A 56,315-nucleotide genomic window follows, 5' to 3' on the forward strand; every position below is an offset into this window, starting at 1 on the left:
CCCGCCACAACAGCAGCGGCAACGGCGGTTTTGAAAAGAAACTTGACGGCCATACGGTTTTCCTCTTTCGGATTTTTGTTTGTAATCATCCTACCGCAGGTGCGTTGTTTTGAGTAACTCCGAAACAAGCCCAAACAAAAAGCCGGCTGCAGTCCTGCAGCCGGCTCTGAGCGCCGTATGTGCTTTATGCGGTTTACGGTTTTTTGGCGTGCACAATGAGGCGGGTGCTCTCATCGGTGTATTCGGTAAAGCCCTGGCCGTAGAAGGCAAGAAGCGTAAGGCCCGCGTCCTTGAGCATTTCCTTGTATTCGTCCGTGGTGTAGACGCGGATGCTTGCGACCACCGGACCGCGGTATTCATTGGACGGGAAAACAACCGAGGCGCGGCGGCTTTCTTCGTCCCAGGTTTCAGGCACCGTTTCGCCGGACGCGATAAGGCGCGTGGCCCTGCCGCTCATTACAAGTTTGGGGTTGGCGACTTCGATTAAAAGTTCACCCCCGGACTTGAGGCTTTCGGCAAAGCGCTCGAGCAGATCCTTGTTGCCTTCATCGCTGAAATAACCGAAGGAGCTCGCCCAGTTGATGATGAGATCCTGATTGTGCGGGAACACCGCGTGGCGCATGTCGTCGTTGGTGAAGGTCCCGGGAAGATCGGCGCGGTAGAACTTGTTGCGGGCCGCTGCCACAAAGTGGGGGTTAAAGTCCATGCCGCTCATGATGGCGCCCATGCGCGCCAGGGGAAAACCGATGTCGGCTTTGCCGCAGGGACATTCAAAAATCCGGATGCCGGGCTTAAGACCCAGCTTGTCCCAGATCGCTTGCGCGTCATTTTGGGAAGCGGCAGGATCTCTGAGCCACTTGTCCTCGGGCACGTGACGGAACCATTCGGTCAGAGCGGTGTTTTGAATCATGGGGAACCTCTGAAAAAAAACGAAAAGCGGTATCGACAATTATCGCACGGTGAGTTGCCCGCGGCATCAGTCTTCGTTTTGGGTGGTCAACGGCTGCACGGTCTCAAGGCGCTTGATGCCTTGGGCATTAATGACGAGCCGCTGCATGGCTACGGCACGCTTTTCGCCGATTTTGATTCGCTGGGCCACGTAGATGTGATAGATCTTTTCACCGAAGGCCTGACGGGCTGCGGTTTCCGCGGCGTCCTCTTCAAGCACGGGAAGCTCTTCAAAAAGGGTTTCGGTGTAGCGCAGAAAGTCCCTGATGTTAAGCCGCATGATGTCAAGCACGGAATTACCGGTGTCCTGCGTGAGGGTCCTGAGTTTCTCAAGCGTTACTTCCTTTTTGTAAAGCAGAATGTCCTCAGGGAGTTTGCCGCTTAAAAGTTCAATGGTGTGCGCGGACTCCCGCAGCTTGCGGACGGCTTCGGGGACCTGCTCGGCATTGATGAAGCGAAACGATTCCTCAACCTGACCGGCGTGCCGGTAGGAGCCGCGCTCAAGCTGCAGACGCCTGTCGGGAATCCACTTCTGAAAGCGCTTGTAAAGCCACGCTCTTAAACTCTCTTTGATGCGGTCTTTGAAGATGTAGGCAATCACCATGGCCCAGAAGAGGTTCATCGAGAGTGACCCGTAGGTTCCCTGCCAGGAAAAGGCGATGATGGTGGCAAAGAGCATGGAGACCGCGGCCGCAACGCCGTAAAGGGAATGCAGCAGCATGGGCTGTCCGCCCTGGACTTTGGCTTCAAGAAACAAAAGGCTGCTCACGTACTTCTTAAGTACCGACCAGCGGAAAAGCAGCGTTTCATTGTCTGCGCCAGCGCCCGGGACGCTCAAAGGGTAGTGCTTGAGCCGGTACTGCTTTTCACTTTCCCAGAGCGTAAGCACGATTTCCTGCTTTTCAAAGTCAAGCGCCAGATAGACGTTACGGAGGTAGTAAGCCGTGATGATGCTCATGAATTCATCACAGTAGGCCCAGGCGTGGTTGTTGCCGAGTTCGCGGCCGAGCGTGACAAGATAGGTCTGGCGGCTGCGGTAAGCCGCGAGTATTCCGGTGATTTGTCCGATAATGCGCCGTACATCTTCCGTCGTACAGCTGTCCGGATCCTGAGCAAGGGTTTCCAGAGCCGACTTCACGCTCTGCCGGTAGGTAAGTGCAAAGCGTCTCACGGCGTTTTCATAGTCTTCATCGGCGTTGACGGTTCGCACGTTGATGTCCTTTAACGCACTGTCAAGATCGGCAAAAGGACCGGCGTTATCTTCAAAAGCGGTAAGCGGCAGCTTCGGAGCCCGCAGACGGATGTAGTTTTTCAGAGACCGCAGCAGTGTGGCGCTTGTGAAGTGTTCGGGCGTTACCTGCAGCGCGGGCGGCAGAAAAATATAGGTTTCCGTTTCGTAGCGCACCGAGTCCGCGCTTTCTGGAAAAGCAACGCGCTCCTTGAATTCAATCTGATGGGGCGAATTAACCCGGACACTCTCGCGCACGCGGGTGTCGGTGTCGTTCACGGCCGGATTGTTGTCGGACTGACGCATTGCAGGATGTTTGTTGAAAAAATTGTTGTTGCCGGAATTGTCTCATTACGGACGCGAAACTACCAACTGGAGCGCGGTTTTGGCGGCAGTGCAGGAAAACGATGTCAGAAAAATTTGTGATCAAAGAAGCCTCCGTTACATGGAGCGCAGTGCGAAGCAGCGGCCCGGGCGGACAAAATGTCAACAAGGTCGCTACGGCCGTGCAGCTGAGGTTTTCCCTGTCTGAGAGCGGGCTGCCTGCTAACGCGGTTGAGCGCTTCCGCACGCTTTTTGCCGCAAAACTTGTCGACGGCAACGTGCTTCTCATTAAAGCGCAGACCGAGCGCACCCAGCAGGCCAATCTCCGGGCCGCCCGAAGCCGGCTTGAGGTCATGATTTCGGCGGCTTTGGTTAAGCCCAAACACCGCATTGCCACGCGCCCCGGCAAGGGCGCCCGCGAACGCCGGCTTAAAGCCAAGGCGCGGCACGCCGAAATTAAGGCAGCCCGCCGCGCAAAACCGGGCGATTTCTGAGAGAATCTGCCGTTGTTGCCTTAATCATCTCCAAGGATTCGGTCATGCTCTCCGGTGTGCTCTACGGTCTCGGTGCCTGCGTACTCTGGGGCTTCGTGTACTTGGTTCCGCTGGTGCTCCCGGACTACGATCCTGTGATTATCGCGACGGCCCGCTACATCAGTTTCGGCCTGGTGGCGGTTCCTTTGATGTGGATGCAGCGGCACGAATTTGCGCACTACACCCTTAAAGACTGGGGGACGGCCTGCGCCCTCGGGGTGCTCGGTAACTGCGTCTATTACTGGCTTCTTTTGAACTGCATCAATATGGCGGGAGCGCCTTTTGCCGGCATGTGCATGGCGCTTATCCCTGTGCTTGTTGCGGTGATTGCAAACCTCAGAGATAAAAAGCGCGGACGGTTTGTCCGCTGGCGAAGCCTCATACCGGCTCTGGTTCTTATTTTTGCGGGCCTCGTGCTTGCCAACATCTCCGAATTTAACGCGGTGGTCGCTGCGAGCCAGGGTAACCCCGAGCGCTTCTGGTACGGTGTTTTATTCGGTATTGCCGCCCTGGCGGTCTGGACGTGGTACCCGATCTGTAACGCCGACTGGCTGATTGACCATCCGAAGCGGACGCCGCGCGCGTGGACCACGGCGCAGGGCCTGGCAACGCTGCCTGTTGCCTGCGCGGGTTTTGCCCTCGTGCAGACAACGGTTAACGCGGGCGGTCCCCTTTTGGGGCCGCAGCCCGTTTGGTTTGTCTTTGTGATGATTGCCTCAGGGCTTCTGTGCTCCTGGGTGGGAACCGTGTTTTGGAGCGAGATGAGTCAGCGGCTTCCGACGGCCCTTGCGGGACAGATGATTGTTTTTGAGACGCTTTTTGCGGTTGTCTATGCGCATATTCTGAGGCTGGAGTGGCCTGTCTGGTCGATGACCGCGGGTATGGTGCTTCTTGTTCTCGGGGTGCTTTTGTCACTGCGGATTTTCTATCGGTAGAAAAGAGCCCCGCATCCGTGCGACGTGCCGCGCTTAGACAAAGCGCTTGTCCCGCTATAAACTCAGCAGACAATGTCTGTTTCCGGCAGTGAAGATCTAACATAACAACATTCGTAAGGGAAAGCGCAATGACAGACCGTCTCATTATTTTTGACACGACGCTTCGCGACGGGGAGCAGAGCCCCGGTGCTTCGATGACGCAGGAAGAAAAGCTGCGCATTGCGCTGCAGCTTGAGCGTCTCGGTGTGGACGTGATGGAAGCCGGTTTTGCCGCCAGTTCTCAGGGTGACTTTGATGCGATTCATCAGATTGCCCGTCATGTGAAGGATTCCACCGTCTGCTCTTTGTCCCGTGCTTCAATCAAGGACATTGAACGCGCCGGTGAAGCGATTGCCCCGGCGCCGCGCCGCCGTATTCACACCTTTATTGCCACGTCGCCCCTGCACATGCAGGCAAAACTGCGCATGACGCCTGACGAAGTGTTTGAGCGCGCCGTGGCCGCCGTGCGGGCCTGCGCCAAGTACACCGACGACATTGAATTTTCCGCTGAAGACGGCTACCGCTCGGATCCGGAATTTCTCTACCGCATCTGCGAAGCCGTGATTGACGCCGGTGCCACGACCGTCAATATTCCCGATACGGTGGGTTACGCCGTGCCCGAACTTTACGGTGCCTTTATCGCTGACCTCCGCGAGCACGTTCCCAATTCCGATAAGGCCGTCTGGTCCGTGCACTGCCACAACGACCTCGGTATGGCGGTGGCCAACTCCTTGGCCGGCGTCAAGCAGGGCGGAGCGCGTCAGATCGAATGCACGATTAACGGCCTGGGCGAACGCGCGGGCAACTGCTCGCTTGAAGAAGTCGTGATGGCCGTGAAGACCCGCCGCGACTACTTCGGCCTTGAGACCGGCATTCATACCGAACAGATTGTGGCGGCAAGTAAGCTTGTGAGTTCCATCACCGGTTTCCCGGTGCAGCCCAATAAGGCTGTGGTGGGCGCCAACGCCTTTGCGCACGCTTCCGGTATTCACCAGGACGGCGTGCTTAAGAGCCGTGAAACCTACGAAATCATGCGTGCCGAGGATGTGGGCTGGACGCACAACAAGATCGTTCTTGGAAAACTCTCCGGCCGCAACGCCTTCCGTCAGCGCATCAAGGAGCTCGGCATTCCGGTTGCAACCGAAACGGAACTTAACGCCGCCTTTGTCCGCTTCAAGGATCTTGCCGACCGCAAGAGTGAAATCTTTGACGAAGACATTCAGGCGCTCTTTAAGGAAGCGCCCGCCAAGGCCCATCAGGACCGCTATGAGTTTGTGAGCCTTCTGCAGCAGTCTGAGACCGGTGAAAAACCGAAGGCCACGGTTGTCTGGACGGATAACGGCGTTGAAAAACGTTCGGAAGCCGAAGGTAACGGTCCGGTGGACGCCACCTTCCGCGCGATTGAAGCGGTAGTGAAGTCGGGCGCCGAGCTGCAGCTTTACAGTGTGAACGCCATCACCGGCGGCACGGAAAGCCAGGGCGACGTGACGGTGCGTCTGGCGCGCTCGGGCCGCATTGTGAACGGCGTGGGCGCCGATCCGGACATCATCGCGGCTTCCGCCAAGGCCTATCTCAATGCCTTAAGCCGCCTTGATACGGAACCGAGCTGCAACCCGCAGCATACGGTCTGATACAGGGTGTGACCCGTAAAAAGCGCAGGAGGTTTGTTTTTCCTGCGCTTTTTTTCTAAAATACCGCCTTTCGCAAATCACGGCACGGGCTCAAGACACCCTTGGCCGCTTGTTTGCGTCCTTTTTAACCTACTTTTTACAGGTAAAAATCAATGTCTGCACAGATCAACAAGGCTGACGTCATTGCCAAGTTCCAGCGCGCTGCCGGCGACACGGGTTCTCCCGAAGTCCAGGTGGCTCTTCTCACCGCCCGCATCAACGGTCTGACCGGTCACTTCAAGGAACACATGAAGGATCATCACTCCCGCCGCGGTCTTCTGAAGATGGTGAGCCGCCGCCGTAAGCTCCTTGACTACCTCAAGCGCACCGACGTCGCCGCCTACCGCAAGCTCATCGATACGCTGCAGCTGCGTAAGTAACCGGTTCAAAAACAGCCTGTCTGTCCTTTAGCGGCACACAGGCTGTGCGTTTATCTGGACCTCTTTTTTCTTCCTTTCCTTGTTTAAGAGCCCCTGACGGTTTGTGACGGATCCGCGCGTTGCGACACCGACGCTTTCAGTCGTCAGACTTCTCTTCTGAGAGAGCTTCCGTGCCGCAGCGTGCCGTCGCCTTAAGGAAACCGGCGTGTTTTCGGAAATTCCGCAGGGATCTTCAGACAGGAACTTTTAAGGATCTCATTTCATCATGACGATGTTTAATAAAGTCACGAAGAGCTTTCAGTTCGGCGATCACAATGTGACGCTTACCACGGGGGAAATCGCCCGTCAGGCCACCGGTGCTGTGGTCTGCGCCATGGACGACACCGTGGTGCTTGCCACCGTTGTCGCCAAGAAGGAAGCCAAGCCCGGACAGGACTTCTTCCCGCTCACCGTTGACTACATCGAAAAGACCTACGCCGCCGGTAAGTTCCCCGGCGGGTTCTTCAAGCGTGAAGGCCGCCCGAGCGAAAAGGAAACGCTCACGAGCCGCCTCATTGACCGCCCGATCCGTCCGCTTTTCCCGGACGGCTTCTTTAACGAAGTGCAGGTCATCATTCACGTTTTGTCTGTTGATCCGGAAGTCGATCCCGACATTCCTTCCATGATCGGGGCGTCTGCCGCTTTGGCTGTCTCCGGCATCCCCTTCAAGGGCCCGATCGGCGCCTGCCGCGTGGGCTACATCAACGACCGTTTCGTCTGCAACCCCAAGGTTTCGCAGATGCATGAAAGTAAGCTCGACCTCGTCGTGGCCGGCACCGAACGCGCTGTTCTGATGGTTGAATCCGAAGCCGACCGCCTGCCCGAAGAAACGATGCTTAACGCCGTCATGTACGGTCACCGCGAAATGCAGGTCGCGATCAACGCTATTCATGATCTCGTTGCCGAAGCCGGCAAACCCGCCTGGGATTGGCAGCCTGCTCCCAAGAACGATGCGCTTATTGCCCGCATCCGTGCGCTCGCTGAAGAAGGCCTGCACGCCGCGTATACGCTGCGCAGCAAGCAGGACCGCAACGATAAGCTGCGTGAGGTCTACGAAGCCGTGGAAGCGGCGCTTACCAAGGACGCCGAAGCTGCCGGCACCGAAGTGCCCGACATGAACGAAGTGCACGGCATTCTCTTTGAGATGGAAGCGCAGATCGTCCGCGGCAACATCCTCGCCGGCAAGCCCCGTATCGACGGCCGCGACACCCGCACGGTGCGTCCGATCGAAATCCGTCAGGGCGTGCTTCCGCGCACCCACGGTTCGGCCCTCTTTACCCGCGGCGAAACTCAGGCGCTCGTCATCACGACCCTGGGCACCAAGCAGGACGAACAGATTGTCGATTCGATCATGGGCGAAAGCCGTGACCGCTTCATCATGCACTACAACATGCCGCCGTTTGCCACCGGCGAAACCGGCCGCGTGGGTAGCCCCAAGCGCCGTGAAATCGGCCACGGGCGTCTTGCCAAGCGCGCTCTGAAGGCGGTGCTTCCCTCGGCTGACGACTTCGCTTACTCGATCCGCGTTGTGAGCGAAATCTGCGAATCCAACGGTTCGAGCTCCATGGCAAGCGTCTGCGGCGGGTGCCTGTCGATGCTTGACGCCGGTGTGCCTCTGAAGGACTACGTGGCCGGTGTTGCCATGGGTCTTATCAAGGAAGGCAACAAGTTTGCCGTTCTCACCGACATCCTCGGTGACGAAGACCACCTCGGTGACATGGACTTCAAGGTCGCGGGTACCGAAAACGGTGTCACGGCTCTGCAGATGGACATCAAGATTGAAGGCATCACGGCTGAAATCATGCAGGCAGCTCTCGCCCAGGCGCACGAAGGCCGCATGCACATCCTCGGCAAGATGCACGAAATGGCCGGCGACGGCGCGCACGAGCTTTCCGCTTTTGCCCCGCGTCTGACGACTCTGAAGATTAATCCGGAAAAGATCCGTGACGTGATCGGTAAGGGCGGCGCCACGATCCGTGGTCTCTGCGAAGAAACCGGCTGCCAGATCAACGTCGAAGACGACGGCACGATCACGATCGCTTCGAGCGATCCGGAAAAGGCCGCCATCGCCAAGAAGCGTATTGAAGACATCACGGCTGAAATCGAAGTGGGCCAGATCTACGAAGGCACCGTGCAGCGTCTGCTCGACTTCGGCGCCATCGTGAGCCTGCTGCCCGGCAAAGACGGCCTGCTTCACATCAGCCAGATCGCCAATGAACGCGTCAATCAGGTTTCCGACTACCTCAAGGAAGGCCAGGTTGTCCGCGTGAAGGTGATCGAAGCCGACGAAAAGGGCCGTGTGCGTCTTTCCATGAAGGCTCTTTTAAACGAAGGCAAGGACAACGTCCGCGCTGAATAACTCAGCCGGCCGCGGTTAAATGCAGGGAAGGGGGCCCAGAGCCCCCACCTTGCGGCGCTTTCACGAAAAACCCGGGTATTTCGGTACCCGGGCTTTCCGTTAAAATGCGGCCTCAAATGAGTAAAGACAAGGCAGATAAACATGGCACGAACCAAGTACGCAGCAGCCAACTGGAAATTAAACGGATCAAGAGCAGCAAACGCCGCCTGGGTTCGTGATTTCCTGCGCCTTGCGGCGGGGCTCACCTGTGACGTGACGGTGGCGGCGCCCTTTGTGTATCTGCCGGAACTCGCCGGACTTTTCAAAGACAGCCGCGTGAAAACCGCGGCTGAGGACGTGAGCCGCTTTGACACCGGCGCCTACACGGGCGAAGTCTCTGCGGCTATGGTCGCTGACATCGGTGCGGGTGTGACGCTTGTCGGTCACAGCGAACGCAGAAGCCTTTTCGGCGACACCGATGAGGTGGTAGCCGAAAAAGTGAAAAAAGCGCTTGCGGCCGGGCTTGAAGTGATCCTCTGCGTTGGAGAAACCCTTCACGAGCGCCGCGAGGGAAAGACCGACGCGGTGGTGATTGCGCAGACGGTTAATGCACTTCACGGACTTACAGAGGGTGACCTCCGGAAGGTGACGCTTGCTTACGAACCCGTGTGGGCGATCGGCACCGGTGAGACGGCAACGCCAGAGACAGCGCAGGCGGTGCATGCCGCACTGAGGGCTGAACTGGCCCGGCGCTTTGGCGGGGCAGTTGCCGCAGCAATGCGCATCCTTTACGGCGGCAGCGTGAAACCGGCGAATGCCGCAGAACTTTTTGCCATGCCTGACATTGACGGAGCCCTTGTGGGCGGCGCGTCATTAAAGGCGGAAGATTTTTATGCGATTTGTGCCGCGGCACAGATCTAACCAACAGGAAAAGAAAACATGCAGATGCTTATGAGCGTGGCGGTCATCATTCAGATCATTGCCGCCGTTGCCGTCATTATTCTCGTGCTGCTGCAGCACGGTAAGGGTGCCGATATGGGCGCGGCCTTCGGTGCCGGCGCCTCCGGGTCACTCTTCGGTGCGTCGGGGTCCGCGAACTTCCTGTCGCGTTCCACCGCTGTTGCCGCCACGATCTTTTTCTGTGCCACCATTGCCGTGACACTCGGTTCCGGCGCCTATCAGAAGCAGGCCCGTGCCGACAAGGGCGGTGTTTTGGGGTCGATGACGACCACGGAACAGACGGCTCCGGCAGAAAATTCCGGAAAGGACTTGCAATCTAATCAGATTCCGCGCTAAAATGCTGAGCTTCGCAGTTGAGGATAAAACTTCAGCTGTGAAGACAATCTGAATAAGCCGTATGCGGTCGTGGCGAAATTGGTAGACGCGCAGCCTTGAGGTGGCTGTGCCGAGAGGCATGAGAGTTCGAGTCTCTCCGACCGCACCAAACGTACTGGGGTATCGCCAAGTCCGGTTAAGGCAGCGGATTCTGAATCCGCCATTCGTAGGTTCGAATCCTACTACCCCTGCCAAACGTACCAAGGTGCGGCACTTGTTCAGAGATAAAAATTTGCGGTCGTGGCGAAATTGGTAGACGCGCAGCCTTGAGGTGGCTGTGCCGAGAGGCATGAGAGTTCGAGTCTCTCCGACCGCACCAAACGTACTGGGGTATCGCCAAGTCCGGTTAAGGCAGCGGATTCTGAATCCGCCATTCGTAGGTTCGAATCCTACTACCCCTGCCAAGTACGCCGATGAAAGCCCTGCCTGTGCAGGGTTTTTTGTTGTCCGGCGCCGTAATACCTCAATGCTTTACGCGATTTCTGTTTTCTTCGCTTTTCTTTCCCGTAAGATGCACAGACCTCGGGCCGAGAGGCCCTTCAAAGAACAACATACAGGGAAAGATCAACATGTTTGCACGTCGTCAAATCATCGCTGCCGCTGTGGCTGCTGTTGCCGTTACGTCGGTTTTAACCGGCTGCGGCTCTCAGAAGTCTGAAGAAATCAAGGTGGGCGCAACCGCCGGCCCGCATTCTGCAATTGTCAACGAAGCCGCCAAGGTTGCCGCCAAAAATGGTCTCACCGTTAAGGTGGTGGAATTCACCGACTACATTTCGCCCAACCGGGCTCTGGCGGACAAGTCACTTGACGCCAATGTTTTCCAGCATGAGCCGTTCCTGAATAACTTTAATAAACAGCAAAATGCGAATCTTGTGAAGATTGCCGATGCGGTCGTGCAGCCGATGGGCTTTTATTCCAACAAGATTAAGAGCCTTGATGCCATTAAGGAAGGCACCACAATCAGTATTCCCAACGACCCGACAAACGGCGGACGGGCGCTCCTTCTGATTCAGGCTGCGGGCCTGATTAAACTGAAGGCCGGTGTTACGGGAAACACCGCCACGCCGGCTGACATCGTCGAAAATCCGCGCGGCATTAAGGTTGTTGAGCTTGAGGCAGCGCAGCTGCCGAGGAGCCTTGACGACGTGGAAATCGCCGCGATTCCGATGAATTACGTCATCAGCGCAGGGCTTTCACCCGCCAAGCAGGGCTTTTATTTCGAATCCCGCGAGGCGCCCTTTGCCCTCATGATCATTGCAAGCCGGGCTGATAACGCCAAGGACGAAAAGGTGCAGAAATTCGTGAAGGCCTATCAGTCGCCGGAAGTGAAGGCATTCATTGAAAAGACCTTTAACGGTGCCGTAAAGGCTGCCTGGTAACCGGTTTTCAGGTAACAACAAAAAAGGCCGTCGCTGCAGCGGAGCTGACGGCCTTTTTCGCGTCTATTTGTTGAGCGGCGCTCCGGTTGCGGGAGCTGCGTTTTTCGGACGGAAGAAGTAGAGGACCGCAACCACGGGAATCAGAACGGCGCCCGCAGCGGCAATGGCGACCTGGTTGCCCCACCACGTGGCAAGCGCAGCGCCGAAGATCGGGCCGATGACGCTGCCGAACTGCTGAGCCGAGTATGAGTAACCGAAAACCTTGCCGCGGTCCGCGGGATTCGTGCTTTGGGTCAGCACTGCGTTAATGGCAGGGAAGATCCCGGCAAACGCAAGCCCCCCGATGAAGCGCAACATGGTAAACCAAGTGAGGTCATGGGGAATGGCCTGGACAATACCGAAAACCGCGCTGAAAAGAAGCGAGAGGTAGAGCACCGGACGGTACCCCCAGCTTTGCCCCAGAATGCCCCAGGGAGGCGAAGCGAGGACGCCTGAAATACCGACAATCGAAAAGACGATGCCGGAAATAAGCACGATGCTTTCCATCGAGCCCTGCAGTTCCGCAATGTAAAGGGGAAGCACGGGCTGCGTCATGAGAATCGTGAGCTGCACAACGCCTGCGGCAAAAAGCATGCGCTGAACCACCGCAAGCCGCAGGGGATTGGGGCGGGTTGCTGCGGCGTCCGCCGTCTCTTTGGCAGCCGCGGATTTTTTGCCGGCCGGAGAATCGGTCACACAGAATGCCAACACAAGCGTAATGAGAAAAAGTGCGGCGCCCGAGGCAAGAAACGTCGAGCGCATGCCGATGTATTCGGCCAAAAGCCCGCCGATCAAGGGACCCAAAACGCCGCCTGCGGTAAGACCTGCCTGCATCACACCCATGGAAAAGCCCAGGCGGTTGTGCGGCGCATGGGCACTCATAATTGCAAGCGTTGCAGGCCAGAGGCCTGCTGAAAGTCCCTGAAGCACACGTACCCAGAATAGCTGCCAGGGCCCCTGCACAAGCCCGCCGAGCGTGTAGGTGATGGCAAGACACGCAGCCGCGCGGATAGCCATCAGTTTGCGTGACTTCTTGTCGGCAATCGCGCCCCAGATGGGGGCCATGATGCCTGAAATCAGGAAGGTTACCGAGAAGATTGCGCTGCTCCACCAGTTGACGTCGCCCTGCGCAACCCCGAGTTCCTGAATAAGGTACATCGGCAGAAACGGGATCAGCATGGTGTAGCTTGCCGACATTAAAACCGTGTTGGCGGTGAGAATGGCAAGCGTAATTTTCCAGTTGGCGGTCATACTTACAGCCTGAAAAATCGGGGGTGAGGGGCGTGGGAAAAACTCGTGCGGCAGGGAGCTGCGACACCCTTGACAGTCTACGCCCAAAGCCCGTGTGTCACCTCCGCCGAAAGGAGGTGTATCCGGTTTTTTCCGTGTGTTTCCGTGGGCGTGCAAAGGTCGCCGCCGGCCGCTAAACTGCCGTCATTGTCCGGTTGATTTTAATTTTTTCTTTGCAGAGAAACGCTTTCTATGTGGACCAAGCCCGCCGTCTTCCTCCTCGTGAGCCTCATGAGCCTTTCGGCTGCGGCGTTTACGCCGGACCTCAAAGCCCTGGAAGACATGACGCTTGTGACGCGCTATCCGCAGGGGTCGCTCGTCTCGCGGGAAAGCGCCGAGCACGCGCTTTCTGAAGTCAAAAAAGCGCAGAGCCGCCTGAAGGAACAGGCTGACTTCGCCCACCGCCGCTGCGAAGAGAATTTCTTCGTCAACAGCTGCCGCGATGATGTGCGCGAGGCCCGCATCCGTCAGGAGCGGCGTCTCTTTCAGATTGAAAAGGAAGCGCGCGGCGTGATCCGTTCCTTTAATGCAAAGGAAGAAGCCGCACGGCAGGCTGAGCGCGACAAAAAGGCAAAGGCTAAGGCAGCCCAGCGTCAGAGGTCGGACTCTAAAAAGGCAAAGACCGCTCAAAAGCCCGATGCGAAGCTCGGGACGGCCCTCAGCAAACGCGCTCAGGAGAGCAAAGCGCGTCAGAAAGCTGCTGAGGCCCGTAAGGCAAAGGAAGCCGCCAACCGCGCAAAGTACGAATTAAAGCAAAAGAAAAAGGCTGAACGCATCAAGGCCCGGGAAGAGGCCTTGGCAAAACGCCGGGCTAAGGAAGCTGCGAAGGCTGCTCGCGGGAAATGACAAAGAAAAAGAAAAAGAAAAGTGAGGCGCCGCACGATCCTTTTAATGAAGGGGTAAAAGACGGAGCCGTTGACTTTGAAAAGCGCATACGATCCGCATTTTCCGCGGGCGGACCTTTGGCCGGCGCCACCGAACACTTCATGCACCGCGACGGGCAGTTAAGTTTTGCTCTTGATGTGGCGCGTGCGATTGAGAATCACGGCACTGAAGTCATTGAAGCCGGTACCGGTACCGGCAAAACTTTTGCGTATCTGACGCCTGCCATTCTTGCGGGCTGCAAGGTCATTGTAAGCACGGCGGGTAAGCCCCTGCAGGATCAGCTCTTTGGAAAGGATCTGCCCGCTGTCTGCAAGGCGCTCGGGGTCAATGCCTCCACCGCGCTTTTAAAGGGCCGCTCCAACTACATCTGCCTTTACCGCATGGAAACGGCACAGTCCGAAGCGAGACTGCCGTCACCGGCAGCCGTCCGGGACTTTCAGAAGATCGCTTTTTTTGCCAAAACGGATGAAACCGGGGACAGAGCCCGCTGTCACGGGGTGCCGGACGATTCGCCGGCCTGGCCCTATGTGACGAGCACCGCGGAAAACTGCCTCGGCAGCGACTGCCCGCGCATCAAGGACTGCTTTGTCTACAAGGCCCGCGCCAAAGCCAAGGCAAGCGACATCGTCGTTGTCAATCACCATCTCTATCTTTCGGCGATGGCTTTGCTTGCCGACCCCGAATCAGCCGGGGCCGGAGACGATGCGCGGATGCTGCCGCAGGCTGATCTCACGATTTTTGATGAAGCGCACAAGCTTCCTGACATTGCCTCGGCCTTTTTCGGAACGGAATTTTCGACCTATCAGCTCAAAAACACCGTCAAGGAAATGCGGGCCGGGCTTTTGAGCCGCTTTAAGAGTTACCTCAAGAAGAACAACTGGGATCAGGCTTGCGATGCGGTGATCCACGCCATGATGGACTTTGTCCTGAGGCTCGATGAAATCGGAGTGGGAGAGGGCGTAAGCCGCATGATTTCCGAAACCGCGGATGCGGAGTCGCTGGTTAAGCCCCTGGATAAGACTTTCACGGCGCTTGCCACACTCATTGAGTCCGTGATGCCCGTGTGTGAGGAAGATGCGGAAATCACCAAGTACTGCGAGGTGTTAAACGGCCTGTCGGTTCAGATGAACGAGTGGATTGAGGCACTGAAAACGCCCAAGGAGCCCGCCAAAACTGCTGACGGGCGGCCTGCGGTTCGCTGGATTGAGCGCGGTAAAACGGAGGCGCGGCTTAATACGACGCCGCTATCCTTTGCCGAAGACTTTGCCAAATTAAGGCAGATGCAGGCGCAGTCGGCCTGGGTTTTTACGTCCGCGACGATTGCTTCCGGCCACGGGGACTTTTCTCACTTCGTCAGCGAAATGGGCCTTGCCGGGGTTGAAACCCACGTGTATGCGAGTCCCTTTAACTACGCTGATCAGGCGATGCTTTATGTGCCTGAATCGATGCCGGACCCGAAAACCAGTGAGCGGGAAGACTACATTGAGGCTTTGATCCGCGAGAGCTGGCCCGTGATTGACGTGATCGGCGGCAAGACTTTTATTCTCTGCACGAGTTACCGGGCCATGCGCCACGCGGCGGCACTGCTCAGAGGGCTTACTTCCGCCAATAACCGCGCCTACGAGGTGCTCGTGCAGGGCGAAGACAGCCGCACAAAACTTATTGAGCGCTTTAGAAAAACTCAGGCGGGCGCCATTCTTGTGGGCAGCATGAGCTTTTGGGAAGGAATCGACATTAAAGGCGATGCTTTGTCGCTTGTTGTGATCGATAAGCTCCCGTTTGCCCCGAAGGACGATCCGGTATTGCTGGCAAGAAGCCGCTGGATTGCCGAGCAGGGCGGCAATCCCTTTGTTGAGCACCATGTACCCTTGGCAACCATTGCGTTAAAGCAGGGCACGGGGCGCTTAATCCGCAGCGAACACGACCGAGGCATCCTGATTATCGGGGACCGCCGCGTGCTGCCTTCAATTTCTTCCTACGGCCGGCGGTTTCTCGAGAGCCTGCCGCCATTTTCCAGAACGCTCAAACTCGAGCGGGTACTCGATTTCTGGCAGCATCCGGACACGTGGTCCTGAGAATTTTCCGGGCCGGCTCAAAAAATCCTTCGGTCCGTGGTTTCCTTTGCCTTAAAATACACAAATTGTCCGGCTGGGATTTTGCGAGTGCCGGACACTGAAAAGCTGCGCGGCGGGCGTCTCTCTGAGGGCGTCTGCGGATCCTCCCGCAGCCCGATTTCATGGATTTCAGTGCAGGGGAATTATTTTGGAAACCACAACACATCTGCTGCCGATCTTTTCGCCGCTTCCGGTGTCTTTTGTTAAGGGCGAAGGTCTTTGGCTTACCGATACGGAAGGTAAGCGTTATCTTGACGGCTTTGCCGGTATTGCTGTGAATTCCCTCGGGCACAACCATCCGGTGCTTGTGAAGGCCCTGAAGGACCAGGTTGAGCATCTGATTCACTGCTCCAACTATTTCCGTATTGATCTGCAGGAAACCGTGGCCGCAAAACTTTGTGAAAAAAGCGGTCTGCGCGGCTGTTTCTTCTGCAATTCGGGCCTTGAAGCCAATGAGGCCGCGATCAAACTCGCCCGTAAGTACGGACACATGAAGGGCTTTGCCCAGCCTAAGATCATCGTTTTCCAGCACGCCTTCCACGGCCGCTCGATTGCCTCGTTGTCCGCTACAGGTAACCCCGGTGTGCGCCGCGATTTTGATCCGTATCTGCCTGACTTCATTTTTGTGCCGGATGGTGATGTTGCCGCGATTGAAAAGGTTGCGGCGTCCGAACCCGGTATTGCTGCCGTGATGTTTGAGCCCGTGCAGGGCGAAGGCGGTATCCGCCCGATTCCCTTTGAGACGATGCGCCGCATCCGTGCGCTTTGCGACAAGAACGACTGGCTCATGATTCTTGATGAAGTCCAGAGCGGCATGGGACGCACGGGCAAGTGGTTTGCACATCAGCACGCGGGGATTAACCCCGACGTGATGACGCTTGCGAAAGCTCTCGGTTCCGGCGTTCCCGTCGGTGCTATTGTCTGTAATGAAAAGACCTACGGCGTTTTTGTCCCCGGCAACCACGGTTCCACCTTCGGCGGTAATCCCCTGGCAATGCGCGCTGCGGCAACCACCATTGACGTGATGGAAAAGGATCACCTCATTGAAAATGCGGCGACGATGGGTGAGTACCTGCAGAAGGCTTTCGGCGAAGCCTATAAGGATCTGCCCTGCTTTACGGAAGTGCGCGGTTTGGGTCTCATGATCGGCATCGTGCTTGACCGGCCGGCTCACGATTGCTTAAAGCTCGGTCTCAAGCACGGCGTACTTTTCTCGGTGACCGCCGGCAACGTCATCCGCATCGTGCCGAGTCTCACGATTTCGCGCGCGGAAGCTGATGAATTGGTGCGCCGCGTGGGTGACGTGCTGCGTGAGTTCTGCGCCCGGGGCTGAGTGCCGGGTTGCAAATTCCTATCCGACGGAAGAGAGCGATGGATATTGAAAAACTTAAAGAGATCGGGTTCTGGATTGTGAAGATCGCCGTAGCGGCGCTTCTCATCAAAATCGCGTGGAACGTGATTGTGGTGCAGCACACGTGGCTCAACTCCTGAGCGCGGTGTCTTTCTGATAAAATCCGAGTCCCTTACGGAAGTGTGGCAGAGTGGTTTAATGCACCGGTCTTGAAAACCGGCGACGGTTTATAGCCGTCCGTGAGTTCAAATCTCACCGCTTCCGCCAATTGCTGAAAAAAGGACTTCTTTGCGAAGTCCTTTTTTTATTGGGTTTTCGGCGGTTTAACCCAGTGTTTTCGCGGTGTCCAGTCATTTTGTTGTGTAATAGTTTGTAATTTTTTTAGTCTCGCGTGATCTCACGTTGTCTCACGTTTTTTGGTGACTACCTGGGTGACTCTTCCGGTTGTTTTTCTTGGAATCTGCAGGCTGAGAGTCGATAATGTGGCTCGCGGATACGTTTCTGCCGCGGGAGCCCGACACCTTGGTGTTCGGGCCTGCAGAGTGGCAGAAAACGGAGCAGCCGGGCCGAGTTCACTTGAAGGCCGGGCTTGTGCTGAAAAATCCCGAGGCTTGTCTGCAACAAGCCTCTTTTGTTGTCTGCCGCAGCTCCACGAAGGAACACTGATGCCCGGATTCTTGGACCCTAAAGCCTATATTTTCGACCTTGACGGCACGCTCATTGATTCTCTGGGCGTCTGGGACAAGGTGGACGAAATCCTCGCCTCTGAAATCGCTCGGGTTGATTACAGCGACCTTGATCTTCCCCGGTTTCGTGAGATTTCTCTGGCTCAAAACAGCCAAAAAGCGAGTCCCTACGAGGCCTTCTGCGGAGAGCTCGGAAAGCGTCTCGGCTCAGACCTTTCCGCGGCTGAAGTTCACGCACGGCGTTACGTCATCAGCCGCAGGCTTCTTAAGGAGACGATGCGACTGAAGCCCGGAGCTGCCGACCTTCTGAAACTCTTAAAGTCTGCGGGCAAGCGCCTGGTGCTTGCCACGACCACGCGCCGCGCCAATGTCGACATCTACTGCGACATCAATCCCGTGATCCGTTCTGAAATTTTGCTGCGCGACATCTTTGACTTCATGCTCACGCACGAAGACGTTACGGCGATAAAGCCGGACCCTGAGGTCTACCTCAAGGCGCTCGCAGGATTGGGGCTTGCGGCTAACGACTGCCTCGTGATCGAAGACAGTCTGCCGGGCGTTGAGGCAGCCAAGGCCACGGGACTCACGGTGGTTGCTCTTGAGGAGCCGCATTCGGCGGCTGATGAAGAACTGATCCGGACAAAGGCGGACGGCTTTTACGCCGGTCTTCCGGCACTCACCGCTGACATTCGTCAGGCGCTTGCCGAATAAAAACTCTGGGCAAAAGAAAAACGCATCGCGGAGCAATCGTCGATGCGTTTCTCAGGAACTTTTTTGCCTTATGCACGCCCCCGGCTGAGGGACAGAAGGCGTGCGGCGCCAAAGCTCGACAGGTCAGGCTGATTAAGCCATCGCCTTGATGGAGGCGGACAGGCGGCTCTTATGACGGGCAGCGGCATTGTGGTGCAGAACACCCTTGCCTGCCATCGCGTCAATGACGCACTGAGCCTGCTTGAAGGCTTCAGCAGCGGCGGTCTTGTCGCCGGCGAGAATCAGCTTGCGCACCTTCTTGATGGCGGTGCGGTACTGGCTGCGCTGAGCCGAAAGGTGCTGGTTGCGGGCAACCGCCTGACGGGCGCGCTTGCGAGCTTGTTTGGTATTGGCCATTTATGTTTCCTGAAAAACGTTTGCCTGATGGTGAGGCACACACAGTATTAACCGGTATGCCCTTCGCATCTGTCAGCCGTGGGCTCGGCCGGTTTGGTTAGAATCACTTTTCAATGCGACAATGTCGCACCTGAGTCGGTTGACCCGACCCCTGAAAAGCCCCGCATTCTATCAAAACTCATGCCGTGAGACAAGTTGCAGAAGGCAGCGGGCCCACTCTGTTTTTGCTGCGGAAAAAGAAATCTTATGTCTTTGCTGCGTTCGGCCGCCACGGTCTCTGCGCTCACCCTGCTGTCGCGCGTCACGGGCCTTATCCGCGATATGCTGATTGCCCGCTATTTCGGCGTTTCGGGTGCCACCGACGCGTTTTACGTGGCTTTCAGAATTCCGAATCTTTTAAGACGTCTTTTTGCCGAAGGCGCGTTTTCCCAGGCGTTTCTGCCGATGTTAAGCGATGTGCGGGAAAAAGAAGGGGAAGAGAGGAGCAAAGAATTCATCTCGCACGTTTTCAGCCTTTTGGCGGTTGCGGTTTTTGCCGTGAGCGTGCTGGGTGTTATCTGCGCGCCGCTCATTATCTGGGTGATCGCCACGGGCTTTGCCGAAAATCCGGAAACCTTTGACCTCGCAGCAGCCCTTACGCGCTGTATGTTTCCCTACATCATCTTTATGAGTCTTGTGGCCTTTGCGGCGGCCGTACTCAATACGTGGAAGCATTTTGCCGTGCCCGCTTTTACGCCGGTTCTTTTAAATCTCTCGTTTATCGCCGCGATTCTCTGTCTTGCCCCTTTTATGCAGGCGCCTATCTGGGCCCTGGCGGTTGCGGTGATCGGGGGCGGCATTCTGCAGCTTGCGATGCAGCTGATGGCCTTGAAGCGCCTGGGGCTTCTGCCGCGGTTTTGCTCTCCTTTTCAGTCACTTAAAGACAGTGCGGTGCGTCAGACCCTGCGTCTTATGGTTCCGGCCGTGGTCGGGGTGTCGGTCGCTCCGATTTCCATTCTCATCAACACCAACATTGCTTCGCGCCTCAATCACGGCGCCGTGACGTGGCTTAATTACGCCGACCGTCTGATGGAATTTCCGACGGCGCTTCTCGGGGTCGCCCTGGGAACGGTACTGCTGCCGAGTCTGGCCTCGGCCTTTAACCGGGGGGAGCTTGACCGCTACAACCGCCTTCTGGATCGGGGACTGAGACTCGTAGTGCTTTTTGCCGTGCCTGCTGCCGTCGGGCTCTGGCTCTTGGCCGAGTGCTTCGCTTCGGTCCTTTTTCAGGGGAAAAACTTTACGGCCGCAGACGTCATGCAGACGGCGGTTGCCATTGAAGGCTACGCGGCCGGGTTAATCGGCCTTATCGGAATCAAAATCATTGCGCCCGCGTTTTACGCAAGAAAAGACATCCGCACGCCGGTGAAGGCGGCGGTTGCTTCGGTTGTGTTCGTTCAGGCCTGTAATTTTGTGACGGTTCCGGCATTTTCACACGCGGGGCTTGCGCTTTCGGTGGCACTCGGGGCCTGCTTTAACGCTCTCTGCCTTCTGACGGTGCTTTTAAAGCGCGGCTGGTATAAGCCCGAGGCGGGGTGGCTTCTTTATTTTGTCCGGACGCTTTTGGCGGCGGCGGTGCTTGGTGCGGTACTTTGGGGTATTGAAGCCGGATTTGCCGTCAGTTGGGCGCAGATGCAGTCCGCGTGGATCAGAAGACTAGTTCTTGCGGCGGGGGCAGTCGTTGCCGCAGGTGTGACATACTTTGCAGTATTGGCGGTTTTCGGCTGGCGGGCGCAGGAATTGCGCGGCGCAGTACAGGCCCGCAGGTCCGCAAACCGGTAATTTTTCCCCACAATCGAAAGGCTTTCCATCATGCCTGCTTCAACGCTCAGTCCTGAAGTCAAACGCCGTCTGCACATCGTGCAGGCCGACATCACAACGCTTAAGGTCGATGCCATTGTGAACGCTGCCAACGCTGACTTCAGAGGCGGGGGCGGTGTGGACGGCGCCATTCACCGCGCGGCCGGGCCCGAGCTCAGAAAAGCCTGCCGCGACTTTGTCAATCAGTTCGGGCGCTGTTTTGCCGGAGGCGCCGAGATGACGGAGGCGTTTAATCTGCCGTGCCGCTACATCATTCATGCCGTCGGGCCCGTTTGGTGCGGGGGCGGCGAAGGGGAGTCGGCGCTTTTGGCCCGTGCCTATGCGCGCTCCTTTGAGATTGCACGCGTCAAGGGAATCCGGACGCTTGCCTTTTCCTGTATTTCCACCGGCGTTTACGGCTACCCTAAAAAGGAAGCGGCCGAAACCGCCGTGGTGGTGGCAGGGCAGTTTCTGCTGACCGAGTGTCCCAACACCGAGGTGATCTTCTGCGTCTTTGATGATGAGACCCGGGGTATCTACGAGGGTCTTCTCGGTAAGAGCTCTGAAGACGCCGAAATCTGGCAGTAACAAAAAAGGACGGAAATTAAAACCCGTCCTCTTTTTCTGGTTGCCTGCGGCTTAACAGATACGCGGCAGGGGGTCGGAATTCAACCAGTCCACCAGGCGGTGGCCGCCCAAAAGCGTCTTCATCCGGACCGTTCCGGGATTTTCTTCGGTCACGGTTCCGATGACGGAGGCGTTTTTGCCGTGGGGGCTTCGGCGGATGATTTCAAGGGCTTTTTCTGCCGCACCCCCTTCCACAATCACGATGAGTTTGCCTTCGTTGGCAATGTAGAGGGGATCAAGCCCCAGAAACTCACAGGCTGACTGAACTTCCGGGGAAACGGGCACCGCTTCCTCGTCCATTTCAATGCCGACGGCCGACTGGCTTGCAATCTCGTTTAAGGTGGTGGCAAGGCCTCCACGCGTCGGATCGCGCAGCACGTGAACTTTGCTGCCTAATGCTGCAATGAGGCTTTCGGTGATGTCGTTTAAGGGCGCCGTGTCACTTTTAAGATCAGTGCCGAAACTTAAGCCCTCACGGTGTGAGAGAATCGTGATGCCGTGGTCGCCCATAGTCCCGGTGACGAGCACCGCATCGCCGGGTTTGGCCGCGCGTCCGGAGATGTGTACTCCGGCGTGTGCTTCCCCGAAACCGGTGGTGGCGATGTAAAGGCCGTCGCCGTGCCCTTTTTCCACGACCTTGGTGTCACCCGTGACAATCTGCACACCCGCTTCTTTTGCGGTTGAGGCCATCGAGTCAACGATGGTTTTGAGGGTTGCCAGGGGCAGCCCCTCCTGCATAATGAAGGAAGCCGTGAGATACAGGGGCTTTGCGCCGCAGACCGCAACATCGTTTACGGTCCCTGAAACTGCGAGCCGCCCGATGTCGCCTCCCGGGAAAATGAGGGGATTGACCACGTGGCCGTCGCAACTCATGACGGGCTGCCCCTTGATTGCCGGCAATACTGCGCCGTCGTGGCCCTCATCAAGGTAGGGGTTGGTGAAGGCCGGTGCAAACACTTCGGCAATGAGCTGCGAGGTGGCACGGCCCCCGGCACCGAAGGTCATGTCAACGACCCCGTGACGGATATCAAGCGGCCGGATGTAATTGGGTTTGACAGACATTGCGAATCCTCATTGTTTGGCGGCAAGACTTCGCCGTTCGTAAGAGTAAAACGCCGCACAGGCGCCTTCGCTGCTCACCATGCAAGCTCCGATCGGGTGAATGGGGGTGCAGACCGTGCCGAAGGCCTTGCAGTCTTTGGGCTCTTTTTCACCGCGCAAAATGGCGCCACACTCACAGGCCTTGTTGTCGGGCACAGGCTTTTCAACAAGCCCGAATTTCTTTTCCGCATCAAACCGGGCGTAGGCAGGGGCAATGGCAAGCGCACTCTCGGGGACTTCGCCAAGACCGCGCCAGCCGAAACTCTTGCGCCGTACAAAGACCTCGTCCATGAGGGTAATGGCAACGGTGTTGCCTTCCGGCGTTACAGCCCGGGTAAATTCGTTTTCCACAACGCTGCGCCCGTCGTTTACCTGCCGCACGAGCATGAGGATGCTCAGGAGCATGTCAAGCGGCTCAAACCCGCAGATCACAACCGGCATATGGTGGTGTTCGGCAAACCAGTGATAGGGCTTTTCGCCGATCACGGTTGAAACGTGCGCCGGGCCCACCAGGCCGTCAAGATGCACTTTTCCCAGCAGGATATGTTCCATGGCGGCCGGGGTGAGCACGTGCGAGCAGATCACCGAAAAGTTCGTGAGGTTTTCTTTGTCCGCAACTTTGATTGCGACCGCTGTCGGCGGCGTTGTCGTTTCAAAGCCGATTGCAAAGAAGACAACTTCCTTGTCGGGGTTTTCACGCGCCAGTTTCACCGCGTCCAAGGGGGAATACACCATGCGGATATCCGCGCCCTGCGCCTTCGCTTTAAAAAGGGTCTGGCCTTTTCCCGCCGGCACACGCATCACGTCGGCGTAGGTGCAGAGAATCACGCCGGGCCTTGCGGAAAGCTCAACCGCCATGTCAATGCGGCCTGCGGGCAGCACGCACACGGGGCAACCCGGTCCGTGAATCATTTTGACGTTGGCGGGCAGAAGTTCCGTCAGTCCCCAGCGGGCCAGAACATGCGTGTGTCCGCCGCAAAACTCCATAAAGCGGTAACTTTTGTCGGGTTTTGCCTCGCGCCGGATTTCTTCTGCAATGGCCTGCGCTTTTTCGCGGTCGCGAAACTCAGTGACGTACTGCATCGCCTGCATCCTTTAAAGCGGCCATCTGAGCAAGCGTCTCCTGCGCTTTTTGGGCGTCAATCGTCTGCAGGGCAAACCCTACGTGAACGATCACCCAGTCGCCGTGCCTGACTTCAGGCGTAAGCGACACGTCAATTTCTTTGGTGACTCCCGACATCACGCACAGTGCGGATGTCCCGTTCACCGACTCAATCTGCGCAGGAACTGCCAGACACATGATTCATCTCCCGATATTTCAAAATCTGCGCCGCAACCAGCGCCTCACCGTAACTGACGGCCCCGTCTCCGGGCGGCAGACTCTGCGGCATATAAACAGTCAGTCCGTGTTCACGCAGTCTCCTCGGTACGGATTCGGCTAAAACACGGTTTAAAAAAGATCCCCCCGCAAGGCACACGGTTTCCCCTGCGGGCACGACGCGGCTCACCCAGTCCGAAAGGCCGGCTGCCACGGTCGCTTCAAAGTCCGCGGCGCACTGCCCGGTATTGTCGCCGGCAAGGCGCCTGTCGATAAGTTCAGCAAAAAGCGGCGTAAAGCTTAGTACGTTATCGTCTGAAACCGTCCAGCCATGAGGCTGAACACGCCCTTGGGCGTTGACGGCTTCGCTTTCAAGACGCATGGCGGCATAGGCTTCATCGTGCATTACTTCAACCAGGCCCAGTACGGCAGCCGCGGCATCAAAAAGACGCCCGAGCGAGGTCGTGCGGCCCGAGAGCCGGGGGCTTTTGATAAGTTCACGAATAGGCTGCCCGGTAAAGGCGGGCCACAGTGTTTCAATCGCCTCGCCGCGGCCCGCCTTAAGGCACATCACGGCACCCATGCGCCGGGGTTCCCGTGCGGCTTTGTCAAAACCCGGCAGCGCCATCGTTTCAAGGTGCCCGATGCGGTCAAACGTGCCGTTCGTATGCACATGAAGGAGTTCGCCGCCCCAGGCCGTCCCGTCCGTGCCGTAGCCAACGCCGTCGGCAACGAGCGCCCAGGCGTCATTAGTCACCCCGTGCTCGCCCATGACGGCAGCGGCGTGCGCATGATGGTGCTGCACGGGGATAAGCGGTATGCCGAGCCGCTGCGCATAGTCTTCTGCAAGGTGCGTCGAATAAAAGTCCGGATGCAGGTCGCAGGCAACGGCCCCGGGGGTGACTTCCAAAATGTTGAGAAAGTGCTTTACCGAGCCTGCCAAGGCTCTGCAGGTTGATTCGTTGTCAGTGTCACCGATGTGTTCGGTGACAAAGGCTTCTTTTCCGCGCGTGATGCAGGCGGTGTTTTTCAGAAACGGTCCCGTTGCGAGAATGCTGTCGGCGGCATCAGCCGGAAAGGGGAGCGCAAGCGGCGTGTAGCCGCGGGCACGGCGCACCGTCTGAATGCCGTTTTCTGTATCGCGCACCACGGAGTCGTCACAGCGTACGACGATGTCGCGGTTGTGCAGCAAAAAGACGTCGGCAATGCCCATGAGCCTTCCGTAGGCTTCCTCGTTACCGGTCACCAAAGGTTCACCCCCGGGATTGGCGCTTGTCATCACAAGCGTGAGGTCCACGGTGCGGTTTTCAAACACGAGGTCCGTTTCAGGCTGCCCGAGGTATTCGTGAAAAAGAAGCAGGTGCACCGGCGTATAGGGGAGCATCACGCCCACCTCGCTGAAACCCCCGGCGACACCCGGCGCAAGAAGCCGGTCGGCCGCATCGGTTTTGGGCGCAAGGACAATCGGTCGTGCAACGGAAGTAAGCGCCTTTACGCCTGCCGCAGACAGCCGCACGAGTTCTGAAGCGCTTTCGGTGTTGGCGCACATGACGGCAAGCGGTTTTTCGCTTCGGCCCTTGCGCTCACGCAGCCGTGTGACGGCACGGCTGTTGCGGGCATCGCACACAAGGTGAAAGCCCCCGAGGCCCTTTACGGCGGCAATGCCGCCCGTAAGAATCACTTTAAGTGTTCCGGCAATCGCGTCGCCCGCAATGACGTTACCCTTATTGTCGGTGAGCGTGAGTTTCGGGCCGCAGACCGGACAGGCATTTGGCTGCGCGTGGAAGCGCCGGTCGGCCGGATTTTCGTATTCGGCGCGGCAGACCGGACACATCGGAAAGACCGCCATGGAGGTCTGTGCACGGTCATAGGGAATATGGCGCGTAATCGTGTGGCGCGGACCGCAGTGCGTGCAGTTAGTGAAGGCGTAGCGCCACCGGCGGTTCGTTTTGGTAAAGATCTCTGAAGCGCACTTGGCGCAGGTTGCGGCATCCGGCGTCACGGTTGTTCGGGCAGCGCCCTCGCGGCTTGCGGTGATCTCAAAGTCAGTTGCACCCGTGGGTGCGGAAAACCCGAGTGAGACGAGGGCATCAATCCGCGCAAGCGGTGCGTCACGCGCAATATCGCGGCGCAGTTCCCGGGCAAAGGACGCGACAGATGCCTCTTCGCCCTCAACGTTGACAACGACACCTTCGCTGTCGTTATAAACGTCGCCCGCAAGTTTCAGACGCCGGGCTGTGTTCCAGACGGTGGGCCTGAAACCCACCCCCTGCACAAGGCCCCGGATCCGAAACGATTCACGCACGCGCATTTTGACTGACCGTCCTTTGCCGCCCGGCTTAAAGGGTTGCGAGCGTGTATTGGGCCTTAAGCCACGCAAGCCACTTTTCAAGCCCCTCCCCGGTAGTGGCCGAAACCCGCAGCGACTGAATGCGGGGGTTGACGCGGCGCGCGTTCTCCTCGCATTTATCGAGATCAAATTTCACGTAGGGCGCAAGATCAATCTTATTGATGATCATCAGATCGGCCGCTGCAAACATGTCGGGGTATTTAAGGGGTTTATCTTCGCCTTCGGTAACGGAAATCACCACGACCTTGTGGGCCTCACCGAGGTCAAACTCCGCAGGGCACACGAGGTTGCCGACGTTTTCGATGAAAAGGACGGAGTTGTCCTGCGGAGACAGCGACTTCACGGCAAGCGTCACCTGTTCGGCATCGAGGTGACAGCCTTTGCCGGTATTAATCTGCACGGCTCGGGCTCCCGCTTCACGGATGCGGCTTGCGTCGTTGTCGGTTTGCAGATCCCCTTCGATGACGTTCATCACGGGGTCACCTTCTTTGCGTGCACGGACAGTGGCGGACAAAAGTTCAGTTTTTCCTGATCCCGGAGAGCTCACAAAATTCAATGCGAGGATTTTGTGGCGGCGGAATTCTTCCCGGAGTTTTTCGGCTTCCCGGTTGTTGCGCGCGAGGATGTCTTCCTCCACGGTCACCGTGCGGGAGGCGGCATGACTGTGTTCATGCGCGTGATCGTGGTCATGATGCTCATGCGTGTGATCGTGGTCATGCGGTCCGTGCGTGTGGGTGACGACGTTACCGTGTTCATCCACGTGGGTGTGGGTATGGCTGCCGCCGCAGCCGCAGGTTGTGCACATAACGTTTTTCTCCAAAATCTATTCAGGAACTTCAAAATCCAATACGCGCAGTTCATGCCCCTGCGTTGCCGTGAGATGGTAACCCCCGCATTCGGGGCAGGGTTCGCCGTGCCGGTGCAGGGGAACTTCTTTGCCGCAGTCCAGGCACCAGGCTTGCCCCGGGGGTGTTTCAATCGTAAGGCCCGCGCCCTTTAAAAGGCCCTCGCGCGTTACTGAGAGCCAGGCAAATTTCAGGGCCTCAATATCCACGCCCGCGAGTTCCCCGACGGCAACCCGCACGGAAAGCACGCGGTCAATAGCCTGAGCGGCCGCCGTTTTTTCCACGGCCTCAACAATGCCTTCAGCAATGGAAAGTTCATGCATGAGCGCTCGCCTCATCCGTGGTGCCGTTGGTTTGCGGCATCTCAAAGTGCAGGCGGCACGGTACGCAGGCATCGATCCCCGCGAGCATCCAGGCGGCCTGGCGCCGGTAGTCTTCTTCCGAGAAGAATTCGATTTTAGAGAGCGCCTCCTCAGCTGCGCCGTGCCGGGCAAAGTTCCATTCCGTGGGCGCAGCGATCACGACGGACTCTACGCGGTTTAAGTCGCGGGCAAGTCTGATGCGGTGCGTCAAAAGCCCCCTCGCGGACTGCACCAGTGCCACCCCCGTGTCGGCGGCAACCGCGGCAGCCCGGACAAAATCAAAGGTTTTGGCCCAGTCCGTAAGCACCCGGATGATTTCAATCAGGCGCGCCACAAAAAGCGTTCTCACCGAGCAGCAGTAGAGCTCATCCAGATCGGCAATGAGGGGGTGCGATTTCCAGCGCGTCAGAGCCCCGGTCATGCGGGGTTTGCCTCTGACCGTGGGGTTTTGCGCGGAAAACTGCGGCGTAAACCACGTTTCAGCGTCCGCCGGCGAATGAGGATCCAGTGCGGGTGTCGTGAGAATCCCGCGGGAGGGGACCTGCTCCCAAAGCGCGGAGAAAAGCTGCGCGGCCGGGGTCTGCCCGTGCGTGATCCAGGACTCAAAGTCAGGAATTGAATCAAGCGCATTAAAGCCCGCGGCAGGACCCGTGACGAAGTGTTCGGTTTCAGCGGTCAGTGCCGCGCGGATTTTCGCAAAATCCGGTTTGACTGCGGAAAATTCCTGCGTCATCAGGGTGCGCAGTGTCCCCAGACGCCGCACGTCATGCGCGGGTTTAAGCCCCACGGCTCTCGGCGCGTCAAACGCGAGAAACCGCAAATGTTCGGCAGCCGTTTCGGCGGCAACCCTTTGGGCGTTCTCAGGCATTGCCTTGGCGGCAGCCCGGGCAGAGGCCGCCTCCCAGGCCGCCAGATGGGCCTGAGGGCAGAGCGCGTAGACCGAGGAGAGAAGAAGCTTGGGTGCGGCCGAGGAAACCGACGAACCGGTGAGCGTTTTGGCTACCGTATCGTCGCGCTCGGAAACCGTGCGTACCGCGACGGTGTTGTCCTCGCGGACCGTGACGGTGATATCCACCGCGGCATCAGTGAGACTCATCGGCTCCTCCGTCGGTAAAGTCAGAAAAAAGCGCACGGCGCGTCACCGGATCCGAGAGGCTTTTGGCCGGTTTAACCGGTCTGGCGGGCGTGAGCTTTTCCCCGGGCTCGTCTTCGGGCACGTCCTCTTTCTTTTTGGAAAGCATCAATTGCAGGCACACACCGGCAAAGGCTTCGGCCGCGGCCTGATCGGCAAAATCAGTGACCGGGCTTTTCAGTGAACACATTAAGTACTGCCCGAGCACACTGTCGGCAACGCCTAGAAACGTAAAGGGACCCGAGGGGAGCGGAATATCGATTTCCGCACCGGCCGCGACCGGTTTCCAGCGGGCCTTGTCGCCGCAGGCAAGCACCGCCTGCACCGACCACGGGGTCACCGCCACACCGAACCAGTGCGGACCGATCCGCTTAAAAGGCAGAACCTTCACATTCATGCGGGGATTGAGAATCGGCAGTCCCCGCATTCGCGTGGCGAGAATTTCCCGGAAACCGGCCTCGTAAAAGGGGGCCGGATCCTGCTGAAAGACCCTGAGGCGTCCTTCCTCACGGATAAAGACCGGACGGGGTGTCTGCCCGGTATGTGACCGATCGTAGGCGCGCGCGGCCTCATCCCTGTCAAAGGGCTTGGGCTTGCGGACGAGTTCAACGGGTTTGATTTCCATCGGTTGCCTCGCTGGAGGTGTCTGCCGCACTGTCGGTTTCGTCCTCGGGGACCGGGAGAAAAAGCGCCGCAGGTGTGTCGCAGTGCGGGCAGCTCCACCATTCGGGCAGTTCCGAAAAGGGGGTGCCCGGGGGCGTCTGCGTCTCGGGGCACCCTTCGGCCGGATCATAGATGTACCAGCAGACCTTGCACTGCATGCGTCCGCTTGCGGCAATGCGTTTAGCGCGCTGCGCATCCAGGCGCTTCTGGACCTCTTCAGAACTCACAAATTCCGTCACGGCTTACCTCCTTAACCGATCGCGCCGCGCGCCATGTCGCGGCGGATCCAGTCGGCAAGTTCCCGCAGTTTGGCTTCTGAGGTCGGAATATCTTCGCGGCCCGCGGGGACTTCAGGCGGAATAAGCGCCACCACCAGGCTGTCCATCAGGGTTTTGCCGGCATTGTTGAGAATGCGGCTGCGCCAGATGCCTTTGACGCGGGAAGCCTGAATACGGCTTTTGGCAAAGCCGGAAAGTTCGATGTCGACCTTGCCTTCCCCGAGCGTGGTGAGAATGTAATTCATGTCCGCGGGGTTTAAGGGCTGGCGTGACAGATCAATCTGATGGTCGGGCAACTCCGGAATCTTTGTGAGATCGGCGTCCTTTAAGGCCTGTCTGAGTTCGGAGAGCACGGGGCCCGCGGCAAAAAGGCCGTCGGGCTTTTTTTCCGGTTCCTTAATGTCGGTGTTGCCGGTCTCAAGTAGCGTTGTCACGCAGCGCGGCAGCAGTGCGGCCACAAGACTCGTCTGCTCGCCGATCGTGAGCCGCCAGACCGCGGGGATCTCGGTTTCTTCCGCGACGGCTTCACCCCCGCACAGAGAAATTTTGACTTCCCCCCTGCCGAGCGTCTGCTTTAAGAAGCGGTTGGTGCCGGCGTCAAGCCGCCCCAGATCCGTGATCCAGTGCAGTTCGTTTTTCGTGTCCTCTCCCGCCTTTTTAAAGACGTCCGCCATTTCTTCCAGAACTGCCAGCGTCTTTTGAGCGGCGCGTTTTTCCTCTTCAGGTTTCAGATCGGGACCGGTCCAGGCCGAATCCGTGATGTTGTGCGGCATGCGCTTCCTTTTAATGACTGTTTTAAAAATCGATTTCCCGGAGGGCTTTCGTTCAGGCGTTGCCGATCACAATCTTACGCTTGGGCTGCGCCGTCTCACCGGTCAGAATCTCAACAAGTTTTGCCTCATAGACGTCCCAGTCCTGAAGGCCTTCAATTGCACCCATCATTTCGCCGAAGCGAAAGACCGCAAGCGCCGGCAGCCTGCGGATGCCGAGCGTGTTGGCGATGCGGCGCCCGAAGGCCGGATCGGTAAAGCCCTGCGCCGTGAGAGTGCCGCCGAAAAGATTAAAGAGCTCCGGGCCGATCACGGCCATATCGAGTGTTTCCTTGTACATCACGGGGTCGTCGACAATACAAAGCGCGGAAAGTCCCTGAGCTTTTGTGACGGTTTCAGCGTTTGCGTCCGTGATGCGTGTAATCGTTTTGTCGTCCCAGATGCGCTTAAAAAGCGGGTGCTCATCGACGTTGATGCGCACGAGTTCCGCGGTGGGGGCGTTAAGTTTGACTGCCATGAATGACCCGTTTGTTTCGGATGTAGTGCCAATCATTCTGATGCAGTGAGAAAGGGGTGTAAATACTCCGTTGGTGCCGTTTTTGGTTTCTTCCCTCAGCCATCGGGAGTAAGTGTTCCCGATAAAGGAGACGGTTATTTTGCGGCAGGAAAAAATCACGTCAGAATTTCAGGGAAAATACCTAGATGGCATAACCTGCACAACGGAAACAAGATATTGCTGCGTGCTTAAAAAATAGGCACAACAGAAACCGGCTGAATTTGTGTGAAATTTTTTCAGCTCCTCTGAGATCTCCACACAAACAGTGGAAAATGGTGGAAAACTCAGGGGGCTGATATCGCGGGAAATTTCATTTTCGCCCCGACGGGCTTGACAGTTTTTTCGTGTGCGGCTAAAAGGCAGACAGCATTTTCTTTGTTTTGTGACGGAGTCAGTTTTGTCGTTACCGCCGGAAGAAAAACCGTCGGCACCGCGGGTGGTGCCGCTTTACACCGATGAAGTGCTCGGGATCGTCATGAAACCGGCGGGACTTCTCGTGCACCGCAGCGAGGTGGCACCCGACGCGGAGGACTTTGCGCTGCAGCAGGCTCGGGATCTTTTCGGGCGCCGCGTTTATGCCGCGCACCGCCTGGACAGAGGGACTTCCGGTGTTCTCATTTTTTCCTTTGATCCGGAAACGGCGGCAACCGTTGCCCGTCAGTTTGAGACCGGGGTCGTGAGAAAGCGCTACGCGGTGCTGGTGCGCGGCTGGATCAATGAACCCTGCCGCATTGATTACGCCTTAAAGCCCGTGCGTGATCCGTATCTGAGGACCCAGAAAACCGAAGCGCAGCCAGCGGTAACGGATATTGAGCCCTGGGCGCGCACTGAGGTGCCGGTTGCGTTCGGGGATTTTGCCTCGGTGCGGGTGACGCTTTTGGGGGCCGAACCCGAAACCGGCCGCAGGCATCAGATCCGCCGGCATTTAAAGCATATCGCCCACCCGGTGATCGGCGACTCCACCTACGGTAAAGGCGCCTTAAACCGCACGCTTGCGGCGTATTGGGGAGAGCAGAGGATGTTTCTGCACTGCGCGCGCCTGGCGCTCACGCATCCCGTCACCGGTGAACGCCTGGACATTACGGCGCCCGCCGACACAAAAATGGACCGCATACTGCAGTCTCTCGGGCTTGAGTCTTACTACAATGCCCGCGTGGCGGCGCCTTGGACCGATGCCGCGCCCCAGGCTGATTCTTGAGTAACTGTTATGTCTGATTTTTCCCGAATTCCCGAAAACCTTGCCCGTGTCTGTGAAAGGCTCGAAGCGGCCGCGAATACCTGCGGCAGAAGTGTCGTATTGCTCGCGGTTTCAAAAACGTTTCCCGCTGAAGCCGTGGATGTTGCGCTTGCTGCGGGCCAGAAAGCGTTCGGCGAAAACTATGTGCAGGAAGGTGTGGAAAAGATAGAGTGGTTTAAGGAAAAGAGGCCTGACTCAGGGATTGTCTGGCACTTTATCGGGCCGCTGCAGTCCAACAAAACGCGCCCTGTGGCCGAGCATTTTGACTGGGTGGAAAGTGTTGACCGCTTAAAAATCGCGCAGCGTTTAAATGACCAGAGGCCCGAAAATCTGCCGCCGTTAAATCTGCTCATTGAAGTCAATATTGACGGCGAAGCCAGTAAAAGCGGTGTTGTGCCCGACGATCTTCCCGCTCTGATTGAATCCGTGAGAGCGCTTCCACGGCTCAAACTCAGAGGGCTCATGACGATTCCGGCGCCCGCTGACACCCGGGAAGAAAAGATGAAGCCCCTTATTGCCATGCGTGCGCTTTTTGACGGGCTCAAAGACCGTTACGGCTTTGACACGCTTTCCATGGGAATGAGCGCGGATATGACGGAGGCTGTTGAGGCCGGAAGCACCGAGGTTCGCGTCGGCAGCGCGATTTTCGGCGCCAGACACTATCCGGCCAAAGCCTGACGCAAAAAAAGAGGACGCCCGTAAAGACGTCCTCTTTTTCCAAGAAGCCCTCTGAAATTAACTCAGCACGGCACCCTTGCAGCCCGAACTCACAAGCTTGGCGTAGCGGGCGAGATAGCCCGTGTTCACGCGCGGCGTTCTCGGCTTCCATTCGGCACGGCGCTTCGTCATTTCTTCGTCCGACACATCCACGCTGATCGTGTTGGCGGGAATGTCGATTTCGATCATGTCGCCTTCCTTGATGAGCGCAATGGGGCCGCCCACAGCAGCTTCCGGCGAGACGTGACCGATGGCGGCACCGCGGGTGGCGCCGGAGAAGCGTCCGTCGGTGATGAGAGCCACGCAGTTGCCGAGGCCCGAACCCATAATGGCGGAGGTGGGGTTGAGCATTTCGCGCATGCCGGGGCCGCCCTTGGGGCCTTCGTAGCGGATCACGACGACTTCGCCGGCGTTGATCTTGCCGCCGTAGATGGCGTTAAGCGCATCTTCTTCGCAGTCAAAGACGCGGGCCTTGCCCTTGTGATGCATCATTTCAGGAGCCACGGCCGAGCGCTTCACCACAGACCCTTCGGGAGCGAGGTTGCCCTTCAAAACAGCAATGCCGCCTTCCTTGCTGATGGGGTTATCAACGGTGTGAATGATCTCGGTGTTGAGAATCTGCGCGCCCTTGATGTTTTCGGCAACGGTCTTGCCGGTGACAGTCATCAGATCGGTCTTTAAGAACCCGAGCTTGGCGATTTCAGCCATCACCGCGCGGATGCCGCCCGCTTCATCGAGTTCCTCGATGTAGTGGTTGCCGGCCGGAGCGAGGTGGCAGAGGTTCGGGGTGTGCTTGCTGATTTCGTTTGCGACCGAGAGATCAAGATCAATGCCGCATTCGTGCGCGATGGCGGGCAGGTGCAGCATGGAGTTCGTTGAGCAGCCGAGTGCCATGTCAATGGCAAGCGCGTTCATAAACGCGTCGCGCGTCATGATGTCGCGGGGCTTAAGGTCGTCACGGACGAGATCCATGATCTTCATGCCGCTTTCCTTGGCAAGGCGCAGGCGGGCGGAGTAAACGGCCGGAATCGTGCCGTTGCCGGGCAGCGCCATACCGAGCACTTCCGAGAGGCAGTTCATGGAGTTCGCGGTAAACATGCCCGAGCAGGAACCGCAGGACGGGCAAGCCTTGTTTTCGAGGTCTTCAAACTGAATCGGCGTGATCTTGCCGGTTCGGAACTGACTCACCGCTTCGCTGATGTTGGAGTAGGAGACCTTGTGGCCTTCAAAGTGACCGGCAAGCATTGCGCCGCCGCTGATCACAATTGAAGGAATGTTAAGGCGCGCGGCGGCCATCAGAAGCCCGGGGACGTTTTTGTCGCAGGCAGCGACCATCACCAGGCCGTCAAAGGGGTGAGCCATTGCCATCGATTCGGTGGAGTCGGCAATGAGTTCGCGCGAAACCAGGGAGTACTTCATGCCGACGTGGCCCATCGCAAGGCCGTCGCAGACGGCAATTGCCGGGAACACAATCGGAACGCCGCCCGCCAAAGCCACGCCCTGCTTGACGGCATCGACAATTTTGTCGAGATTCATGTGGCCCGGAACGATGTCGTTCTTGGAGCTCACAACGCCGATCAGAGGCTTGCCGATTTCGGCATCACACAGGCCCAGGGCCTTTAAAAGCGAACGCTGCGGGGCGGCATTGATGCCCTTGGTTAACGGATCACTGCGCATAAACTTATTTTCTCCCATGAATACGCGGGGTTGTATTTGTGGTGTTATTCAGAATTGTCCGAAATAACGGTGTCTGCATATTGTATTGCTCACGCTGAAACAGACCTGACGAAAGGCGCGAAAACAGATACGTTTCTAGACTTAATCGAAACTGCCTGCGGTTTTTGTCTCAAGTGTTTTCTGGTGACGCCGGTAAAGCCACCAGAGCATCAGCGTCGTCACCACCCAGCTTGCGGGGTAGACGGCCATGAGCATGTTGTAGGTAGGGTCGGCGGCAAAAAGTGTTGCAACCCAGAGTACGCGGATCGAGCAGATGCACACCAATGTCACCACTGCCGGAGGCAGTGAATAACCGAAACCGCGCATGGCGTCAGACAAGGTTTCCATGATGACGTTAACCGGTTCGGGCAGCACCACCCAGAAGATGCGGGTAAGCCCCAGCGCAATAACGGACTCATCGGTCGTAAAGCAGGCGAGAAGTTCTCTTGCGAAAATCCAGATAAAGGCTACGAGAACGAAGGTCGCCGCAAAGTTAAGCCCCATGGAAATGAGGGTGGCGCGCCGGCAGCGCGCGAGGTTTCCCGCGCCCCAGTTTTGGCTCACGAACGTGGTGGCCGTGAGGCCAAAGGCATTGATAAAGCAGTAAACGTTGATTTCAATCGTAAAGGCTGCGACGCTTCCTGCCATCGCGTCAGGTCCGAGACTGTTGATTGCCGCCTGAATGATGAGGTTGGAAAGCGAAAAGACCATACTCTGCAGTCCCGCGGGCCACCCGATTCTCACCATGTTTTTCAGTGCCGTGCGGTTGACGGTGAAAAGCCTGGCGGGGATGAGCCTTAATTCATCATCGCGCCGCATGAGGCAGACCACAAGAATGGCGGCGGCCAGAGCGTTGGCAAGCGCCGTCGCAAGCGCCACGCCCCCGGCCTGCATGCCGCAGACCAAAACAAAAAAGAGGTTTCCGGCAATATTAAAAACCGTTGCGGCGCAAAGCGCCCACAAAGGGGTTTTCGTGTCGCCCTTGCTTCTGAAGACGGAAGCAAGGAAGTTATAAACCGCAATAAAAGGGATGCCCGCAAGGTAGACGCGTAGGTAGTCTTCGGCGTGCCCGAGAACGCTCTCAGGGACGTCAAGCACATCCATGATGAAGCCGCAGAAGATTTCCCCCAAAAGGGCAATGGCAACGCCAAAGGCGACCGACAGTGCAAAAGCCGTGTGTACGCTTTCAGAAGCGAGTTTTTTCTGCCGCATTCCGAGGTAGCGGGCCGTCACGACGTTAACGCCGAGCGCAAGTCCCATGCACAGACTCACTATGAGACCGATCACCGGGACGTTGTTTCCCACGGCAGCCATTGCGTCGCTTGAGACGTAGTGTCCGAGGACAGCGACGTCGGCGGCATTAAAGAGCTGCTGCAGCACGCCCGTGAAGGCAAGCGGCAGCGCAATGATGATCATTTTGTCCCAGAGGGAGCCCTCGAGAAGGTTGAGTTCCTTGGCCTGTGACATGGTGCGTGTATCGGGAAAACCGTCGGATGAAGCGCTTTTTTGGCCGATTTTAAGCTTCGGACGGGCGGCAACCGATTCTTAAGGCAGGATTCTTTTTTCAGGCAGGAAAAAAGTACGAATGTGCATATTTATTGGGTCGAAACAGGTTTTACGGTTGACTAATCCTTTATAACTAATAGACAAGCTTAATTTTTCAGCCCGCTTTAAGGTATCGTCCTTTGGCAGGCGTTTCGGGGAAAAGACACAATTCGGCATGAAATCAGCGCTTAAGGCGGTGTCGGAGAGCCCCGCAGGCGCAGTAAACCCCAATAAAAAATCTCTGACAACAAGAAGTACGACTTTCCCATCCGGGAGGAGACACACGTAAACAACCCCCCGTCTGAAGACGGGGGGTTTATTGTAACCGCATCACACGGCCCAACATAAGGCTGGTTTACATCAGCCCCTGTGCTGACAGCTGTCGGCACAGACCCTGCAGGTTGCGGCTCGCATTCAAGTCGCTGTGAGCAAGGTGACCACATTGGCTGCAGCAAAACCCGTGCTTATGGCGTTTGCCCGGTGCCCCGCACTGTGAGCATGTCTGGCTTGTATAGCGCGGATCCAGGAAAACACACCGGATTCCAGCGGCTGCCGCTTTGTAAACAATCATCTCCTGCAACTCACGGAAAGACCAGCGGTGCAGTCGGCTTCTGATGCGTTTCCCGGCCTTGATGTGATCCCGGATATGCGTTAGGTCTTCCAGGGCGATTAACTTGATACCCCGCTTTGCGGCTTCCTGCACAATCTCTTTGCTTACAACGTTATTGACATGCGTCACATGGCGTCTTTCTCGGCCTGAGGCTTTTTTTTAGGTGCTGTCCGGCACTCTGAGAGCCGTTGCGCTGAAGACGCTTTCTCTGACTCATATATCGGTCTCTTTTATCCTTTAATGCTCCTGCTTTCCAAATACGGCCCATGCTGACGGCCGCAATATTGTTCTCGCCGACATCAATACCCATGATCTCGTCGGCTTTCAGATTCTTTAAATGCTCTTCGCCCGAACAACCTTGGGACTCCACAGCGATGTGAAGCTCCCAAAACGCTTCTTTCCGGCCTCTCCGGGGATGCAGAACAAGGTTGCACTCCTTACGCTTTCCCGAAGCCGGCAACTCTTTTTGAAAAGGGCCGGGGCACAGACGTGCCCGAATCCGACCGCTGATGGTTGAAATTGAAACAGTGCCGTCAGGGAAAAAATGTCAGCGTGTTCTTGTCGACGTGAACCGAGGGGCGCCTGAACACCAGCGTCTTGATGATGCGGAAATGCGAAATTCGAAAAACCCGGCCTCGGCCGGGTTTTTTGTAAGATTTGGTTAATCGGTTTTGACTAGACTCAGCGGACTAGTCAGAAAGTCTGCCTTCGGGCGGATATAAGCGTTCAGCAAAGCCCATGCAAAAAGGGGTTGTCTGCCGCTAAAAGAAGGATCCCGGGATTTATGTCAAATTCTGCTGTTGCGCGCAACGGGCTCAGTGTCTGCGGTCTTGAGCTCGAGCGCGGTGAGAGACTGCTTTTCAGGGGGCTCGCGTTTGAAGCGCCTCCGGGCACGCTTGTGCGCCTTGCCGGCGCAAACGGCACCGGTAAAACAAGCCTTCTGAGGCTTTTGACGGGGCTTATGGTTCCCGACGCCGGCGAAATTCTCTATAAGGGCGAGTCCATCACAAAGCTCAGGGAAGACTTTCACCGAGATCTCGTCTATATCGGCCACATGAACGGCGTCAAGGACGATCTGAGCGCCCGGGAAAATGTGCGCATTGCCGCACGGCTCGGAAACCTCATTGTCACCGACAGTCAGATTAACGAGGCGCTCGGCGCCGTCGGACTTACAGACTTCACCGAACATACAACCGGGGAACTAAGCCAGGGGCAGAGGCGGCGCGTGGCGCTTGCGCGCCTTTTTGTGAGCGAAATGAAGCCCGTCTGGATTCTGGATGAACCCTTTACGGCGCTTGACGTTCAGAGCGTGGCGAACCTTTCGGACGCCGTTGCCCGGCATGTCAGGGCGGGCGGCATCGTTATTTACACCACCCACCAGGAGTGTGCCGTGGACGTCCCTGAGGAAAAGAAACTCACGGTGGACGTCTCCGCCTTTGCCCCAAAACGCAAAAAGAAGGCACAGGCGTGCCTCGGGGGAGGTGATCATGTTTAATCTCTTTCTCTCGGTGGTCCGCCGCGACCTGATGCTTGCACTGCGGCAAAAAAGCGACCTTGTTCAAACGATCTTCTTTTTCGCGGTCGTCGTGACGCTGGTGCCGCTCGGGGTCGGAGCCGAACAAAACGTCTTAAGAACGATGGCCCCGGGCGTGGTGTGGGTGGCGGCTCTTTTGGCGGCTCTTTTGTCGCTGCCGCGCATTTTTGCCCTGGACTACGCCGACGGAACGCTTGAGCAGATGCTTATTTCCGCCGAACCCTTAAGCGTCATCGTGGTCGGCAAAGTCGTTGCGCACTGGCTCGTCACCGGGATTCCGATCACGGTTTTTGCGGCCGTTTTCGGTATTTTGTTTGACCTCCCGGTTGATCAGACGGCGGTGCTGATGTTTTCCCTTTTGCTCGGCACACCGGTCTTAAGTCTTGTGGGGGCAATCGGTGCGGCGCTCACCCTGGGACTCAGAGCTGGTTCCGTCTTAACGAGCCTTTTGGTGCTGCCGCTTTACATTCCGGTTTTGATTTTCGGCGCAGGCGCAACCGTGCAGGTCGCCATCAGCGTGAGCCCTGCGGCCTACCTCATGGTCACCGCCGGACTGAGCTTTTTTGCGCTTGCCGCAGCGCCCTTTGCGGTGGCGGCCGCCCTTCGGATTTCACTGCAGTAAAACTACACCCCATCAAGGAGAAGCATGAAGAACGCATTTTTTACCCCGGAAGGTTTTTACCGTACCGCGGGTTATTCGGTGAAGTGGCTCTACGGCCTTGCGGCTGTCTGCGCCGCCGTCGCGTTTTACCTCGGCTTTTTTGTCTGCCCCATTGACGCCACGCAGGGTAACTCCTACCGCATCATCTTTATTCACGTGGCAAGTGCCTGGATGAGCATGCTCATCTATGTTGTGATGGCGGTCTTTTCCGCTGCGGCGCTTGTGACCAACAACAAGATGTGCTCGATTTTCTCGGCCGCGATGGCGCCCACCGGGGCCCTGATGGCGTTTCTTGCGCTTTTTTCGGGATCTTTCTGGGGACGCCCCACATGGGGAACCCACTGGGTGTGGGACGCGCGTCTGACAAGTGAACTCATCCTTCTCTTTCTTTACCTCGGTTTTCTGGCGCTTCAGAGCGCGATTGCCGATCACCGCCGTGCCGACAAGGCCTGTGCCGTGATCGCGATTGTGGGCGTTGTGAACGTCCCGATCATTTATTTCTCGGTGAAGTGGTGGAACACGCTGCATCAGGGCGCTTCGATCACGAGCAAAGGTTCTTCTATCGCTCCGATCATGCTCTACACGCTGCTTTTGATGGTTGTGGCCTTCTGGATCTACAGTTTTGCCTCAACTTTTGTGCGTGCGCGCTCGATGATTCTGGAACGTGAACGCCGGCAGACGTGGGTACAGGCGCTTGTGAAGGAGGGTAAGTAACATGGACTGGACTTCAATTACGCATTTTCTGCACATGGACGGTCACGGCTTTTATGTCTGGAGTGCCTACGGAATGGCCACGTTTCTTGTGATCGCTGAAAGTTTTATGCATGTAAGACGCCGCAAGGCGGCCCTCGATCGCGTGAAAAAAGAAGCGGCGCGCGCCGAGATTGAGGCGTAAGCCCCATTAAAAGAACACAGTTTTTAACCGCTTTATTGACCCCAAGGAGCAGAGAACTATGGAGAATCGAGCTGCCAAACGACTGGCTTTGATTGTCGGCGCGGTTGCCGTTGTGGGCGTCGGGGCCTACCTGATGCTTTCCGCTTTTAACGAAAACCTGGTGTTTTTCTATTCCCCCATGCAGGTGCAGGCGCAGGAAGCCCCCAAGGGCCGTACCTTCCGTATGGGCGGGATGGTGATGCCCGGCTCCGTCAAGCGCCTTGAAGACGGCGTTACGGTGAGTTTCGGCATCACCGATACCGGAGCCGTGATCCCCGCGCAGTTTAAGGGGATTCTCCCCGACCTCTTTAAGGAAGGTAAGGGCGTTGTGGCTCAGGGTAAGTTAAACGATCAGGGCGTTTTCGTCTGCAGCGAAGTGCTTGCTAAACACGACGAAAACTACATGCCGCCTGAGGCGCAGGATGCTGTGGACAAGGCCCATGCCGCCATGCGTACGGCTGACTATAAAAATGCCGAAGAGGGTGTGTCGATGGCGCACTCCAAGCAGTAATTCAATCAACAAACTTCTCGGTTAAGGGAGATATCCCGTGATAGCGGAAATCGGTCATTTTGCACTGATTCTGGCGCTCATCGTGGCCGTGATTCAGGGGGTGCTGCCGCTTGTCGGCGCCGCCCGCGGAATCTCGTCCTGGATGGCGGCCGGACGCATGTGCGCCAGCGCCAACGCGCTTTTTCTGACGGTGGCCTTCGCCTCGCTCGCGTACTGCTTCTATATCAGTGACTTCACTGTGCTCAACGTGGCGAACAACTCCAATTCGCTTTTGCCCTGGTACTACAAGGTGGCGGCAACCTGGGGCAGCCACGAGGGCTCGATTCTGTTCTGGTCAGTGACGCTTTCCTGGTGGGCTTTGGCTGTTTCCTTCGCAAGCCGCCGGCTTTCCGAAGAAATGATGGCGCGTGTTTTAGGCATCATGGGCCTTGTGCTCATGGGCTTTCTGGCGTTCATGCTCTTTACCTCCAACCCCTTCCTGCGCCTTTTCCCGGCTGCTCCCGAAGGGGCTGACTTAAATCCCCTGCTGCAGGACCCGGGGATGGTCTTTCATCCGCCGCTTCTGTATCTGGGCTACGTGGGCTTTTCCGTGCCCTTTGCCTTCGCGCTCGCAGCCCTGATCAGCGGTAAGCTCGATGTGGCCTGGGCGCGCTGGATGCGTCCGTGGACGACGGCGGCGTGGATTCTTCTCACGCTCGGCATCAGTCTGGGTTCCTACTGGGCCTATTACGAACTCGGCTGGGGCGGCTGGTGGTTCTGGGATCCGGTGGAAAACAGCTCCTTTATGCCGTGGTTGACCGGTACTGCGCTGATGCACAGCCTTGCCGTGACGGAAAAGCGCGGGTGCTTCAAGATCTGGACGGTGCTCCTTGCGATCATCACCTTTTCGCTCTCGCTTCTTGGGACCTTCCTCGTGCGCTCGGGGGTTCTCACGTCCGTTCACGCGTTTGCGACTGATCCGGAACGCGGCGTGTTTATTCTCGCCTTCCTCATCATCGTGATCGGCCTGTCGTTCCTTCTGTTTGCCTGGCGTGCTCCCACGGTGGGCCTCGGAGGCAACTTCTCGATGGTAAGTCGCGAGTCGATGCTTCTTGTGAACAACGTGCTTCTTGTTGTCGCGATGGGCGCGGTTCTTCTGGGAACGCTCTATCCCTTGTTCCTTGACGCTTTAAACGCCGGCAAGATCTCGGTCGGGCCCCCGTACTTTGACTCGGTCTTCGGGCCGATCATGCTGCCGATGCTCTTCCTTTTGGGCGTGGCTCCGTTTGCCCGCTGGAAGGAAGCCGATCCGCTTACGCTTACCAAGAAGCTCTGGTGGTGCTTTGCCGCGGCCATTGTGATTGCCGCCGTGGTGCCTTTCCTCATGGGACGCTGGAGCCACTGGGTCTTTATCGGCGTGACGCTTGCGGTTTGGGTTGCCATTACCGTGGTCTACAACATCATCGACCGCGGCCGCAACATGCAGGGCAGTTTCTTTGCGAAACTTTTCCGTCATCCGCGTGCTTTCTGGGGCATGCAGCTCGCGCACCTGGGCGTGGCCGTTTTTGTGATCGGTGTGGCTCTTGTGAAGGGCTACCCGGCCGAACGCGATGTGCGCATGTACGTGGGCGAACAGGTGACGGTTGCCGGTTACAGCTTTGTCTTTAACGGCACGAAGGAAGTGCGCGGTCAGAACTACACGGCTGTGCGCGGTGACTTCACCGTGACGCGTGAAGGCAAGGAAATCACGCGGCTTTATCCTGAAAAGCGCAATTACTTCTCGTCCCGCTCCATGCCCATGACCGAAGCCGCGATCCGCCACTCGATCACCGGCGACATCTATGTAAGTCTCGGTGAGCCGACGCCTGACGGCGGCTGGATTGTGCGCGCTTACTCCAAGCCCTTTGTGACATGGATCTGGTGGGGCACGATCATCATGGCCTTGGGCGGCCTTTTGGCGATGACCGACAGACGCTACCGTCTGCGCCGCCGTGAAGACAAGGGTGCGGACGCCGCAGTGAAGGAGGCTTAAATATGCGTTGGAAGTTTCTGATTCCTCTTGCGATATTTCTGTTTCTTGCCGGGTTCCTCTTAAAGGGCCTTTACATGGATCCGAGAAAGGTTCCGTCTGCTCTGATTGACAAGCCGGCGCCGGAGTTTTCTCTGCCTCAGCTTCATGACCCGCAAAAGACCGTAACCAAGAAGGATCTTCTCGGGAAGGTCTACCTCTTAAACGTCTGGGCGAGCTGGTGTGAGTCCTGCCAGTACGAGCATCCCTTTTACGTGCAGTTAAAGCGTGCCGGTGAAAAGATCTTCATCGTGGGCTACAACTACCGTGACAAGCGCTTTGCCGCACTGCAGTGGCTCGATAACCTCGGAGATCCCTATGACGTGTCCGTGATGGACGCTGACGGCCGCACCGCCATTGACTTCGGTGTCTACGGTGCGCCCGAGACGTTCCTTGTGGACAAAAAAGGTGTGATCCGCCACAAAGTGGTGGGACCGGTGACGCCTGAAATCTGGAAAAACGAACTCAAACCGCTGATTGACAAGCTGGAGGCGCAATGAAAAAGCTCATCTGTGTATTAGCGGGCCTGTGCGCGTTCTCTGCTTCGTACGCGGCGGCTGAAGCGCCGGCCGCGGCCGCCCCGCATGAAGCAGCGCCCACGCAGTTTGATCCGGTGGCGCACAAGCGCGTTCTGGGCATTTCCGAGCAGCTCCGTTGCCTCGTGTGCCAGAACCAGTCGATTGCCGAAAGTAATGCGGAACTTGCGGTGGACCTGAGAAATCAGGTGATTGAGCAGATCAAGGCCGGCCGCAGCGATAAGGAAATCATCGACTACATGGTGGACCGCTACGGCGACTTTGTGCTCTACAAGCCGCCCTTTAAGGCGTCAACGGCTATTTTGTGGCTCGGGCCCGTCGTGCTCTTCATTGCGGCGCTTCTTGGCTTTTACATCAACCTGCGCCGCCGCAAGCAGACGGTTCAGAAGACGGAAACGGCCTTAACGCCCGAAGAGCGTAAAAAGGCTGACGCCCTCTTGCGCGGAGAGTAACCGATGCTCATTACATTCATTATCTGTGCCCTGATTCTGACGGCGGCGGGGCTTGCCCTCATCGTCTGGGGGCTTGTGAAAAAGCACCGCGCGGATGCCGGAAAGGTGAGAGCCGAGCAAAACCTCGCGCTTTTGCGCGCTCAGTACGCCGAGCTTGAAGCCGACTACAAGGCTGGCAAAATTCCCGAGGACGAGTACACCGAGACCAAGACGGAAATCGAACACCGTGTGATCGAGGAGACTGCTGAAGGTGAGGAGAGCGTGCGGCGCGACGGCCGTCAGGGGCTTTACGCCGCCTTCGTGATTGTCGTTGCTGTCCCCGTTCTTGCGTTTGTGGGGTATGAGTACCTGGGGTCTCCGCAGGCACTGGACCCGGTCTTTATGCAGCAACAGCAGCAGAACATGACCGGCATGCAGGGACACTCCGAAGCCGATCTGATGGATTCCATCAAACTGCTGGAAGACCGTCTGAAGGAAAATCCCGACAACGCCGACGGCTGGATGATGCTCGCCAAGACCTACGCGTCCTTTAAAAACTGGAAGGAAAGTTCGCGCGCGTTTGCTGAGGTAAACCGCCTTGTGCCGCACAACCCGGACGTTCTCGCGGACTGGGCGGACGTTCTGGCAGCGACCACAGGTTCCATTGAAGGTAAGCCTCAGGAACTCATTGAGGAGGCTCTGAAAATCGATCCGATGCACTGGAAGGCACTGGCTCTGATGGGAACGCTCTGCTACGACAAGCGTGACTTTAAGGGTGCCGTGACTTACTGGGAGCGCATGCGTTCGGGCACTGAGCAGGGCAGCGAAGAGTGGCGTCAGATCACGGAAAACATTGAGCAGGCCCGCCGCATGGGGGGACTTCCTGCCGAGACAAGCGCCCTGCAGCCGGCACCTGCCGGGGTCAAAGCGCCCGTGAAGGAAAAGGCCGCGGCGCCCGGTAAGGTCTTTATTACCGGAACGGTGGATGTGGCCCCCGCGATGAAGGGAAAACTCACCGGTAAGGAAACGGTCTTTGTGTTTGCACGCAGTGTGACGGGCAGCAAAATGCCGGTTGCCTTTATCCGCCTGGATGCGGCAAACCTTCCCGCGAGTTTCCGCCTTGACGGCATGAGCCAGATGGGAATGGGCGTGAAGACCCTGGCTGACGTCATGGAAGCCATTGTTGAAGCGCGCGTTTCACGCTCCGGCAACTTTATGCCCGGTCCCGGCGATCTTGAGGGTTCCGCCGGAACCGTTAAGGTCGGGGCTGAAGGCGTGAAGATTGTGATTGACCGTGTGGTACCTTAAGGTTTGCCTTCCGGTATCGCCTTAAGCTAAGCGGAAAAAGCAGCTGGAATCAGATCCCGCTGCTTTTTTCGTTATGTTGTCTGAAGTGCTTTTTGATGGAGATGAGTGATGTCTGAAACCCCGTCTGAGCCGTCGGGCTCTCTGCAGTGCAGCCGCGGTGCTCATGATGCCGGCATCGGCTTTGCCTGCGGTTGCCGGACAAACGACCGCGACCGCGGCAAAAGCCAATCTTACCGTCGTGTTTTTTCCCGGTTTTGAAACAATCGATGCTATGGGACCGGTGGAGATGCTCGGAAATCTTGCAGACTCCATGCGGTTTGTGTCGCTTGACGGCGGCATTGTCAAAAGCGCGCAGGGCGTGCCGGTGATGACGGAAAAGTTCGTGTCTGAGGATCCTGTGAGAATTCTTCTTGTGCCGGGCGCAGTGTCTCAGGTTCTGCCCAAAGAGAAAGCGTTTTTTGAGGCAGGTAAAGCCGCGGCACAAAAAGCAGAATATGTGCTCACGGTTTGTACAGGCTCATTTCTCGTGGCGCAGACAGGACTTCTGAAGGGACGCAAAGCGACGAGCAACAAAAAGGCACTGCCCATGGTGATGAAGTGCGTGCCGGATGTAAATTGGCAGAAGAAAGCCCGCCGGGTAGCAGACGGTAAGTTCTACACGTCCTCGGGTATTACGGCCGGCATGGATATGGCGCTTGGGTTTATTGCTGACCGGTATGGAGAAAACGAAGCTCGCCGTATTGCGGCATTTACCGAGTATCGCCAAAGCGCGGATCCGGCGGACGACCCGTTTGCGGCAGGTTAACGGACTGCGGGTGCAGAAGAACGTCATCGACTGCGTGGCGCCGTAATGTCGTTCTGCTCTTTTGCAGCAAAAACCGCCGTCTCTGTCAGAGAGTCCGGCGGTTTTTTGTAACTTCCCGGGCCGCAGCCGTTACGGAGCGCGAGCCTTTGCAAAGCTCTGTTTCGGGGTGTTGCAGAATGAGTTTTTAAAGGAAAAAGGCGGGCACAATAGGATCTGAGCAGTACTTAACAACAAAAAGGACATAAAAAATGAGAGCAACGCATTCTCTGAAGATTCTGGCTTTTGTAACGCTTGCCGCGGCCGGCTCTGCCGCGCTTGCTCAGCTTCCTGAAGGTGTGCAGACGGGCCGTAACGGTACGGAAGTGATGCTTACCGGTCAGGCAACGCTCACACAGACAAACAACGAAGCCGTCGTGAATCTCTACTGCACGGAAATCGGTGCTGATGCGGCTGACGTTGCGCGCAAGGTGATTGAAGCTACGAACACGGGGCTCACCGAACTCAAAAAACTTGGCCTCGATGCCCGTTATGAAACGACGCAGCTCTCAAGCTGGCCGCACTACAGCGACACCGTAAAGACGGCGCGCACAAAGACTGCTGCCCCGAAGATCACCGGCTGGCAGGTCCGTCAGAACGTGCAGATCACCGTCAAGGACGCGGAAAGCGCCGCCAAGATCGCTCAGGCAGCACAGAAGTACTTTGCCTTTGAAAGTGTGAATTTCTCCCTGAGCCGCGAAGCGCAGGAAGCTATGCAGGGGACGCTCACCCGTATGGCGATTGAAAACGCCGCCAAAAAAGCTGTGGAAGCGGCCAAAGCGCTCGGCAAGACCGCCTCTGACGTGAGGATTGAAAGTCTCTCCTTTAACGGTAGCGGCAACTACTATGCGCCCCGGATGCTCAGGGCCAGTGCCGTGATGGACGCCGCAGCCGGTAAGGCAAGCGCTGCACTCCCGGTTTTTGAAGCCGGTGATACGTCGGTGACGATGACGGTGCAGGCAAAGGCCGTTATCCGTTAATCACTGTTTTTCCACATTCGCGCGGGCGCGGCGACGGGCTGACAAAACGGCCTCGACCTGCGCCTGTTCTTTTTCAAGGCGCCGGGCGTTGAGTGACTGTGCTGTCACCGCTACCACAATGATGACGCCGCCAAAAATTTCAATCCACGTCATGGTGACTCCGAGCAGCATGACCGACAAAACCACGGCTACGAGCGGTTCGGCACTTGTGAGCATCGAGGCAATTGCAGGCGAAATGTAGCGGGTGCTTGCAAGAAACGCCGTAAGCGCAATGACGGTCCCCACGATCACAATAAAGGCAAAGCAAAGCGAGGACTCCCAGGTCCACTGTGCGTGAGAGGTCCAGGGCGGATTGATAAAGCAGGCAATAACGCCGCCGATAAAAATCCCCCAGCTCACAACGGGTGTTGTGCCTCCGACGCGCGCCATGACGCGTTTGGGTTGCAGCGTATAGATGATAAAGGTGATGATCGCGGCAAGCGACCACAGGCACCCGGTGAGGGAGAGATGAACCGAGCTTAAGTCCCCCTTGGTGACAAGAAGCGTTACGCCCACCACGGCGCAGAGCATGCAGCCCATCTCAAAGACCCGCACACGTCTGTGGGCAAAAAGCGCGAGGTAGAGCACCACGAATAAGGGCGTCATCGACTGGAAAATGGTCGCGGTGCCGGCGTTAAGGTAAAAAATCGCGAGGAAAAACGTGAGTTGCGACACTCCGATCATGATGCCGCAAAGCGTGATGTCAAAGGCGTCGCGCTTATTTTGCATGGGAGCAAGAGCAGCTTTTCCGCGCTGCAGAAACAGCAGAATCAGAAGAATGCTTCCGGCACAAAGAAGCCTGAGACTCACAAGGCCCCAGGGTGTAAAAGAAAAGTGCTGCAGGACGTTTTGGCCCGCAACACCCATCGCGCCCCAGGCGCTTGCACCGAGTAACGCCAGCAAAATACCTTTGGTGGAATTGGATAACTGCATTCCTGCACCGTCTGCCTTAACGAAAACGGGCGGATGATATTACGAAGGGCGGCAGCGAAAGTCCGGCGGCGTTGATCTGAGGAAAACGTCCGTCAGATCGGTGACATGTTTTTCATGGCCTTTGCAATCTGCGCGTCTTCGGGCGTCAGATAACGGCTTGTGGTGCCGATTGAGGCGTGGCCCATCGCGTTTTGCACGACGTTGATGTCCATGGTGCGCAAGGCACAGGAGGCAAAGGTGTGACGCAGCCAGTGGGTCGAGGCGGCCCGGAGTTTGGCGGCGTCTGCGGGACTTTTGTCTTCAGCGGCAAGCGCAGCGCCCTCAAAGAAATTTTCCAGTGCCCTGTACAGCCCCGAGCGCGAAATCGCGGTAAGGCTTGCGGGGTCCTTTTTTCGCCCGATCCCGAGACTGGCGACAAGCGCTGTTTTGGGATCGGCTTTTAAAACCGGGGGGAGGTCTCTGAGGCTGAAGTAGAGATTGATGGCGTCAAGCGCTTCGCTGCTTACGGGCAGCCGCCTTACCTTGTCGCCCTTGCCGACGATTTCGATCACGAGAAGATCATCGTCGCCGATTCGCCGCGTCACGAGCCACCCGGCTTGGGCGTGAATGATTTCAGAGGCGCGCATCCCGAGGCCCTTACCGAGACAGAGCACCACGCGGATGCGGGCGGAAGCGAGGTTTTCCGGAAGGCTGTCCAAGTACTCGAGCACGTCTTCCCACTGGGATTCAGACAGCGACCTGTCGGCAAAATCGCGCGGGGCACCTTCGCCCGGAAGAAGCCTCACTTTGCCTGAGACCTGATCAAAGGGGTTGTACTGCAGATAGCCGGTTTTGACGAGAAAACTGAAGAGAAGCCGGATCACGGTCAGGCTTGTTTTGCGGCTTGTGGCGGTTAAGGGGCCGTTATAGGGCCGCCATGCCGGCGACGTTCTTGCGGCATTTTTCGGGCCGATCCAAAGTGCCTGAGGTTCTTTCCAGAGTTGCTGCCAGACGGCCGGATCCGTGCGCCCGAGGCCTTCAAGCCACCGGGGAAAAAGGGCGGCGTCTTTGGCGGTGATGGAACTTAAGGCAAGTCCCCGCTCAAGCGTGCACCAGAGAATAAAGCGCTCGGCTTCCTTGCGGTACTGCGCGCGGGTGTTGGGATTGACGGCGCGTGCCGCGAGCCATTGGTTCACGGCCTCAAGGTCGTTGCCGGCCTCAAGCATCCCGCCGCGACCGACGCGGTTGGTGCCGAGGCGGCCCGAGAGGTCGCCCGCAAGCTGCATTTCTTCCATCGGCCGGACAGCAAGAGCACAGTCTGAAGCCGGTTCCCGGGTTTTAAGCGATTCAGGTGCTTCGCCCGGCGGATAAAAGCGCGCGGTGATTTCTCCGAGGCCCGGAACAGCGCTCTTCATCCAGTCAATGAGTGCCACGGCGTCTTCGCGTGAGAGTCCCTGCAGCTGCCGGTACCAGTTGCCGCCCACGTTGGCGGCACACTCGTAGAGATCTTCCGGGGTGAGCAGCCCGAATTCGGTCAGTGGCGCCGCCACACGATGCGCGAGATCCGCGGGCAACACGTCAGCCAGGGCTGCCGTTTCGATGTCATCGTCCAAAACCTCAATACCGGCCATGATCTGCATGTCTTTGGCCCGCGGACTGATGAAAAATCAAAGCCCGCGCGCGTTAAAATTGAAACCTTTGCATCACGGACCGCAACGGTCCGTATCCAAACAACAAACAAGTCTAATTGTAGGTGGGAGAAGAACGTGTCGCTTGCTGCATTTGATCTGACGCTTGAAGGCGCACTGCATCAGGGTACGACCTCAGAAGACAGTGCCGTCTCCAGAACCATTATCGGCATGGACCGGCTGCTCACCAATGCAACCCGTGCGCTCTACGGCTACCTTGTGGATCCGGAAGTGGATGTGCGCCGCAAGGATAAGGCGGGGGCCTATGAGATCGATCTCGGGTTCAGGAGTAACTTCGGCATGGCCCGCCGTGCGTGGCTCTCCGGTCAGAGCCGGTACGAAAATCCGCAGCCCGCGGCCGTGATGCGGGCTTTGGGGTGGTATCAGAAGGATCTGGCAGAACCCGGTGAAGCCGAAGTGGAAGAGGGTACGCAGACCGGGCTTGTGCCGCTTTTACTGGCCATGGACGGGCGCGAACCCGACCGCATTGACCTCGTGGGTGACAAAGTTGACATTGAAGCGGGCGATCAGCTCTGGCATATCACGAACGACGCCTACCGCCTCTGGCGTCACATTGAAGTGCGCAGGGGCCTTGCCGAGATCGCCAAGGCTCTGGCTTCCGCGGAAGTCTCCCGCATGATCATTACGGACCGCAATGAGAACGCCGAACTCTGCAGGCTTGATGCCCGCGCAGTCTCGGCCCTTGCCATGCCTGAGCCGCGTGACGTGCTTTTGGTCGATGAAACCCGCACGATGGCTCTTGCGCTTGCCGCGCCCGTTTTCTGCAATGACCGCTTCTGGACGTTCGTGGACGGTGCTCAGACAATCAGGGCCCGTATGTGCGACAAGGCCTTCTTAAACATCATCGATAACGGCGTGTTTGCTCTGAAGCCCGGTGAAATTCTGGTCGTCAACATGCATGTCACGACCGTGCAGACTCCCGAGGGCCTTAAGAGTACGTATGACATCGTGCGTGTGGTCGATCACCGCAAGCCCGGCCGTCACCTGCCGATGCCCGGCATCTAGTCTGCTTTAAATCCGGGAAATCACGTGAAAAACCGTATCCGCGTACTGGCTGTCGTTGTTGTTCTGCTTTTTATCGGTGTTTACGGCGCCGTTAAAGCTGACTTTGCCATCAGCCGCAGCACCGCGCCCGCGCAGGCGCCCGACGCCGTGGAAAACATCGCTCCGTTTCTGGATCCGGCGCTCACCAAAAGCATTGAGCGCGCCACCGTCAAAATCGTGTCCGGAGAAAACGGAGACGGTGAGCGCGAAGGTATGCCCACTTATGCCTTTTCCGCACCGATGCGCGTGGGCATCATTACCGAAGCGCAGCTCGTGGACCGCGGCGAAATGGTGCGTTCCACCCTTGAGCAGCTTTATCACACCTTCGGGCGCGACAATGTGGAGGTTCTGAGTTACGGTAAAAAAGATCTGCAGGAAGAACTGCAGTCCGGGCGTCTGGATTTTGTGCTTGCCGATTCCGCGTTTTACAGCGAAATGGAAGCGCTTGCGGGATTAAAGGGCCTGGCAAGTCTCTGGTCCACTGAAACGAGTGATCCCAAGGAAAGTATCGGCGCGGTCTATTTCACCCGCACCGACACCGATATTCTCACCGTGGAACAGATGAAGGGGCGCCCCGTGGCGGCGACATCTCCGGTGAGTTTTGAAGGCACCCTCGTGCCGCGGCGCGATCTGCTGCAAAGAGGCCTTGTGCCCAACGTCCTTTTAAAGGGCGTGGTTTATTACGGCATCAATCCCTTAAACGTGGTGGAAGCGGTGCTTGAGCGCAAGACCGCGGATGTGGGGATACTGCCCGCGTGCGCGCTGGAACATCTGGCCTCCGAGCGCGGCATTCATCCGGACAATCTGCGCTATCTCGGACTGAGAAAAGGCGGGCCCCTGATGTGCGCACGCAGCACCGAGCTTTACCCGAGCTGGTACTTTGCCGTGACGCCCGGAACCGACCCGCAGCTCACCAAGGCCGTGAGCGCGTCGCTTTACGTGATGCCGGGGTTCGGTAAGGGAAGCGACTGGGGCTTTCCCGTTTCCAACCGCGCCGTGCACGATCTCTTTTTCGATCTCAAGATCGGCCCCTACGAGCACCTGGCGCGCTGGAGCTTTGAGCGCTTTGTGCGGGAGCAGACGAGCTTTTTCTTCGCTTTGGTTTTGGGGGTTGTCTTTATTCTCTGCTACGCGTTTCTCGTCTCCGTAATGGTGCGCCTCAGGACGCGCCAGCTCAGGGAAGCGATGGCTGACAGAAGCCGCATCGAAAAGCAGGCCGCGGCCAGCCGCGACCATATCGCCAACCTTGAGCGCACCGGTATCGTCGGGCAGATGTCCACAATGATTGCCCACGAATTGAAGCAACCCCTGGGCGCGATCACGAACTTTGCGAACGGCCTTTTGCGCCGTGCCAAGCGCGGGGCGCTTGATCCGCAGATGCTTACCGAAGTGCTCGAGGAAATCGTGGAACAGGGCACACGTGCAAGCGAAATCGTCAACCGCGTGCGCGCTTACGCCAAGCACCAGAATCCGGAACTCAAGGTTTCGGACATGAGTATCTGCATTGAGCGCGCGATTGAAACGTTCCGCAGAAGTAAACGCACAGACGCCCCGATCCGAAAGGCCGTGCATCCTTATCTCTGGGCTGAGATCGACAACTGGGAAATTGAGCTCGCGCTCTTAAACCTTCTTAAAAACGCAGCTGATGCGCTCGAGGGGCGGCCCGACGCTGAAATCACGGTGCGCGTCTACGCCGAAGACAAGTACTGGCGCATTGAGGTGAAGGATAACGGGGCCTTAATAACGCAGCATGATGTCGATAAGTTCATGCAGCCGCTCGTTACGAGTAAATCAACGGGGCTCGGCCTGGGGCTTTCGATCATCGGCAGCATCGCCGAGCGCCATCACGGGCGCCTTGTTGCCACGCCCAACCCCAAGGGCGGCATGACCTTTGCCCTGGACATTCCGCGCGCGGAGATGCCCGAACATACCGCGATGTAACTGCTAGCGGCCGGCGATATTCCAGAAAACGCCGGCTGCGAGCAGCCAGAAGAGCACGGCGCTTGTGCGGTTCAGAATTATGTAAAAGATCTTTCCCTTCATACGCCGTCCGGCAAAGGCGGCCGTGTAGCTGTAGAGCACATGCACGGCCCAGACGAGCACCACAAACAGTCCGATTAAAAGCGTGATGCGCGGCACATAGTCGTCTTCCGATGCTACCCGTAAGCCCGCAAAATTGCGCAGGAAATTACGCTGTAGCGTAAAAGAGCGGGTATTTTGTGTGAGTAACATCAAAACAAGTTGAAAAGCGGGGTTTTCGCAGGTGCTTCACGCAAGTTGCTGCACGGCTTGAAGCGCACTTTTCTTTTGCCTACGATGCCGCGTTACCGAGCTCTTCTGCGGGCTCAGAAACCTATCCTATTGAAACAGGGAGAAACCATGTCAACAATCCTTACCGCACCGGCAAAGTCCGGTGAGAAGCGCCGCCTTCAGCAGGTTTTGGGCGCCGTCATTGCCTTTGCTTTTCTGACGGCATCTTCACATATCGCCGTGCCCGTGGGGCCGGTGCCGATGACGATGCAGACGCTTGCCGTGACGCTCACGGGCGTCTTTCTGGGGCCGCGTCTCGGGGCCGCTGTGACCGCAGCCTGGGTTGCCTGCGGCTTTTCCGGGCTCCCGCTTTTTGCGATGGGTAACGGCGGGCTTGCAGCCATGGTGGGTCCCACGGCCGGATACCTTTACACCTTCCCGGTCGTAGCTTTTGTGACGGGATTTTTGGCCGGTAAAGGCGGATTTCTCCGTACGCTTGCCGCGATGGTTGCGGGTAATGCCCTGTGCCTCGCGCTGGGTACTGCCTGGCTTGCCGCCGTGCTGGCAATGCCCGTAGCCAAGGCCGTTGCCGTGGGTGCTGCGCCCTTTGTCGTGGGCGGACTCTTAAAGAGTGTGCTCGGAGCGCTTATTGTGAAGGCTGCACGCCGCTGATAGGCTGAGCTCAAAAGGTATCAGTCCCGAAAAGGCTGTCCGTACGCGCGGCGGGCGGCTTTTCGGGACTTTCTTTTGTTCCTGCGCAACCATTTGAGATAAACGCCGTATTGACGGGAGGGCGCAGGATCTATAATTTCATACTGTCAAATTTTGAATTCCCGGGCGAGCGGCAGCGCACGTGCGTCTCACGCTTTTTCCGGGGTGTCTGTTTGCCGGCGATCGTCAGATTCTCGTCGGTTTTTTTAAGAGTGCACACACAATGTCTCAAACGATTCTGCAAAGTGTTCCCGTCGGCGAGAAGGTCGGCATCGCTTTTTCGGGCGGTCTCGATACTTCGGCAGCCCTGCGCTGGATGAAGAACAAGGGCGCGTTCCCGTACGCCTACACGGCGAACCTCGGCCAGCCCGATGAGGACGACTACGAATCGATTCCGCGCCGCGCGCTCGAGTACGGTGCCGAGAAGGCGCGCCTGATCGACTGCCGTCCGCAGCTCGTCGCTGAAGGCATTGCGGCCATTCAGTCCGGGGCTTTCCATATCGCCACGGCCGGGATTCCGTACTTCAACACCACGCCGATCGGCCGTGCCGTCACCGGCACGATGCTGGTTGCCGCCATGCGCGACGACGGCGTGAACATCTGGGGCGACGGCTCGACCTATAAGGGCAACGACATCGAACGCTTCTACCGCTACGGTCTTCTCGTCAACCCGAATCTGAAGATCTACAAGCCCTGGCTTGACGTTCAGTTCATTAAGGAACTCGGCGGCCGCGCCGAAATGTCGGCCTTTTTGAATGCTGAAGGTTTCAACTACCGCATGAAGGCCGAGAAGGCCTATTCCACCGACTGCAATATGCTCGGTGCCACGCACGAAGCCAAGGACCTTGAGCACCTCAACAAGTCCATGAAGATCGTTGAACCCATCATGGGCGTGCGCTTCTGGGATGAGTCCGTGAAGATCGATCCGGAAACAGTGACGGTGCGCTTTGAAGAGGGCATGCCCGTTGCGTTAAACGGCAAGGAATTCAAGAATGCCGTCGAACTCATGATGGAAGCCAACCGTATCGGCGGCCGTCACGGCCTCGGCATGAGCGATCAGATCGAAAACCGCATTATTGAAGCCAAGAGCCGCGGCATCTACGAAGCCCCGGGGATGGCGCTTCTTTACATTGCCTACGAGCGTCTCTTGTCGGGCATTCATAACGAAGACACCATCGAGCAGTACCACATCAACGGCCGCAAGCTCGGGCGTCTCCTGTATCAGGGCCGCTGGTTTGACAGCCAGGCCATCATGCTGCGTGAAAGCGCGATGCGCTGGGTTGCGCGTCCGATTACGGGCGAAGTCGACCTTGAACTGCGCCGCGGCAATGACTTCACGATCCTTGATACGCGTTCTCCGAACCTCACCTATGAACCGTCGCGTCTGACGATGGAAAAGGGTGACTCGATGTTTACGGCCGTGGACCGTATCGGTCAGCTCACGATGCGTAACCTCGACATCACCGATACGCGCGCCAAGCTGCAGACCTACGCCAAGACCGGGCTGCTCACGGGCGGTGAAGGCTCTGTGGTTCCGATGTTGACGGGCCGTAAGGAGAAGTAACGCATGGTAAGGGTGCTGCAGAGCCGCGATCGGGAAGCTCTGCAGTGTCCGGCAGTAAATGTAAACAATTCTCGGTCACCAAAACGCTCCTTCGTTGACGGCGGGTGTTTCTGTTCAGTCAGAACGCTCCGCGTGACGGAGGAGTTTTTTATTGTTTGTTTTAACGGCGGAGGCAACGCTCGAAGGCGCCTTCGTAGGCAATGACTGATATCAAGAATCCGGCCGGGCAGGAGACGCAGGTTTTGACTGCAGCCCCGAATTCCGAATCAACGGGAGATCTGAATCTCAAGGGGAAGGAAACACTTCAGGAATACTCTGGTCACGACACCGGTGACGCAGACTACAACCACGCCTCGCAGGGGGTGCGCTTCAGTGTGCTGGGCCTCGCGGTTGTTTTGACGCTCGGTTTTTCCGTAGTTGAGTTAATCGGTGGCCTCTGGGCGAATTCACTGGCCCTCGTGGGTGACGCAGGGCACATGGTCACCGATTCCGCAAGCCTCTTGTTTGCCCTCGTTGCAAACATCATTTCCCGCAAGGGCGTGGACTACAACCACAGTTTCGGTCACGGGCGCATTGAGGTGCTTGCGGCCTTTGTGAACGGCATCGCGATGCTTGCTGTGGTCGTCTGGATTTTTGTGGAGGCCCTTGACCGCATCCAGAATCCGCCGCCCATTGCCGGTGGTTCGGTCATGATCGTTGCCGTGATCGGTCTGCTGATCAATATTGCGGTGGCCTGGTCTTTGTCGCGCGATCAGAAAAACGTTAATACGCGCGCGGCCTTCGTGCATGTGTTGGGTGACCTTTTGGGGTCTGTGGCGGCAATCACGTCGGGCGCTCTGATTTATTTCGGGGGCGACAGATTTGCACTGGCTGACCCGATTCTCTCCTTTGTCGTTTGTTTCCTCGTGCTGCATGCGACCTGGGGCGTCTTTAAGGACACGACGCGCGTGTTGACGGACGCCGTTCCCGAAGGGGTGAATTATCAGGACGTGGGCGACGCGCTCATGAGCGTTAAGGGTGTCGTGGAAGTGCACGATCTGCACGTCTGGACGATGGCTCCGGAACATTCCGCCGTGATGGCGCATCTGCATCTGGAACCCAACTGTGACTGGCCTTTGGCATTAACCGAAGCCCGGGAGCTCATCCGCGAACGTTTTGCGATTGATCACATCACGCTGCAGCCGGAAAACGCCGATATGGAACGGCAGTGCCGCTGGCGGCCCAAAGACGGCTGCCGCTTCTGCTGCAGCCGGCCGGAAAACAGCGACTGCCCGCATCGGCGCGCTTCGTAGTCATCGGAAAGATATATAAAAACGGACGGCCCGGAAGCGTTTTCCTTTCGGGCCGTCCGTTTTTTAGAACTGAGGTCAGCAGAATTTATCCGCGCAGCCGCCGGGCTTTGCCGGGCAGCCCCGCCATCCAGGGGTAGGCGGCTTCATGTTCACGCCGGAAGGCTTCAATGGCTGCCTTGTCTTTCATCGTCGCTTCGAGCATGTCAAGGCCCTCAAGCAGCATCATCTTGTGGCGTTCCGCAACCGTAAAGGGGACCGTCAGGCCGCCAGCCGCGGAAATGGTCTGCGCGGGCAGATCAATTTTGAGTGAAACCGGCACGGCGTCCGAGAGGACGCTTAAAAGTTGCGCCGCATCCTCAGGCGTTACTTTGGCCGCAAGCAGTCCGTTATTAAAGCAGTTGGAATAGAAGATTTCACCGAATCCGGCGGCCACGACCGCGCGGATTCCGAACTGCATAAGCCCCCAGACCGCATGCTCGCGGCTTGAGCCGCAGCCGAAGTTCGGGCCGGCGACAAGAATTTCCGTTTTTTCAAAGCCCGGCTTATTAAAGACACAATCCGGATTAGGCCGACCGTTGCCGTCAAAGCGCAGGTTATAGAGCAACCCCTGCGCAAGGCCCGATTTGTCGATTCCGTGCAGAAACTGCTTGGGCATGAGCTGATCGGTGTCGATATTGTCGGCGGGAAGCGGTGCGGCTACGGCCGTGAGCGTTGTAAATTTTTCC

General features: G+C 57.5%; 53 protein-coding genes, 3 tRNA genes and 1 pseudogene (1 of these 57 running past the window's edge). 35 read left to right on the forward strand and 22 right to left on the reverse strand.

Going from position 1 to position 56,315, the window contains the following annotated elements; genetic code table 11:
* Positions 1–193 precede the first annotated feature (193 nt).
* Positions 194–910 carry a class I SAM-dependent methyltransferase gene (locus tag BQ7486_RS10040; protein WP_074009909.1) on the reverse strand — a complete coding sequence of 239 codons (717 nt, stop codon included), beginning with the start codon at positions 908–910 and terminating at the stop codon, positions 194–196.
* 66 nt (positions 911–976) lie between these two features.
* Complete coding sequence (locus BQ7486_RS10045) at positions 977–2,482, reverse strand: hypothetical protein (RefSeq protein WP_074009910.1); 1,506 nt, start codon at positions 2,480–2,482, stop codon at positions 977–979.
* A 101-nt stretch (positions 2,483–2,583) separates the two neighbouring features.
* Here BQ7486_RS10045 and arfB point away from each other — a divergent pair, with 101 nt between their 5' ends.
* The 10 genes from arfB to BQ7486_RS10105 all read left to right on the forward strand — a co-directional run bounded on the left by arfB (position 2,584) and on the right by BQ7486_RS10105 (position 11,148).
* Positions 2,584–2,994: an alternative ribosome rescue aminoacyl-tRNA hydrolase ArfB gene (gene arfB, locus BQ7486_RS10050; RefSeq protein WP_074009911.1), complete on the forward strand. Its 411-nt coding sequence runs from the start codon at positions 2,584–2,586 to the stop codon at positions 2,992–2,994.
* Positions 2,995–3,038: 44 nt separating this feature from the next.
* Positions 3,039–3,968 carry a DMT family transporter gene (locus tag BQ7486_RS10055; RefSeq protein ID WP_074009912.1) on the forward strand — a complete coding sequence of 310 codons (930 nt, stop codon included), beginning with the start codon at positions 3,039–3,041 and terminating at the stop codon, positions 3,966–3,968.
* 128 nt (positions 3,969–4,096) lie between these two features.
* Positions 4,097–5,638 (forward strand): 2-isopropylmalate synthase, encoded by a 1,542-nt coding sequence (locus BQ7486_RS10060; protein ID WP_074009913.1) that lies wholly within the window; start codon positions 4,097–4,099, stop codon positions 5,636–5,638.
* Between the two features lie 152 nt (positions 5,639–5,790).
* A complete protein-coding gene (gene rpsO, locus BQ7486_RS10065) occupies positions 5,791–6,057 on the forward strand; it encodes a 30S ribosomal protein S15 (RefSeq protein ID WP_022372623.1) in 267 nt (88 codons plus the stop codon).
* Between the two features lie 265 nt (positions 6,058–6,322).
* Positions 6,323–8,455, forward strand: coding sequence for a polyribonucleotide nucleotidyltransferase (gene pnp, locus BQ7486_RS10070; protein ID WP_074009914.1), 2,133 nt, complete (start codon positions 6,323–6,325; stop codon positions 8,453–8,455).
* A gap of 141 nt (positions 8,456–8,596) precedes the next feature.
* Positions 8,597–9,355: a triose-phosphate isomerase gene (gene tpiA / locus BQ7486_RS10075; RefSeq protein WP_074009915.1), complete on the forward strand. Its 759-nt coding sequence runs from the start codon at positions 8,597–8,599 to the stop codon at positions 9,353–9,355.
* Positions 9,356–9,373: 18 nt separating this feature from the next.
* Complete coding sequence (gene secG / locus BQ7486_RS10080; RefSeq protein ID WP_022372626.1) at positions 9,374–9,730, forward strand: preprotein translocase subunit SecG; 357 nt, start codon at positions 9,374–9,376, stop codon at positions 9,728–9,730.
* Between the two features lie 63 nt (positions 9,731–9,793).
* Positions 9,794–9,878: transfer RNA gene (locus BQ7486_RS10085), tRNA-Leu, on the forward strand.
* Between the two features lie 125 nt (positions 9,879–10,003).
* A tRNA-Leu gene (locus BQ7486_RS10095) sits at positions 10,004–10,088 on the forward strand.
* Positions 10,089–10,338: 250 nt separating this feature from the next.
* On the forward strand, positions 10,339–11,148 hold the full coding sequence (locus BQ7486_RS10105; protein WP_074009916.1) for a MetQ/NlpA family ABC transporter substrate-binding protein: 810 nt from the start codon (positions 10,339–10,341) through the stop codon (positions 11,146–11,148).
* Positions 11,149–11,211: 63 nt separating this feature from the next.
* Here the strand turns inward: BQ7486_RS10105 and BQ7486_RS10110 are convergent, their stop codons facing one another.
* Positions 11,212–12,438, reverse strand: a complete 1,227-nt coding sequence (locus BQ7486_RS10110) for an MFS transporter (protein WP_074009917.1) — start codon at positions 12,436–12,438, stop codon at positions 11,212–11,214.
* 231 nt (positions 12,439–12,669) lie between these two features.
* Here BQ7486_RS10110 and BQ7486_RS10115 point away from each other — a divergent pair, with 231 nt between their 5' ends.
* The 5 genes from BQ7486_RS10115 (at position 12,670) to BQ7486_RS10140 (ending at position 18,224) form a co-directional block, all read left to right on the forward strand.
* Positions 12,670–13,323 (forward strand): hypothetical protein, encoded by a 654-nt coding sequence (locus BQ7486_RS10115; protein WP_022372357.1) that lies wholly within the window; start codon positions 12,670–12,672, stop codon positions 13,321–13,323.
* Positions 13,320–15,437: a DNA repair helicase YoaA gene (locus tag BQ7486_RS10120; protein ID WP_084765899.1), complete on the forward strand. Its 2,118-nt coding sequence runs from the start codon at positions 13,320–13,322 to the stop codon at positions 15,435–15,437. The genes BQ7486_RS10115 and BQ7486_RS10120 overlap by 4 nt, the downstream gene beginning before the upstream one ends.
* A 181-nt stretch (positions 15,438–15,618) precedes the next feature.
* Complete coding sequence (locus tag BQ7486_RS10125) at positions 15,619–16,809, forward strand: aspartate aminotransferase family protein (RefSeq protein ID WP_074009918.1); 1,191 nt, start codon at positions 15,619–15,621, stop codon at positions 16,807–16,809.
* 194 nt (positions 16,810–17,003) lie between these two features.
* Positions 17,004–17,094: transfer RNA gene (locus BQ7486_RS10130), tRNA-Ser, on the forward strand.
* A 398-nt stretch (positions 17,095–17,492) separates the two neighbouring features.
* The gene (locus BQ7486_RS10140; RefSeq protein WP_074009920.1) at positions 17,493–18,224 is read left to right on the forward strand and encodes an HAD family hydrolase; all 732 of its coding nucleotides are present in this window, start codon (positions 17,493–17,495) and stop codon (positions 18,222–18,224) included.
* A 132-nt stretch (positions 18,225–18,356) separates the two neighbouring features.
* Here BQ7486_RS10140 and rpsT read toward each other — a convergent pair whose 3' ends face one another.
* On the reverse strand, positions 18,357–18,620 hold the full coding sequence (gene rpsT, locus BQ7486_RS10145) for a 30S ribosomal protein S20 (protein ID WP_022373428.1): 264 nt from the start codon (positions 18,618–18,620) through the stop codon (positions 18,357–18,359).
* A gap of 246 nt (positions 18,621–18,866) precedes the next feature.
* Here rpsT and murJ point away from each other — a divergent pair, with 246 nt between their 5' ends.
* Positions 18,867–20,441: a murein biosynthesis integral membrane protein MurJ gene (gene murJ, locus BQ7486_RS10150; RefSeq protein WP_074009921.1), complete on the forward strand. Its 1,575-nt coding sequence runs from the start codon at positions 18,867–18,869 to the stop codon at positions 20,439–20,441.
* Between the two features lie 30 nt (positions 20,442–20,471).
* Positions 20,472–21,047 carry a macro domain-containing protein gene (locus BQ7486_RS10155; RefSeq protein ID WP_074009922.1) on the forward strand — a complete coding sequence of 192 codons (576 nt, stop codon included), beginning with the start codon at positions 20,472–20,474 and terminating at the stop codon, positions 21,045–21,047.
* A gap of 51 nt (positions 21,048–21,098) precedes the next feature.
* Here BQ7486_RS10155 and hypE read toward each other — a convergent pair whose 3' ends face one another.
* From hypE to BQ7486_RS10210, 11 genes are read right to left on the reverse strand one after another with little or no spacing between them, the layout of a single operon-like run.
* Positions 21,099–22,148: a hydrogenase expression/formation protein HypE gene (gene hypE / locus BQ7486_RS10160; protein ID WP_074009923.1), complete on the reverse strand. Its 1,050-nt coding sequence runs from the start codon at positions 22,146–22,148 to the stop codon at positions 21,099–21,101.
* A 9-nt stretch (positions 22,149–22,157) separates the two neighbouring features.
* Positions 22,158–23,270, reverse strand: a complete 1,113-nt coding sequence (hypD, locus tag BQ7486_RS10165; protein WP_074010131.1) for a hydrogenase formation protein HypD — start codon at positions 23,268–23,270, stop codon at positions 22,158–22,160.
* Complete coding sequence (locus tag BQ7486_RS10170; protein ID WP_022373433.1) at positions 23,254–23,487, reverse strand: HypC/HybG/HupF family hydrogenase formation chaperone; 234 nt, start codon at positions 23,485–23,487, stop codon at positions 23,254–23,256. Before BQ7486_RS10170 ends, hypD begins: the two co-directional genes overlap by 17 nt.
* Positions 23,459–25,816, reverse strand: a complete 2,358-nt coding sequence (hypF, locus tag BQ7486_RS10175; RefSeq protein ID WP_074009924.1) for a carbamoyltransferase HypF — start codon at positions 25,814–25,816, stop codon at positions 23,459–23,461. The genes BQ7486_RS10170 and hypF overlap by 29 nt, the downstream gene beginning before the upstream one ends.
* 28 nt (positions 25,817–25,844) lie before the next feature.
* Complete coding sequence (hypB, locus tag BQ7486_RS10180) at positions 25,845–26,660, reverse strand: hydrogenase nickel incorporation protein HypB (RefSeq protein WP_022373435.1); 816 nt, start codon at positions 26,658–26,660, stop codon at positions 25,845–25,847.
* Positions 26,661–26,678: 18 nt separating this feature from the next.
* Positions 26,679–27,023, reverse strand: coding sequence for a hydrogenase maturation nickel metallochaperone HypA/HybF (locus tag BQ7486_RS10185; RefSeq protein WP_074010132.1), 345 nt, complete (start codon positions 27,021–27,023; stop codon positions 26,679–26,681).
* On the reverse strand, positions 27,016–28,158 hold the full coding sequence (locus BQ7486_RS10190) for a hypothetical protein (protein WP_074009925.1): 1,143 nt from the start codon (positions 28,156–28,158) through the stop codon (positions 27,016–27,018). The genes BQ7486_RS10185 and BQ7486_RS10190 overlap by 8 nt, the downstream gene beginning before the upstream one ends.
* Positions 28,145–28,819, reverse strand: a complete 675-nt coding sequence (gene hybE, locus BQ7486_RS10195) for a [NiFe]-hydrogenase assembly chaperone HybE (RefSeq protein ID WP_074009926.1) — start codon at positions 28,817–28,819, stop codon at positions 28,145–28,147. The genes BQ7486_RS10190 and hybE overlap by 14 nt, the downstream gene beginning before the upstream one ends.
* A complete protein-coding gene (locus BQ7486_RS10200) occupies positions 28,800–29,096 on the reverse strand; it encodes a rubredoxin (protein ID WP_022373439.1) in 297 nt (98 codons plus the stop codon). Before BQ7486_RS10200 ends, hybE begins: the two co-directional genes overlap by 20 nt.
* Before the next feature lie 11 nt (positions 29,097–29,107).
* Positions 29,108–29,908, reverse strand: coding sequence for a hydrogenase expression/formation C-terminal domain-containing protein (locus tag BQ7486_RS10205; protein WP_022373440.1), 801 nt, complete (start codon positions 29,906–29,908; stop codon positions 29,108–29,110).
* A 52-nt stretch (positions 29,909–29,960) separates the two neighbouring features.
* Positions 29,961–30,422: a thioredoxin domain-containing protein gene (locus BQ7486_RS10210; protein WP_074010133.1), complete on the reverse strand. Its 462-nt coding sequence runs from the start codon at positions 30,420–30,422 to the stop codon at positions 29,961–29,963.
* A 436-nt stretch (positions 30,423–30,858) separates the two neighbouring features.
* Between BQ7486_RS10210 and BQ7486_RS10215 the strand changes: the two genes are divergently transcribed.
* Complete coding sequence (locus tag BQ7486_RS10215; RefSeq protein WP_022373442.1) at positions 30,859–31,659, forward strand: pseudouridine synthase; 801 nt, start codon at positions 30,859–30,861, stop codon at positions 31,657–31,659.
* Between the two features lie 9 nt (positions 31,660–31,668).
* Entirely contained in the window at positions 31,669–32,376 is a 708-nt protein-coding gene (locus tag BQ7486_RS10220) for a YggS family pyridoxal phosphate-dependent enzyme (protein WP_074009927.1), read from the forward strand.
* Positions 32,377–32,433: 57 nt separating this feature from the next.
* Here BQ7486_RS10220 and ilvD read toward each other — a convergent pair whose 3' ends face one another.
* From ilvD to BQ7486_RS11795, 3 genes and pseudogenes are all read right to left on the reverse strand, one after another.
* Positions 32,434–34,092 (reverse strand): dihydroxy-acid dehydratase, encoded by a 1,659-nt coding sequence (gene ilvD / locus BQ7486_RS10225; protein WP_074010135.1) that lies wholly within the window; start codon positions 34,090–34,092, stop codon positions 32,434–32,436.
* A 141-nt stretch (positions 34,093–34,233) separates the two neighbouring features.
* On the reverse strand, positions 34,234–35,598 hold the full coding sequence (locus BQ7486_RS10230; protein WP_074009928.1) for an MATE family efflux transporter: 1,365 nt from the start codon (positions 35,596–35,598) through the stop codon (positions 34,234–34,236).
* Positions 35,599–36,031: 433 nt separating this feature from the next.
* Positions 36,032–36,430, reverse strand: a pseudogene (locus BQ7486_RS11795) (RNA-guided endonuclease TnpB family protein); the annotation flags it as partial.
* A gap of 640 nt (positions 36,431–37,070) precedes the next feature.
* Here BQ7486_RS11795 and ccmA point away from each other — a divergent pair.
* The 11 genes from ccmA to BQ7486_RS10295 all read left to right on the forward strand — a co-directional run bounded on the left by ccmA (position 37,071) and on the right by BQ7486_RS10295 (position 46,069).
* Positions 37,071–37,781, forward strand: coding sequence for a cytochrome c biogenesis heme-transporting ATPase CcmA (gene ccmA / locus BQ7486_RS10245; RefSeq protein WP_074009931.1), 711 nt, complete (start codon positions 37,071–37,073; stop codon positions 37,779–37,781).
* Positions 37,774–38,442, forward strand: coding sequence for a heme exporter protein CcmB (gene ccmB / locus BQ7486_RS10250; protein ID WP_022373827.1), 669 nt, complete (start codon positions 37,774–37,776; stop codon positions 38,440–38,442). Before ccmA ends, ccmB begins: the two co-directional genes overlap by 8 nt.
* A gap of 24 nt (positions 38,443–38,466) precedes the next feature.
* A complete protein-coding gene (gene ccmC, locus BQ7486_RS10255; protein WP_074009932.1) occupies positions 38,467–39,195 on the forward strand; it encodes a heme ABC transporter permease CcmC in 729 nt (242 codons plus the stop codon).
* Between the two features lies 1 nt (position 39,196).
* Positions 39,197–39,376: a heme exporter protein CcmD gene (gene ccmD, locus BQ7486_RS10260; protein WP_074009933.1), complete on the forward strand. Its 180-nt coding sequence runs from the start codon at positions 39,197–39,199 to the stop codon at positions 39,374–39,376.
* Between the two features lie 58 nt (positions 39,377–39,434).
* Positions 39,435–39,926 carry a cytochrome c maturation protein CcmE gene (gene ccmE, locus BQ7486_RS10265; protein ID WP_022373824.1) on the forward strand — a complete coding sequence of 164 codons (492 nt, stop codon included), beginning with the start codon at positions 39,435–39,437 and terminating at the stop codon, positions 39,924–39,926.
* A 37-nt stretch (positions 39,927–39,963) separates the two neighbouring features.
* Entirely contained in the window at positions 39,964–41,937 is a 1,974-nt protein-coding gene (locus tag BQ7486_RS10270) for a heme lyase CcmF/NrfE family subunit (RefSeq protein WP_074009934.1), read from the forward strand.
* Positions 41,938–41,939: 2 nt separating this feature from the next.
* Positions 41,940–42,473, forward strand: coding sequence for a DsbE family thiol:disulfide interchange protein (locus BQ7486_RS10275; RefSeq protein ID WP_074009935.1), 534 nt, complete (start codon positions 41,940–41,942; stop codon positions 42,471–42,473).
* The gene (locus tag BQ7486_RS10280) at positions 42,470–42,961 is read left to right on the forward strand and encodes a cytochrome c-type biogenesis protein (protein WP_022373821.1); all 492 of its coding nucleotides are present in this window, start codon (positions 42,470–42,472) and stop codon (positions 42,959–42,961) included. The genes BQ7486_RS10275 and BQ7486_RS10280 overlap by 4 nt, the downstream gene beginning before the upstream one ends.
* A 3-nt stretch (positions 42,962–42,964) precedes the next feature.
* Positions 42,965–44,248: a c-type cytochrome biogenesis protein CcmI gene (gene ccmI, locus BQ7486_RS10285; RefSeq protein WP_074009936.1), complete on the forward strand. Its 1,284-nt coding sequence runs from the start codon at positions 42,965–42,967 to the stop codon at positions 44,246–44,248.
* 163 nt (positions 44,249–44,411) lie between these two features.
* A complete protein-coding gene (locus BQ7486_RS10290) occupies positions 44,412–45,053 on the forward strand; it encodes a DJ-1/PfpI family protein (RefSeq protein ID WP_204207018.1) in 642 nt (213 codons plus the stop codon).
* Positions 45,054–45,301: 248 nt separating this feature from the next.
* Positions 45,302–46,069: an SIMPL domain-containing protein gene (locus BQ7486_RS10295; RefSeq protein WP_074009937.1), complete on the forward strand. Its 768-nt coding sequence runs from the start codon at positions 45,302–45,304 to the stop codon at positions 46,067–46,069.
* Here BQ7486_RS10295 and BQ7486_RS10300 read toward each other — a convergent pair whose 3' ends face one another.
* Entirely contained in the window at positions 46,070–47,041 is a 972-nt protein-coding gene (locus tag BQ7486_RS10300) for a DMT family transporter (protein ID WP_074009938.1), read from the reverse strand.
* A 92-nt stretch (positions 47,042–47,133) separates the two neighbouring features.
* A complete protein-coding gene (locus BQ7486_RS10305) occupies positions 47,134–48,660 on the reverse strand; it encodes a tyrosine-type recombinase/integrase (RefSeq protein ID WP_084765903.1) in 1,527 nt (508 codons plus the stop codon).
* Between the two features lie 126 nt (positions 48,661–48,786).
* Between BQ7486_RS10305 and BQ7486_RS10310 the strand changes: the two genes are divergently transcribed.
* Entirely contained in the window at positions 48,787–49,734 is a 948-nt protein-coding gene (locus BQ7486_RS10310) for an LAPAL motif-containing putative phage structural protein (RefSeq protein ID WP_022373815.1), read from the forward strand.
* Between the two features lie 24 nt (positions 49,735–49,758).
* On the forward strand, positions 49,759–51,714 hold the full coding sequence (locus BQ7486_RS10315; protein ID WP_022373814.1) for a sensor histidine kinase: 1,956 nt from the start codon (positions 49,759–49,761) through the stop codon (positions 51,712–51,714).
* 3 nt (positions 51,715–51,717) lie between these two features.
* On the opposite strand, the gene BQ7486_RS10320 is transcribed toward BQ7486_RS10315, so the two are convergent.
* Positions 51,718–51,912 (reverse strand): hypothetical protein, encoded by a 195-nt coding sequence (locus BQ7486_RS10320; RefSeq protein ID WP_143183147.1) that lies wholly within the window; start codon positions 51,910–51,912, stop codon positions 51,718–51,720.
* Positions 51,913–52,152: 240 nt separating this feature from the next.
* On the opposite strand from BQ7486_RS10320, the gene BQ7486_RS10325 reads away from it, so the two are divergent.
* The 3 genes from BQ7486_RS10325 to BQ7486_RS10335 all read left to right on the forward strand — a co-directional run bounded on the left by BQ7486_RS10325 (position 52,153) and on the right by BQ7486_RS10335 (position 55,590).
* A complete protein-coding gene (locus tag BQ7486_RS10325) occupies positions 52,153–52,695 on the forward strand; it encodes a biotin transporter BioY (RefSeq protein WP_022373812.1) in 543 nt (180 codons plus the stop codon).
* Between the two features lie 262 nt (positions 52,696–52,957).
* A complete protein-coding gene (argG, locus tag BQ7486_RS10330) occupies positions 52,958–54,298 on the forward strand; it encodes an argininosuccinate synthase (RefSeq protein ID WP_074010139.1) in 1,341 nt (446 codons plus the stop codon).
* Between the two features lie 200 nt (positions 54,299–54,498).
* Positions 54,499–55,590, forward strand: coding sequence for a cation diffusion facilitator family transporter (locus BQ7486_RS10335; RefSeq protein ID WP_074009940.1), 1,092 nt, complete (start codon positions 54,499–54,501; stop codon positions 55,588–55,590).
* Positions 55,591–55,675: 85 nt separating this feature from the next.
* On the opposite strand, the gene leuD is transcribed toward BQ7486_RS10335, so the two are convergent.
* Positions 55,676–56,315: the 3' portion of a 3-isopropylmalate dehydratase small subunit gene (gene leuD / locus BQ7486_RS10340; RefSeq protein WP_074009941.1), read on the reverse strand. It continues 2 nt past the right edge of the window; the window shows 640 of its 642 coding nt (coding positions 3–642); its start codon straddles the right edge of the window (only 1 of its three bases is visible, at position 56,315); its stop codon occupies positions 55,676–55,678.

The organism is Duodenibacillus massiliensis, assembly GCF_900128485.1.
Classification (GTDB): Bacteria; Pseudomonadota; Gammaproteobacteria; order Burkholderiales; family Burkholderiaceae_F; genus Duodenibacillus; species Duodenibacillus massiliensis.

Coding starts and splice junctions, on each gene's coding strand:
- hybE (WP_074009926.1), bottom strand. CDS start 28,819: ATGGAAATCAAACCCGTTGAACTCGTCCGCAAGCCCAAGCCCTTTGAC.
- BQ7486_RS10205 (WP_022373440.1), bottom strand. CDS start 29,908: ATGCCGCACAACATCACGGATTCGGCCTGGACCGGTCCCGATCTGAAA.
- BQ7486_RS10300 (WP_074009938.1), bottom strand. CDS start 47,041: ATGCAGTTATCCAATTCCACCAAAGGTATTTTGCTGGCGTTACTCGGT.
- BQ7486_RS10055 (WP_074009912.1), top strand. CDS start 3,039: ATGCTCTCCGGTGTGCTCTACGGTCTCGGTGCCTGCGTACTCTGGGGC.
- BQ7486_RS10325 (WP_022373812.1), top strand. CDS start 52,153: ATGTCAACAATCCTTACCGCACCGGCAAAGTCCGGTGAGAAGCGCCGC.
- BQ7486_RS10185 (WP_074010132.1), bottom strand. CDS start 27,023: ATGCATGAACTTTCCATTGCTGAAGGCATTGTTGAGGCCGTGGAAAAA.
- hypB (WP_022373435.1), bottom strand. CDS start 26,660: ATGTGCACAACCTGCGGCTGCGGCGGCAGCCATACCCACACCCACGTG.
- BQ7486_RS10190 (WP_074009925.1), bottom strand. CDS start 28,158: ATGAGTCTCACTGATGCCGCGGTGGATATCACCGTCACGGTCCGCGAG.
- BQ7486_RS10230 (WP_074009928.1), bottom strand. CDS start 35,598: ATGTCACAGGCCAAGGAACTCAACCTTCTCGAGGGCTCCCTCTGGGAC.
- ccmA (WP_074009931.1), top strand. CDS start 37,071: ATGTCAAATTCTGCTGTTGCGCGCAACGGGCTCAGTGTCTGCGGTCTT.
- ilvD (WP_074010135.1), bottom strand. CDS start 34,092: ATGCGCAGTGATCCGTTAACCAAGGGCATCAATGCCGCCCCGCAGCGT.
- BQ7486_RS10040 (WP_074009909.1), bottom strand. CDS start 910: ATGATTCAAAACACCGCTCTGACCGAATGGTTCCGTCACGTGCCCGAG.
- hypE (WP_074009923.1), bottom strand. CDS start 22,148: ATGTCTGTCAAACCCAATTACATCCGGCCGCTTGATATCCGTCACGGG.
- ccmB (WP_022373827.1), top strand. CDS start 37,774: ATGTTTAATCTCTTTCTCTCGGTGGTCCGCCGCGACCTGATGCTTGCA.
- arfB (WP_074009911.1), top strand. CDS start 2,584: ATGTCAGAAAAATTTGTGATCAAAGAAGCCTCCGTTACATGGAGCGCA.
- rpsT (WP_022373428.1), bottom strand. CDS start 18,620: ATGGCCAATACCAAACAAGCTCGCAAGCGCGCCCGTCAGGCGGTTGCC.
- ccmI (WP_074009936.1), top strand. CDS start 42,965: ATGCTCATTACATTCATTATCTGTGCCCTGATTCTGACGGCGGCGGGG.
- pnp (WP_074009914.1), top strand. CDS start 6,323: ATGACGATGTTTAATAAAGTCACGAAGAGCTTTCAGTTCGGCGATCAC.
- BQ7486_RS10120 (WP_084765899.1), top strand. CDS start 13,320: ATGACAAAGAAAAAGAAAAAGAAAAGTGAGGCGCCGCACGATCCTTTT.
- ccmC (WP_074009932.1), top strand. CDS start 38,467: ATGAAGAACGCATTTTTTACCCCGGAAGGTTTTTACCGTACCGCGGGT.
- BQ7486_RS10045 (WP_074009910.1), bottom strand. CDS start 2,482: ATGCGTCAGTCCGACAACAATCCGGCCGTGAACGACACCGACACCCGC.
- BQ7486_RS10060 (WP_074009913.1), top strand. CDS start 4,097: ATGACAGACCGTCTCATTATTTTTGACACGACGCTTCGCGACGGGGAG.
- murJ (WP_074009921.1), top strand. CDS start 18,867: ATGTCTTTGCTGCGTTCGGCCGCCACGGTCTCTGCGCTCACCCTGCTG.
- hypF (WP_074009924.1), bottom strand. CDS start 25,816: ATGCGCGTGCGTGAATCGTTTCGGATCCGGGGCCTTGTGCAGGGGGTG.
- BQ7486_RS10105 (WP_074009916.1), top strand. CDS start 10,339: ATGTTTGCACGTCGTCAAATCATCGCTGCCGCTGTGGCTGCTGTTGCC.
- BQ7486_RS10290 (WP_204207018.1), top strand. CDS start 44,412: ATGATGCCGGCATCGGCTTTGCCTGCGGTTGCCGGACAAACGACCGCG.
- BQ7486_RS10115 (WP_022372357.1), top strand. CDS start 12,670: ATGTGGACCAAGCCCGCCGTCTTCCTCCTCGTGAGCCTCATGAGCCTT.
- BQ7486_RS10275 (WP_074009935.1), top strand. CDS start 41,940: ATGCGTTGGAAGTTTCTGATTCCTCTTGCGATATTTCTGTTTCTTGCC.
- BQ7486_RS10220 (WP_074009927.1), top strand. CDS start 31,669: ATGTCTGATTTTTCCCGAATTCCCGAAAACCTTGCCCGTGTCTGTGAA.
- secG (WP_022372626.1), top strand. CDS start 9,374: ATGCAGATGCTTATGAGCGTGGCGGTCATCATTCAGATCATTGCCGCC.
- BQ7486_RS10140 (WP_074009920.1), top strand. CDS start 17,493: ATGCCCGGATTCTTGGACCCTAAAGCCTATATTTTCGACCTTGACGGC.
- hypD (WP_074010131.1), bottom strand. CDS start 23,270: ATGCAGTACGTCACTGAGTTTCGCGACCGCGAAAAAGCGCAGGCCATT.
- rpsO (WP_022372623.1), top strand. CDS start 5,791: ATGTCTGCACAGATCAACAAGGCTGACGTCATTGCCAAGTTCCAGCGC.
- BQ7486_RS10170 (WP_022373433.1), bottom strand. CDS start 23,487: ATGTGTCTGGCAGTTCCTGCGCAGATTGAGTCGGTGAACGGGACATCC.
- ccmD (WP_074009933.1), top strand. CDS start 39,197: ATGGACTGGACTTCAATTACGCATTTTCTGCACATGGACGGTCACGGC.
- BQ7486_RS10295 (WP_074009937.1), top strand. CDS start 45,302: ATGAGAGCAACGCATTCTCTGAAGATTCTGGCTTTTGTAACGCTTGCC.
- argG (WP_074010139.1), top strand. CDS start 52,958: ATGTCTCAAACGATTCTGCAAAGTGTTCCCGTCGGCGAGAAGGTCGGC.
- BQ7486_RS10280 (WP_022373821.1), top strand. CDS start 42,470: ATGAAAAAGCTCATCTGTGTATTAGCGGGCCTGTGCGCGTTCTCTGCT.
- BQ7486_RS10210 (WP_074010133.1), bottom strand. CDS start 30,422: ATGGCAGTCAAACTTAACGCCCCCACCGCGGAACTCGTGCGCATCAAC.
- BQ7486_RS10110 (WP_074009917.1), bottom strand. CDS start 12,438: ATGACCGCCAACTGGAAAATTACGCTTGCCATTCTCACCGCCAACACG.
- BQ7486_RS10305 (WP_084765903.1), bottom strand. CDS start 48,660: ATGCAGATCATGGCCGGTATTGAGGTTTTGGACGATGACATCGAAACG.
- tpiA (WP_074009915.1), top strand. CDS start 8,597: ATGGCACGAACCAAGTACGCAGCAGCCAACTGGAAATTAAACGGATCA.
- BQ7486_RS10335 (WP_074009940.1), top strand. CDS start 54,499: ATGACTGATATCAAGAATCCGGCCGGGCAGGAGACGCAGGTTTTGACT.
- BQ7486_RS10155 (WP_074009922.1), top strand. CDS start 20,472: ATGCCTGCTTCAACGCTCAGTCCTGAAGTCAAACGCCGTCTGCACATC.
- ccmE (WP_022373824.1), top strand. CDS start 39,435: ATGGAGAATCGAGCTGCCAAACGACTGGCTTTGATTGTCGGCGCGGTT.